The sequence below is a fragment of the Bradyrhizobium embrapense genome, assembly GCF_001189235.2.
Lineage (GTDB): Bacteria > Pseudomonadota > Alphaproteobacteria > Rhizobiales > Xanthobacteraceae > Bradyrhizobium > Bradyrhizobium embrapense.
The window spans coordinates 1-55,958 of the sequence record NZ_LFIP02000015.1 but is presented as its reverse complement, the minus strand read 5'-3'; the positions used below and the strand labels follow the sequence as shown (position 1 = coordinate 55,958).

The following is a 55,958-nucleotide window of genomic DNA, read 5'->3' as shown; positions in this document are numbered from 1 at the left end:
CACGGGTGTACGAATCGAACGGACCCGACATCAAGATCCGCGGCACGGCCTCCCACGTGGCCGAGAAATACGTCCAGCTTGCGCGCGATGCACGCTCCTCCGGCGATCCGGTGGCAGCCGAGAACTACTACCAGCATGCCGAGCACTACTACCGGATCATCGCGGCCGCGCAGGAGCAGTTCCGGCAGAATCAGCAGCAGCCGCGCCCCGACGCCGAGGTGACGCAGACCGAAGACGACGACAGCGACGGCTATTCGAGCTTCGGCCAGGAGCCCGGCTTCGTGCCGCAGCAGCAGCAACCTTTCATGCGCGAGAACGGCCAGCAGCCCTATCAGCGCGAGCAGCAGCAGCCGCGCGAGCATCGCGAGCGTGAGCAACAGCCGCGTGAACACCGCGAGCGCGAGCATCGTCCGCAGCCGCAGTATCAGCCGCAGCCGCAGAACCAGCCGCAGCCCGCGATGGCCGATGCCGGCGGCGTCGATCGCCTGCCCTCGTTCATCACCGGCGGCGCGCAGCCGCAGGTCAACGGTGGCGCCTATGAAGCCGGCAATGGCGGCGCAGAACGCGGCGAACGCAGCGAGCGCTTCCCGCGCCGTCGCCGCCGTCCGCACGGCCCCCGCCCCGATATGGCGGCGCAGCCGGCGCCGAGCGACGACTTCAATCCGGGCAACGAGTAGCGCACGTATGCGGCCACCCTCCCCTGGAGGGTGGCACCGTTACTCGCTGCTGGTCGTTCTACGTTTCCGCGTGGCTGGATTTGCGTGTCGCCGACGAGGACGGCACCAGCACCGGACGCAACGACGGGATCAGCTGCGTGCGCTCGCGGCGCGCGGGGATGGCGCGATAGACCTGCTTGCTCGCTTCCACGATATGCACGCCGGCGAACGGCATCGACAGCGCCGCGCCGAGACGCTCCCACGCCATCGCCGAGCGCAGGAACCAGCTGCCCTGCACCGGCGGCATGAACAGCGCCTCGCCCCATGACGCCGGCGTAAACCAGGTCTGTCGCAACAGCTGGGTGATCTGCGCCCGCGAATAGGGCCGGCCGTGGCCGAACGGCGTGGCATCGGTGCGTGTCCAGACGCCGCGCCTGTTCGGGATGATCGCGATCAGCCGCCCCGACGGCGACAACACGCGCCACACCTCGCGCAGCAGCCGCTCCGGATCGTCGGACATCTCCAGCGCATGCACCAGGAGCACGCGGTCGACCGCGGCATCCGGCAGCGGCATCGAGAATTCGTCGATCAGGGTCGCCAGCGCCGGACGGCCGGTCGGCCATTTCAGCACGCCCTGGGCCGCTGGCATGAAGGCGATGCAGCGCTCGGAGGTATCACGGAACAGGCCGAGATAAGGTGTCGGATAGCCGAGCCCGAGCACGCGCTGGCCTTCCGCGTTCGGCCACCGCGCGCGGATGCCGCGGTTGATCAGCTGCCGCGCCACGATGCCGAGGCGCTGCGAATAGAAGTCGCGGAGGTCGATGACGTCCATGGTCCTAGCCTAACATGCCTCTTGCAGCCGGTGAGCGCCGAAATTTGCGTTGCCGCCGGAGCGTTAACGCCATATTTCACCCCTATATTGGGCGCGCCAGGAGCATGATCCGGCAGCGGCGACACCGGGTCTCCCTCGCGACAAACGCGTAGCGTTTGCGCGGAGATCATGCTCTGAAATGTCCGTCCCGTTTGTTCGTGGAGATATCATGACCGCCGAAATTCGCACCTTCAGCTGCCTCACCGACAATTTCGGGTACCTGATCCACGATCCCGCCACCAAGGCGACGGCGTCGATCGACGCGCCGGAGGCCGGCCCGATCATCAAGGCGCTGGAGCGCGAGGGCTGGACGCTGACCGACATCCTGATCACCCATCACCATGGCGACCATGTCGGCGGCGTCGCCGAGCTGAAGCAGAAATACGGCTGCCGCGTCGTGGCGCCACATGACAAATCGGCGAAGATCGCGAATGTCGATCTGCGCGCCGCCAATGCCGACGTCATCAAGGTCGGCAGCCTGCTCGCCCGCGTGGTCGAGACCCCTGGCCATACGCTCGACCACATCTCCTATGTGTTCGACGGCGAGAAGGCGGTGTTCGCGGCCGACACGCTGTTCTCGATCGGATGCGGCCGGGTGTTCGAAGGCACCTATCCGATGATGTGGGATTCGCTGCTGAAGCTGCGTTCGCTGCCGGACGATTTCCGGCTCTATTGCGGCCATGAATACACCGCCTCCAACGTGAAGTTCGCGCTCACCATCGAGGCCGACAATCCGCATTTGCAGGCCCGCGCCGAGCAAGTCGCAAAACTGCGCGCCGAGAACAAGCCGACGATTCCGGTGCTGCTGGGCGACGAGAAGAAGGCCAACGTATTCCTGCGCGCCGACGAGCCCGTGGTCGCCGCCAAGCTGCACATGAAGGGCGCCGACCCGGCGCTGGTGTTCGGCGAACTCCGCGAGCGCAAGAACAAGTCGTGATATCACAGCTCTCCGCTGCCGACGTCATCGCGCGGCTCGAGCTGAAGCCGCACCCCGAAGGCGGGCATTATCGCGAGACGTTTCGCGACGAACGCGGTGATGCCGGCGGACGCGCGCATTCGACCGCGATCTACTTCCTGCTTGCGCGCGGCGAGCGCTCGCACTGGCATCGCATCGACGCGGTCGAGATGTGGCACTATTACGCCGGTGCGCCGCTGACGCTGAAGATCGCGCAGGACGGCGCGCCGCCGCATGCGATCACGCTCGGGCCTGACGTCGCGCATGGCGAGCAGCCGCAAGCGATCGTGCCGGCAGGCGCCTGGCAGGCCGCGGAAAGCCGCGGCGACTGGACGCTGGTCGGCTGCACCGTCGCGCCGGGATTCGAGTTCGCGAAGTTCGAGCTGGCGCCGAGCGGCTGGGAACCGGCCTGATTCGTCATTCCGGCGTCGCGCGAGCCCGGAATGACGACGGACAGGGCGTCAGCGCTTCAACACCATGTCCTTGGCCGCAATCAGCCCGCCGCCGGCGATCAGGATCGCGGCGATGGCAATGTTGGCGCTCGGCTTGGCAAAACCCGCTGCAATCAGGAACGCGGTCGACAGCAGCGGCGTGGCGTAGGAGGCGGCGCCGAGCACGCGGATGTCGCCGCGCTTCATGCCGATGTCCCAGGCGAAGAACGCAGCCCCCACCGGACCGATGCCGAGGGCTGCGACGGCCAGCCATTGCAGCGGCGTCGCGGGCCACACCGTGCTCTCCACCATCATGTGCACCAGCGCGGCAAGCACGGCTGTCGCCAGGCAGAAACCCGCCACCGCGTCGGTCGGCACCGCCTTGAGCCGGCGCGACATCACCGAATAGGCGGCCCAGACGAACGCCGCGACGAAGGCCGCCGCGAAGCCCGGGATCTGCGCAGCCGTGAAGCTGCCGGTGTTGCCGGCGAACAGCAAAACGGTGCCGGCAAGGCCGAGCAGCGCGCCGACGATGTGATGGATCGCCAGCCGCTCGCCCGGCAAGAGCGACGAGAACAGCACGATCAACAGCGGCCAGAGATAATTGAGCAGGCCGGCCTCGGCCGGCGGCGCGAAACGCAACGCCAGGAAATACAGCGCGTGATAGCCGAACAGGCCGCCGACGCCGACGACCCAGGCGACCAGCGGCTGCTTCAATGCGCCGAAGGCGGCCGGCCGCAGCAGGAAGCTTGCGAACGCGACCGCAGCCCCGATCGCAAACGTCATGGCGGCGAGCTGGAACGCCGGGATCGTCCCGGTCGCAACCGTCATGACCGACAGCAGCGACCACATCAGGATGGCGGTCAGTCCGACAAGGGTTGCAGTTCGGGTCGTCATTTCAATTCATTCCGTCGCGGCCGCGCCGGCCACATCCTCGCTTGGCGCCCCGAGGTTGTAGCGACGAAAATGCCCGGCACAAGGCCGGGCATGACGACTTGATTGATGGCAGCCGCGACGCGACGACGCTTCTTGCGTCAGGCGTGATACTGGCCGCCGTTCACGGTCAAGGTCGAGCCGGTGATGAAGCCGGCATCGTCGGCCGCGAGGAACACCACCGCGCGCGCGATCTCTTCCGGCTCGCCGAGCCGGGCGACCGGGATCTGCGGGATCACGTTCTTCTCGAGCACGTCCTTCGGCACCGCCTGCACCATTTCGGTGTTGATGTAGCCCGGGCAGATCACGTTGACGGTGATGCCGCCCTTCGCGTTCTCCAGCGCGAGCGCCTTGGTGAAGCCGATATCGCCGGCCTTTGCCGCCGAGTAGTTGACCTGACCGAACTGGCCCTTCTGGCCGTTGATCGAGGAGATCGAGATGACGCGGCCGAACTTGCGGGCGCGCATGCCCTCGATCACCTGGCGCGTCATGTTGAACAGCGAGCCGAGGTTGGTATTGATGACGGCATTCCACTGCTCGACCGTCATCTTGTGGAATGCGGTGTCCTTGGTGATGCCGGCATTGTTGACCAGCACATCGACCGGGCCGAGATCGGCCTCGACCTGCTTCACGCCGGCCGCGCAGGCGTCGAACGAGGCGACGTCCCACTTGTAGACGGGAATGCCGGTTTCCGCCTTGAACTTCTCCGCCGCGGCGTCATTGCCGGCGTAGCTTGCCGCCACCTTGTAGCCCGCCGCTTTCAGCGCCTTGCTGATCGCAGCTCCTATGCCCCGCGTCCCGCCCGTCACCAATGCAACACGTGCCATGTCCGTCTCCTCCTTGGCCGTCTTTTATAACCGGATCACTCCGGCCTACGCACTCACTCAACAAAGCGCGATGGGATTAGGCTCAATCGTCATCGCGCTTTAGCTCCCTTCATTTTGAGCAGGATCTCCGCACAAACGCGCTCCGCGTTTGTCGCGAGGGAAAACCGCTTTCACGGTTTTCCGGATCATGCTCTCGAAACAAAAATGCCCGGCGCAAAGCCGGGCATCTTTTCTATCAGCTCGCGCCGCGGTTGACAGATGATCTTTTCATCACCTAACCGACCTCGCTGCCTCTTGTTCAGTCGCGTGCAACGCACATGGCGATGCCCATGCCGCCGCCGATGCACAGCGTCGCGAGGCCCTTCTTGGCATCGCGCTTCTGCATCTCGTGCAGCAGCGTCACAAGGACGCGGGCGCCCGACGCGCCGACCGGATGGCCGATCGCGATCGCACCGCCATTGACGTTGACCTTGGCCGGATCCCAGCCGAGATCCTTGTTGACGGCGCAGGCCTGCGCGGCGAACGCCTCGTTGGCCTCGATCAGGTCGAGGTCGGCAATGTTCCAGCCGGCCTTCTTCAGCGCGGCGCGCGAGGCGGGGATCGGCCCGGTGCCCATGATCTTCGGATCGACGCCGGCCTGGCCCCACGAGACGATGCGGGCGAGCACCTTCTTGCCCTGCTTGGCGGCTTCCTTGGCGGTCATCAGCACGACGGCGGCAGCGCCGTCATTGATGCCCGACGCGTTGCCGGCGGTCACGGTGCCGTCCTTCTCGAACGCAGCACGGAGCTTGGCCATCGCGTCGAGCGTGGCGCCATGGCGCGGATACTCGTCGCTGTCGACCACGATGTCGCCCTTGCGGGACTTGATGGTAACCGGGACGATCTCGTCCTTGAACTTGCCGGCCTTCTGCGCCGCCTCGGCCTTGTTCTGCGAGCCGACCGCGAACTCGTCCTGCTGCGTGCGGGTGATCTGGTACTGCTTGGCGACGTTCTCGGCCGTGTTGCCCATGTGGTAGCCGTTGAAGGCGTCCCACAGGCCGTCCTTGATCATGGTGTCGATCAGTTCGAGGCCGCCCATCTTGACGCCGCCGCGCAGATATTGCGCGTGCGGGGCCATGCTCATGGATTCCTGGCCGCCCGCGACGACGATCGAGGAATCGCCGTTGAGCAGGGCCTGGTAGCCGAGCGCCACCGTGCGCAGGCCCGAGCCGCAGAGCTGATTGACGCCCCAGGCCGGGCTTTCCACCGGGATGCCGGCCGCGATCGAGGCCTGGCGGGCCGGGTTCTGGCCCTGCGCGGCGGTGAGGATCTGGCCCATGATGACTTCGGAGACCTGGCCCCCCTCGACACCGGCACGCTCCAGCGCGGCCTTGATGGCGATCGCGCCGAGATCGTGGGCCGGCGTGGTCGCGAACGCGCCGTTGAAGCTGCCGACGGGGGTGCGGGCGGCGCTGACGATGACGACATCGTCTGACATGGACATCTCCTATGGGTTGTAGCTGGGTTTCTCGACGGCGGTCGGCCGGTTTGGCGGGCCTGTCTCTTAATGACTATCCTGTAAATCTCATTGAGGCATGTCAATCAGACTGTCGCGCAAATCGCGCCGCGGCGCACTCAAAATGACGCTCTTGGCACATTCCTGAGCAAATCCTATGCTTTGGAATTAACCGCAAAGCACAAAACTGTAGCCGAACCGCTTTGAAAATGCTTACCTTTGCTGCGATGCGTTGCATTTAGCCCTGCGGCGATGCCGTCGGGTTCCAGGTTCTTCGGTGTTGAAGTGAGAGCCCATGGCAAAATCTGAACAACCGACCACGATCAAGAAATACGCGAACCGGCGGCTCTATAATACCGGTACGAGCACCTATGTGACGCTCGAGGATCTCGCGGCGATGGTGAAGGAAGGCGAGGATTTCCTCGTCTATGACGCGAAGACCGGCGACGACATCACCCGCTCCGTGCTCGCGCAGATCATCTTCGAGCAGGAAAACAAGGCCGGGCAGAACCTGCTGCCGACCACCTTCCTGCGGCAGCTGATCCGCTTCTACGGCGACAGCATGCAGATGGTGGTGCCGAAATATCTCGAACAGTCGATCGAGACGCTGACCAAGGAACAGGAGAAATTCCGCAAGCAGATCGCGGGCGCCCTGAGCGGTACGCCGTTTGCTCCCCTGGAAGAGCAGGTCCGCCGCAACATGGAGCTGTTCCAGCAGACCTTCTCGATGTTCAAGCCGTTCGTGCCGCAGCGCGGCGGCACCGAGACCGAGAAGGTGCCGGAGCCGACACCTGACGACGGCAACATCGATGACCTGCGCCGCCAGATGAAGGACATGCAGGAACGCCTCGAGCGCATGTCGCAGCCGGCGAAGAAGGACGAGTAGGTTCTTCGGCGCCGGTATCGCCTGACTCGCCCAGGGCGATCCGCAAGCCTGCACGATTCCTCAACGCAGCTTGCAGCCCCGCAAGCCCGGATTGCCGCGCAGCAATCGCATCACCTGCGACGCACTGCGCATCGCACGCTAGAGAGATTGCCTACGATAGAAGGCAATCCGAATGACCATCCAGCTTTACGGCTTCTGGCGCTCCAATGCGGCATTCCGCGTCCGGGTCGCGCTGGCGCTGAAGAATCTCGCGTTCGAGGAAATCGACATCGACATTCTCTCCGGACGCCAGTTCGACCCGGGCTTCGCGGAAGTGAACCCGGGACACGCCGTCCCGACGTTGGTTCACGACGGTCATCGGATCTCACAATCGGCAGCGATCATCGAATATCTCGACGAGGTCCATCCGGAGCCGCGCCTGCTGCCGGCCGATCCGCGCGAGCGGGCGCATGCGCGGTCGCTGGCGATGGTGCTGGCCGCCGACGCGCATCCGCTGACCGTCCCGCGCGTCCGCAAATATCTCGGTCAGGCGCTCGGCGCCGACAAGGCCGCCATCGAGTCCTGGTGCAGGCATTGGACCACCGACGGGCTCTCGACCTACGAGCGCCTGCTGGCGCGACGTCCGCCCGCCCCCTTCGCGTTGGGAACGACGCCGACAATCGCCGACATCAGCATTGCCGGCCAGGTCGCGCTGGCCGACGTCTATCGCATGGACCTTGCGACGTTTCCCGAGGTGGCGGCGCTGGCGAAACGATGCTTTGCGCTGCCGGCCTTCGCCGATGCGCATCCGTTTCGGCAACCCGGCTACAAGGCGTCAGGCGAGGCTCGCTAGAGCGCAGGCCGATAGCGCGAGCGTCCTTCGAGCAGGTGGCGGCGGGCCGTCAGCCCCTGCCCCACGACGTCGAAGAAGGCGCGGACGCGCGCAGTGTTGCGCAGGTCGCGATGGGTGATCAGCCAGAGTTCGCGCGTCAGCGCCGCTTCCGGCATCGACACGCTCTCGATATCGGTCTCGGGATCGCCGAGATAGCAGGGCAGCAACGCCATGCCGATGCCGGCCTTCACCGCCATCATCTGGTTGATCAGGCTGCTCGACCGGTAGACGATCTGATCGTTCGGCACCGTTTCGGTGAGCCAGCTCGCCGCGGCCGCGACTGCCGAACTGTCCCAGCCGACAAAACGATGTCCCGCGAACGGCGCAGCGCTGAGCCCGCCGTGGCCGGCCAGATAGCGCGGGCTCGCGTAAAGCGCCCACGCCGTCTCGGCGATCTGCCGCCCGAACAGGTCGCCCTCCGCCGGGCGCGTCGCGCGGATGGCGATGTCGGCCTCCCGCCGCAGCAGGTCGAGCTGCCGGTTGTCGACGAGCAGCTCGACCGTGATCCCCTGATGCCTTGCCCTGAACTCGGCGAGCAGGTCGTTGAGGATGCGGTAGGCCAGGGATTCCGAGCAGGTGATGCGCAGGTTTCCGGACAGACGGGAATCCCGGCCGGTGATGTCGCGGTCGAGCGCCAGGGCCTCCGCCTCCATGCGCTCGGCGGCGAGCAGCATACGGTCTCCCGCGTCGGTCGGCACATAGGCGCCGCCGTTGCGCTCGAACAGCTGGACCTCGAACTTCGCCTCCAGCGCGTTGAGCCAGCGAAAGATCGTGGAGTGGTCGTTGCCGAGCTCCTTGGCAGCGCCCTTCAGCGAGCCGGTCCGGCTGATCGCCAGGATCAGCCGAAAGTCGTTCCAGTCCATATCCGCCTGCTCTCCGGACAGCCCAGCGGCGCAACTCGTGCGCACCTGCGGCGGCGGATATGGGGTGCGGAGCCTGCGGTCAATGTGACGCGCCGCGGACCAGCTATGACGGCGGATGCTGCGGCCTGCCGCTTCAGCCCGCGGCCGGTACCGGCTTCTCCGCGGCTTCGTTCCACGGCCGGTCGGGCGAGGCGAGGCCGATCAGGCGCCCCTGGATGAAGTCGCAGCCCCATTCGCGCAGCATCGCGGCGGCTTCCTCGTCCTGCACCCATTCGGCGACAGTCTTGATCTCGAGCCGCCGTGCGAGATCGATCAGCGTCTGCACGAAGGCGCGGTCGTCGGCCGAACGCACGATGTTCTGCACGAAGGCGCCGTCGATCTTGACGATATCGACGCCGAGCTTGCGCAGATTGCGGAACGAGGTGTAGCCGGCGCCGAAATCGTCGATCGCGATCCGGCTGCCGAAATTTTTCAGCCGCGTGACGAAGCCGCGGACGTCGTCGATATCCTGGATCGCGACGGTCTCGGTGATCTCGACGATCAGCCGCTCGCCGACGCCCGGATGCGCGCGCATCAGCGATTCGATGGTGGCCCACCAGTCCGGATCCATCGTGGTGTCCGGCGAGATGTTGAGGCTGAGCTGCACGCCCGGCGCCGCGGCGAGTTCGGCGATCGCAAGCTCCAGCACGCGGTGATCGACCAGCCGGATCAGGCCGAGCCGCTCGGCGACCGGCACGATGTCGGGCGCGAGCAGCGCGCGGCCGTCGTCCTGCTCCATGCGGACCAGGCACTCGTAGAACGAAGGCTGCCGCGAGCGCGCATCGACCACCGGCTCGAAGCCGATCACGATGCGGCGCTCGTTCAGCGCGGTGACGATCTCGTCGGTGACGCGGATGTTGACGCGGCGCTGCGCGTCGCGCTCGACATTCGGCTTCCACAGCGCGAACGACCCGGCGCGGCGGCTCTTGGCGGCGTCCAGCGTCTCCTGGGCGCGATTGACCGCCTCCTCCGCCGACTTCGCATGGCGCGGGATGGTGACGGCGCCGATCGATGCGGTCACCGACACCGGACCGGACCTGGTCGGCACCACTTCGTCGCGCACCGCGGCGAGGAAGCGCTCGGCGGCGACGTTGGTGTCGTCGACGGTGCAATTGCGCAGGATCAGGCCGAACTTGTTGCCGGAGAAGCGGCCGAGCATGTCGCCGCTGCGCAGCCGGGCACGAATCCGCTTCGCCACCTCGGCGATGACGGCGTCCGCAACGTCGAAGCCGAAGGCGTCGTTGACCCGCGCCAGATGATCGATGCCGATCAGCATGAAGGCGCAGGCGGTGCGGAAGCGCGCGCACTCCTCCACGGTCTCCGCGAGCGAGGCGATCAGATAAGTCCGGTTGAGCTCGTTGGTCAGCGGATCGTGCCGCGACAGTTTCAACAGCTGCTCGTCGCGGGCGTGCCGTTCATTGTTGATGCGGACGACGCCCTGCACGCGCGCCGGCCTGCCGTCGGCACCGGGAAACCAGCAGCCGATCTCCTCGATCCAGATTACCGGCGCCGAGGTGACGGCCCGCACGCCATATTCGATCCGGTAGGGAACGCCCTCGCCGCCCCGCGCCGGTCCGGTCTGGCCGAGCGCATCCGTGCGAACGGAGCGCGAGGGCTCGATCAGCTTTGCGAGCTCGCCACCGCTGGCGAGCGCGGCAACGGGGATATCCGGGAAGACCGTCGCCGCATTGTCACTCCAGGCCATCGCATCGTTCGCCAGGTCCCAGGCGAATGTCGCTTGGCCGAGCGAGTCGAGGATGCTGGCAGCTGGCGGGACAGGGAGCATCGACTATGTCTCGATTTGGGACGGCACCCGGTGATTCTACACACCCTCAAGATAGTGGTTCCGGTGAATCCAACGCTAGGAGAACTTGATAAATAATCTGGAAACCACGTTTTCGACTGCCGCGGAACGAACTGGGGATGGCGGGCATGACCCTTGCCATGAGGGTGTTGCAGCGGGACGCAACGTCCCAAATGATGACGCTCCAACGGGTCGCAGGCGATGCGCGAGTTCGATCAATCAGAGGTCCTGAACGGTGAGTTCACCGACACGGCCCCGGCGACCGGCACGGCCCTGGTGCCGCTGGCCGCGATCACCCATTGGGCGCCCAAGATCCCCCTTGCGCATGCCGATCCGTCGTTTGTGGCCCACCTGATCGCAACCGCTGCGCACGAGCCGCAGACCTGCGGGCTGCGGCGTGGGTCATTGGCCGACGCGCAGAGCGCCTACGGTCCGCATGTCGACGAGCGCCGCAGTGTCGCGCGGCGGACCCGGCAAATCATCTAGTCCATCATCTCGATGTCAGCGGGCCTTGACGGGCCGGTTGCCGTGGCTGTCCTGCGGCACGCCGCGGCGCAGCGACATGTGGGAATGGATGCCGAGCCAGCGCCCGTCGGCCTGACGCGCGAGAATGATCGTCGCCCGCCCCGGACGATCGAAGCGGCTGCCGTCCGCATGGAAGCCGGTGCTCGTCCACGGCGTGATCACCGTCGCCATGCCGCCGTCGGCGCTGACCAGCACTTTCGTATGTTCGAGATCGAAGGCGAAATCCGCGGTGCGGGGCCAGACATTGTCCCATTGCATCTCGGTCCAGCGGGTGCGGCCGTGGATCAGTTCCTGATAGGTGCCGAACGAGATGATGTCCGAATGCCAGAACGGTCGGGCCGCCGCATAGTCGACCGCCCTGACGCAGGCGGCGAACCGTTCGAGCCAGTCGAAGATCGATCGAGTGGTCGTCGAATCGGCGATCGGAAGGGCCGTCTCTCCGGTCATGATCGACCTCGATAACGCTCTAGCGTTGCGGCGTGTCCGGCGATGGCGGCCCGCCGGGCTGCAAATCCGGCGAGGTGACGGTCGGCTTGGGCGTGGATTGATCGGCCAGCACGGATTCCGCAACTGAGGTCGCTGGCGGGACCGGCGCGGCGGGCGCCGGTGCGACGACGGGTGCAGGCGCGGGCCGCGGCGGCGCAGGATCCACTGCAGGCGCGGGCCGCGGCGTCTCGACCGCTGCGGGCTGCGGCTTGCTGACCGGCGCAGGCGCCGGTGCCGCGACCACCGCACGGCGGCGGGTGTGTAGCGCAATTCCGGAAATGAAATCGACCAGCGCCAGCAGCGTGAGCAGGCAATAGGTCGAGTTGCCGAATTTCGGCCAGAGCACGAATTCGGCGGCGGCCGCGCCGAACACGATCAACGACAGCAGATGATCGGTGAGGTATTTCGCGCCGGGGCGCGCGCCCTTGATGACCTCGAGCAGCAACAGCAGCACGCCGGCAGCGAGCAGCATGTCACTGAGCGTGATCTGCCACACTTCGCCCGACAGCAGTGTCAGCCTGATCAGCGGGTCCGTGAAGGACACGCCGGGCATCAGGAAGGCGATGATGTTGTAGACCGCGAGCGGAACGAGCAGCAGCGGAAAACCGACCATCGGGGCTTGCGCCTTATTCAGGGAGAACCAGCAACGCGGCGATGCTCATTGGCTTCGCCGCGGACGCGCCCGTGTTGACCGCACTCGTTGGCCGAATTCAGGCGCAGCGCTGCATCACTGCAGCGCGACCGCCGAAGGTCCGATCAGGACTCTTTCTTGGCCTTCAGGACCTGGCGGCCCTTGTACATGCCGGTCTTCAGGTCGAGGTGGTGCGGACGGCGCAGCTCGCCGGAGTCCTTGTCCTCGACATAGGTCGGGGTCTTGATCGCATCGGCCGAACGGCGCATGCCACGGCGCGACGGCGAGGTTTTTCTTCTGGGAACGGCCATGACGGTGTCCTCTAGGGTGTTGCGGAGGCATCGTCCGAAATGCGGACGGGCTCAGCGCTTCGAAGCGCAAGCTGCGATGCCGGTAAGGCCGCGCTTATAGAGGAAGGTACCGCGTAAATCTAGGCCCGCAGACAGCAAAATCCGCCCGAAATCGCGCTCAAGAACCGCGATTTTCGTGCCAGCAGCGCGTCACCGAGTTGGCCCGGGCCATATAGGTCCCGGACAGCCTGCGGACCCCCGGACCCGGGTTCCGGGCACTCCTTTTGACCGGATTCGGCAGGATCGCCGCCAAAAGCGCCGCCTCCCGGGGTGATAGTTCGGCCGCTGACCGGCCGAAGGCATATTGGGCGCCGGCTTCGGCGCCGAACTGCCCGGATGGACCCATTTCCGCGATGTTGAGGTAGATTTCCAGGATCCGCTGTTTCGGAAGCACGAAATCGATCCAGAGTGCCAGCGGCAGTTCCAGCCCCTTGCGGATCACGCTGCGGCCGGGCCACAGGAACAGGTTCTTGGCCACTTGTTGGGTGATGGTCGAGCCGCCGCGGGCCGCCTCACCGTCCCCGGCGTCGTCGATCACCTCGCGCAGCGCACCCCAATCGACGCCCCGGTGCTTGCAGAAATGGGCATCCTCCGAGCCGACCACGGACCGCGGCAGATAGGGCGACATGGCGCCGAAATCGATCCAATGCCGGGTTACCGCGGCCCCTCGCAGGGTCCGCCACGCCATCAGGGCCGAAACTGGCTGACCGGTGCGGTAGAACGGCGTCACCAGATAGGGCAGCAACAGCAAGGCCAGCAAAAGCAGCAATAAAATCCGGACAATGCGCAAAGCTGGGGTTTCCGGGGAGGAGCTTTCCAGGGAGGATTTTGCACCCGCCCGCCAGAACACGGCCGGCGCTATCAGACGTCTGCGGGATAATTCACGGTTTTTCCAGCACTTTTAAGGCGCAATCCATCGCAGGGCGGGAATTGACGAAGCCGATCCCATCAACGATTGTCCGGCCGAAAATCGATCTGGAGCAATTCTTAGATGACGACCGGTACTGCAGAGTTTTCCAAGCGGCTGGACCAGACCGCGGAGGATACCGAAGCCCTGCTCGCCAAACTGCTGTCCGATGCGCCCGAGAGCGACGAGATCGCGCGCCCGAAGCGTCTGATCGAGGCCATGCGCTATTCGAGCCTCGGCGGCGGCAAGCGGCTGCGGCCGTTCCTCGCGGTCGAGAGCGCCGCGGTGTTCGGCATCCCGCGCGAGTCGGCCCTGCTGGTCGGCGCAGCCCTTGAATGCATCCACTGCTATTCGCTGATCCATGACGATCTGCCGGCGATGGACAATTCCGATCTGCGCCGCGGTCGCCCGACCCTGCACAAGGCCTATGACGATGCCACCGCGATCCTCGCCGGAGACGCGCTGCTGACGATTGCCTTCGACATCATCACCCGCGATGCGATCCACAAGGACGCCCAGGTGCGCCTGCTCTTGACCCGCGCGCTGGCGCGCGCCTCCGGCATCGGCGGCATGGCCGGCGGCCAGATCCTCGATCTCGCGGGCGAAGGCCGCTTCGGCGACCGCGAGCCGGTCGACGTCGCGCGCGTGCAACAGATGAAGACCGGCGCGCTGCTCCGCTTCGGCTGCATCGCCGGCGCGATCCTCGGCCAGGCCTCGCAGAAGGAATACCGGGCGCTCGACGATTACGGCAAAGCGCTCGGCGAAGCCTTCCAGATCGCCGACGATCTGCTCGACGTCGAGGGCGACGCCGCCGCGCTGGGCAAGCCGGCAGGTGCTGACGCCGTGCTCGGCAAGACCACCTTCGTCACCCAGCTCGGCATCGACGGTGCCAAGCAGCGGGTGCGCGACCTGCTGGCGCGCGCCGACGCCGCGCTGTCGGTGTTCGGCGATCGGGGCGACGTGCTGCGCGCGGCCGCCCGCTTCGTCGCCGAGCGCAAGAACTAGCCGAAAGCAAAGCGCGAAATGAACAAGGAGCTCGACGACCGCCTTGTTCGTTTCCGCAAGCTGCCGATGCCGGTCCGCGTGGTGGTGGGCCGGCCGCGGACCTTCGTCTCGATCGCGCTCGGCATCGCCGTCGCGCTGCTGATCCCGGGCCCGATGCGCCTCGTCACGCGCATGCTCGCCGGCTGGGACGCCTTCGCCGCGCTCTATCTCGTGCTCGCCTATGCGATGATGCTGCGCTGTGGCGTCGCCCACATCAAGCGCAGCGCCATATTGCAGGACGACGGCCGCTTCCTGATCCTGCTGCTGACCGCGTTCGGCGCACTGGCGAGCCTCCTGGCCATCGTGTTCGAACTCGGCGCATCCAAGGGCAGCGCGGCTGGCCTCGCGGTGGCCATCGCCACCATCACGCTGTCATGGGCGGTGGTCCACACCGCATTCGCGCTGCATTACGCCCACGAGTTCTACCGCGGCAAGACGCCCGGCGGATTGCAGTTCCCGAGCGGCGATGAGCATACCGACGCCGATTACTGGGACTTCGTCTATTTCTCGTTCGTGATCGGCATGACCGCGCAGGTCTCCGACGTCGGCATCACCGACAAGATCATCCGCCGCACCGCCACCGTGCATGGCATCATCTCGTTCGTGTTCAACACCGCGCTGCTGGCCCTGATGGTGAACATCGCAGCGAGCCTGATCTAGCTGCCGAACACTAGTTGCAGACCTCGACATTGCCGGTGTTGCCGCCGGGGCCGCCGCCGCCGCGGTACTCGAGATGGCAGCCGCGCCTGACCGGGCGGCACAGATAGGCGTCGCACATGATCTGGCCGCTGCCGCCGCCCTCCGCCCTGGCACGGCCCTGCGGGCGCGGAATTTCCGCTGCCGGAACCTGCGGCTCGCGCTGCGGGTGGAAGGCGCGTTCGCGGTCACGGCGCGACGGGCGCTCGTCGCCGTCGCGCTTGGCGACCGGCTTCCGGTCGCGCCGCTTCTCGCATTCGTTGTCGTCGTTGAGGAACGAGCCCTCGGCGCACACGATCCGCGTGCAGCGATCGCCGTCGGCCTTGTAGCCGTGCTCGCAGAGCAGCGGACAGACGCGGGACTGCTTCAGCTTGACGGCATCGAGGGTATCGACGCTCGCGGTCTTGATGTCGAGCTTGGTGCCGGCATAGCGGTTGAACAGCGTCAGCGAGCGCTGCGAGGCGGCGTTCCAGTCGCCATCGACGGCGCCGGTCAGACAGCCGACGCGGCGCAATTCGGTCTGCACCGATTTGACGACATCGGCCTCGGGCGATCCGGGGGCCAACGCGGCCACCGTCGTGGTCTTCTCGGGTGAAGCCGGTGGGGCTGGCGGTGCGGCCGCCGCGGGCGTTGCCGCTTGATCGGTTGGCGCCTTGTTGGCTGCGGCACGATCGGCCAACGCCGAGTCCGCCTGGCGCTTCTGCTCGGCGGCCGCGGCCTGCTCTTGCGCGACTTGCTTGGCCCGTTCCGCGGCGAGACGCGCGGCTTCGGCGGCCTTCGCATCGGCCTCGGCCTTGGCCTGCTGCGCCTTCTGCGCGCCCTCGGCGGCGAGACGGGCGCGCTCCTGTTCGGCCAGACGCGCCTTCTCGGTGGCTGCGATACGCGCGTCCTCGGCGGTGAACTTCTCCAGCTGTAACCTCGCGAGGTTGGCGTAGTAGCCGCTCGGATATTGGGCGAGGAAGGCGTTCATCGCGCTCTTGTTGCCGATCTGCAACGCCAGCTCGTAGTCGCGACGGGCCTCGGACTGCGGTGTCGGGGCTGGCGCAATTGGCGCGGCAGCGGCGGCGGGCGCCGGCTTGGCCGGTGCCGGCACCAGCGGCACGTCCTCACCGCCGAGCGAACCGTAGACGAACGGCTCCTGGCGATTGTTGGTGGTCTTCAGCACCTCGTCGCGGACGTAGCCGAAGGCGCGGCGGACATCGAGACCGGGGGTCGGCAGGAATTTCGACAGCGCGATCGTGAACGGGCTGTTCTTGCCGTCGCCGTCGGCCGCGGTCGAGCCCGCCTTAGCCGAATAGGCGATCAGCACGTTCGGACTGGTCGGCTCGACCTTGGCCAGGCCCTGCCCGATCGCCCGGGTCGCCAGCGTCCGCTTCATGGTCTTGGCAAACGGATTGTCGCGGCAGGCATCGAGGATCACCAGCCGCAGTCGCCGCGCCGGCTCGATCGCGACCAGGATGCGGTCGAGCGAAAACGCCTCGTCATAGACGTCGGTATCGCGCTCCAGCCGGGCGTCGACCGGGATCAGGTAATTGGCGCCGTCCACCTCGATGCCGTGGCCGGCATAATAGACCAGCGCGATATCGGCATCGCGGGCGAGGTCGGCGAATTCGCGCAGCGCGCGGCGGGTTTCGACGGCCGGCAGGTCCTTGCGGAAATCGACCACGTCGAAGCCGGCGTTCTTCAGCGTCGTGGCCATCACCGAGGCATCGTTGACCGGGTTGGCCAGCGCCGCGGTGTTGCGATAGGCCGAATTGCCGAGCACCAAGGCCACGCGCTTCTCGGCGAAGGCGGGCTGGCTGACGATCAGCAGCAAGGCTGCGACGGCGAGCAGCAATCGATTCAATTTCGAGAATCCAAACCCGTTCATGGCGACACTCTGGCCGTTTCCAAAGCCGCGTTGCGATGGAATCGGAACGAGGCTCTAGCTTTCTGTTTGACGCGTTTCTCCACGCGAACCGATATCCGCTCGAAAACGCTCCAGCATGCAGGTCCGTTTATCAGAAGCAAGCGGGACGCCTTGTGAGGCGCCTCACGGTCCGCGACAGATTGACCCTGCCATCCTGACTGTTAGTCGGCGAAACCGACCGCCGGTTCGGGTTTGGCTGGTCACGCGATTTCGTGGCACCATCACGCCAACAAGAACAGAACGACGGAGGACATGATGCAGGGCACAAGCGCGGCGGTTCCACTCGCCAGGGCCGGCGAGGTCCGCAGCACAGCGCGAGCCCTCCTCGCCGTCGCGCTGCTGGCCGGCTGCGCCGCGGGCTGCGGCCTGGTCGACGCCGTGTTCGATGGCTTCAAGCACGCCAAGGCCGTGGAGAACGATGTGGTCGCGATGGTCGGGGTCAAACCGGCGGTCGGGTTCAACTGGCACAATGGCCGGCTCACGTCGGTAACCGTTACCTTCCCCAGCCTGCTGCAGGACAAGCCATTGCACGAACTCGCCGACGCCGCGCGCGCTGCGGTCGGCAAGGAGTTCAAGCAGCGCGCCGACGACGTCGTGCTCGCCTTCTCGCTGGGGCCGTCCGAGACGTCAGCAGCACAGGCGGACCCAGCTCAGGGCAAGAACTTGCCTTGAGCGGATTTATTCCCCGCTCTGAGTCACATGCTCCTGATATTGCGGCAGGTCGTCGCGTATCTCGTACCAGGGCGCCTTGGAGCTGACGAAGATATGCGCGGTCGGCCGGATCGTCGGCGCATCGCACAGCGTGCCCATCGTGACATGGACATAGGCGCCGTTGCGGACCTGCGAATACAGCAACGACCCGCAGCGGCCGCAATGCGCGTCGTGGGTGAGCTCGTCGCCGTAGATCAAAAGACCCTCGGCGCCGCTGGTGACGGTGAATTTTTCGCGCGCGATTCCCGCGAACGGCTTGAACGCCGATCCCGTGGTGCGCCGGCAGTTCGAGCAGTGACAATTCAGCGCATAGCCGAACGCGTCGGCTACCTCGTAGCGTACGTCGCGGCAGAAGCATTCGCCGGTCAGGATGCGAACGTTCGAATTTTCAGATGCGGTCACAACTCACTCCTCACGCGGAATTTTATCGCCGGCCATGGCGTAATCTGGCGGTTCATGGCTAAATCCCAAAGCCCTTTCCGTTCCGATTGAATTGGAACGGGGGCTCCAGATTCTCGTTTTGACGCGTTTTCTTCACGCGAACTGGTACCCACTTCGCTCGAAAGCGCTCTCGTAGTTCAAATCCTGCCGGGAGGACTAACCAATGAGTCAGGAACGATCCAGCGTCGAAAGCGTCGTGCAGACCTATTTCGACGGCCTCTACGAGAGCGATGCCGACAAGCTCGCGACGGCCTTTCATCCCAGCGCCGACCTGCGCTGGGTGGACAAGGGCGAGCTGAAAGTCCTCAGCGTGCCGGACTGGCTCGCTCTGGTGCGCAAGCGGCCGTCGGCGAAGGCCGAGGGCAAGCCGCGCGAGGACTTCATCGTCACCATCGACCGTTCCGACGACAACACCGCGTTCATCAAGGTGCGCTGCCAGCTGCCGCCGCGCTATTTCACCGACTACCTTGTCGCGATGAAGCTCGCCGATGGCTGGCAGATCGTCTCGAAATCCTACCGCTTCGACGTGCGGGATTGACCGGGCCGCCCACCGCATCCCTGCGACGGCTTTGTGACGCGCTTCAGCGGTCCGGCTCCCGCCGGACCGCATTGACTGGCGCTGGTTTCCGGGCGAATTGAGCCCATTATGGAAGCCAAGTTTCAGATCTTTCTCACCTTGCTCGGCGTGCTGGCAGGAACCGCCCTGGTTGCACGGCGGACCGATATCGCGCCCGCGATCCTGCTGCTGCTGGTCGGCATCGTGCTCGCCTTCGTGCCGGGCATGCCGTCGCTGGAACTGCCGCCCGAGCTGGTGCTTCTGGTGGTGCTGCCGCCGCTGATCTATTCGGCGAGCGTCGCGATGAGCTGGCGCGAGTTCAAGGCCAATCTGCGGCCGATCATCCTGCTGTCGGTCGGCTGCGTGATCTTCACCGCCTTCATGGTCGCGGCCGCGACCCACTATCTGATCGGCCTGCCCTGGAGCATCGGCTTCCTGCTAGGCGCGATCGTGGCGCCGCCCGACGTGGTGGCGCCGCTGGCGATCGCACGCAAGCTCGGCATGCCCCGCCGCATCCTCGTGGTGCTCGAGGGCGAAGGGCTCGCCAATGACGCCACCGCACTGATCCTCTACCGCTTCGCGCTCGCCGCCATCACCACCGGGCTGTTCTCGCTGCCGAAGGCGACCGGCACATTCTTCGTCATCGTTGCCGGCGAGATCGCGTTCGGCACCGCGGTCGGCTGGCTCAGCCTGCGTGCCCGCCGTCGCGCCAGGGACCCGCAGGTCGAGATCACGCTGTCGCTGATCACGCCCTATCTCGCCTACTGGATCCCCGAGCATTTCGGCGGCAGCGGCGTGATCGCAACCGTCGCCTGCGGGCTCTATATGAGCTGGAACGGGCCGCTGCTGATCTCGGCCGCGACCCGTCTGCAGGGCATCTTCTTCTGGGACCTGATCATCTATCTGATCGAGGGCCTGCTGTTCCTCCTAACCGGCTTCCAGATGCGCTCGCTGTACGAGAAGTCGAAGGCGTTCCCGCTGCATGACATCCTGGCCGTCACCGCGCTGGTCGCCGTGATCGTGATCGTCGCGCGCTTCCTCTGGGTGTTCCCCGGCACCTATCTGCCGCGCTGGATCAGCGCCCGCATGCGCGCACGCGATCCGCTGCCGTCATGGCGGGCGGTGTTCGTGGTCGCCTTCACCGGCGTGCGCGGCGCGGTCTCGCTCGCCGCGGCACTTGCGCTGCCGTTGACATTGCCAAGCGGCGAGGCCTTCCCGTATCGCGACCTGATCCTGTTCGTGGCCTTCGGCGTGATCTTCGTGACGCTGGTCGGCCTCGGTCTTACCCTGCCGCCGGTGGTGCACTGGCTCGGCCTTGCCAAGGACGGGCGCAGCGAGCACATTGCCGAGCACGAGCAGGAGATCGAGGCGCGGCGCGAGGCGCTGAACGCCGCGCTGAAGTCGCTCGAAGCCATCACCGACGATCGCGAGCTCTCCGACGAGGTCGTCAAGGTGCTGCGCTCGCGCCATGAGATCCGCATCAACCAGCTGCCCGACACGCTCGATCCCGACAAGCACGACGTCTCCGCCACCGGCACCGCGCTGACGCGGGAGCTGATCTCCTCCGAACGCAAGTTCATCCACATGCTGCTGCGCGACGGCAAGATCACCGACGAGACCAGACGGCGCATCGAGCGCGATCTCGACCTCGAGGAGGCCAGCCTGTCCAATCGCGAGTATCGCAGGATTCCGTTGTAGCCCCGGATATCTCCCCACGTCGCCCCGGCGAAGGCCGCGACGACAGCAATAGCTACTCCGCCGCGGCGTGCTGCCCGGGACCGCCGACGAAGCCTGCGGGATCGCCGAACCGCTCGATCATCACGGCGGTGAGGTCCTTGGTCTTGCTGGTGACGCAGGCGCCGGATCGCACGGTGTAGCGATCCTGGTGCGCGGCGTGCGGCGGCGCCTCGCCCTTTTGCAGCGCTCGGGCCGCCTCCATCACCAGCTTGCGGAAATGCATGATGCCGAGATCGGTCGGGCCGAGATGCTCGCGGGTGCGGTCGGCGATCGGGCCTTGGCTGTCCTGCACCGCGGCGTCCTGCTCGGAGACGCCCTTGATCCCGGTGTAGCTCCTGGTTCGCTGCAGCTTGCGGTCGATCAGATAGTCGTTGGCCTTGTTGCGCAGCGGCACGTAGTTCTCGTCGACCACAGCCATCACGCCGTTGCCGTTGACGTACCCCTCCCGCTCGGCGTCGGTCAGCGGGCGGTCGGGATTCCACGCATAGGTGTAGATCCAGCAATTGGTGTCGGTCACCGGCACGAAGGTCTGGCCGAACATGTTCTCGCCCGGCATCGAGCTCGGCGCGTAGCTGTGGAACGGCATCAGGAACTGGGCGATGCGCCAGTAGATGTCGTCGCTGCCGGTGAGCCGTCCGCCGGCGACCGTGAGGCCGGCGTCATGCGGATTGATCTTGATCACCGGGCGCGGATCCTCGGCGATCCAGCGCATGTGGTCGGTCGCGACCCGCGTCAGCGGATTGACGAAATGCTTCTTGATGTCGAGGATCTCGTTCTCCTCCTTCTCGAAGGAGAGATGCGCGAAGGTGAAATGCGCGGTGTCGATCGAACCTTCCACCGCCTGAACCCAATTGCAGTCCTGCCATTTCTTGGTGACGAAGCGGTGCGAGGCCGGCAGCAGCGCCATCTCCAGCGCCGGCAATTCGGGCATCTGATCGGCCGGACCCATATAGGCCCAGATCATGTCACCCCATTCGCGCACCGGGTAGGACTTGATGCGGATCAGGTCCTTGGCGTTGAGATCCGGGTAGGACGTCGGCATGTCGACGCAGCGGCCGTCGGTATCGAACTTCCAGCCGTGATAGACGCAGCGGATGCCGCATTCCTCGTTGCGGCCGAGCCAGAGATTGGCGCCGCGATGCGGGCAATATTGGTCGATGATGCCGACCACGCCTCGCGAGTCGCGGAAGGCGAGCAGCTCCTCGCCCATGACAACGATCTTCTTCGGGTCGCTGTCGGGCTCCGGCAGCTCTTCCGACAGCAACACCGGGATCCAGAACCGGCGCAGCAATTCGCCCATCCCCGTCCCTGCACCGGACTCGGTGAGGAATCTGTTGTCTTCGGCGCGAAGCATGGACGCTCTCCCGATTTTATTTTCGTTTTAGTTCGTAGGATATCTCACACCGGCCGCTCGCCCTTCACGGTGACGCGGGTGCCGGAGCGGGTGTGCGGCCAATAGTCCCACATCGCACGGTGCTGGGCGCAGCGATTGTCCCAGAATGCGATCGCGTTCTCGGTCCAGCGGAAGCGGCACTGGAACAGCGGGTTCTCAGCGTGCTGGTAGAGATAGGCCAGCATGGCATCGCTCTCGTCGCGCGGGATGCCGACGATGAAGCGGGTGAAGCCGCGGTTGACGTAGAGCGCCTTCTTTCCGGTCACGGGATGGGTGCGCACCACCGGATGCTCGGCGCGCGGATAGCTCTGCTTGTCGGCGACGCCGTAATTGGCGTACAGGCCGCGATAAGTCTGCTCACCGTCATGCAGCGCGGTCAGCCCGTCGAGATAGGCCTTCATGCGGTCCGACAGCGCCTCATAGGCGGCGTACATGTTGGCGAACAGCGTGTCGCCGCCGCGCGGCGGGCACTGCTTGATATAGAGGATCGAGCCCATCGGCGGCTCGAGATCGCAGGACACGTCGGTGTGCCAGCCCTCGCCATTGGCGCGCGGCGAATCCTTGTCGGCATAGATCTTCATCAGCGCCGGATCGCCCTCGTTGGGCGCAGCGGGGTGCACGTGCAGCTCGCCGAACTTGCGCCCGAAGGCGAGATGCTGGTCGGGGCTGATGTGCTGGTCGCGGAAGAAGATGACGAGGTTTTCGGCGAGCGCGCGATGGATCTCGTCCATCTGGCGGTTTGAGCGCGCATCGTCGCCAACCAGCTTGCCGATATCGACGCCGGAGATTTCCGCACCGATGATCGGCGTCAGCTTCTCGACGCCGATGGTCTCATAGGGCTCGGATTGGTCGGCGAGGTGGCGGTAGCGCGGACCCTGCTTGCCGGACAACGAGCTCATGGGCGTTCTCCCGATGGTTGTTGTTTTGACCATCGTAGCCCGGATGAAGCGAAGTGCAATCCGGGACCAGCCCATGCATGGCAGCACCGCCCCGGATTTCGCTGACGCTCCATCCGGGCAACAGGACCGCGCTCTACTCCGCGGCGCCGGCCGGCTCCGGCAGCTTGGCGCCGTTGCCGTAGCGCTGGTCGATATAGTCGATCACCAGCGCCTTGAAGTCGGCGGCGATGCCGGGACCGCGCAGGGTGCGGAACTTCTTGCCGTCGACGAACACGGGCGCGGCCGGCGCCTCGCCGGTGCCGGGCAGCGAGATGCCGATATTGGCGTGCTTGGATTCGCCGGGGCCGTTGACGATGCAGCCCATGACCGCGACGTTGAGCTGCTCGACGCCCGGATATTTGGTCTTCCAGGCCGGCATCTCGTCGCGGATGAAATCCTGGATCGAGCGCGCCAGCTCCTGGAACGTGGTCGAGGTGGTGCGGCCGCAGCCCGGGCAGGCCGCGACCAGCGGCACGAAGGTGCGGAAGCCCATGGTCTGCAGCAGTTCCTGCGCGACCTGCACTTCCAGCGTGCGATCGCCGCCGGGCTCCGGCGTCAGCGAGATGCGGATGGTGTCGCCGATGCCCTGCTGCAGGAGAATGCCGAGCGCGGCCGAGGAGGCGACAATGCCCTTCGAGCCCATGCCGGCCTCGGTCAGGCCGAGATGGATCGCATAGTCCGAGCGGCGTACGACTTCCTGATAGACCGCGATCAGATCCTGCACGGCCGAGACCTTGGCCGACAGGATGATCTTGTTCTTCGGCATGCCGAGCTCTTGGGCGCGGGCCGCCGACAGCAGCGCCGACTGCACCATCGCCTCGCGGGTTACCGCACGGGCATCGCGCGGATTGGCCGATGCCGTGTTCTCGTCCATCAGCTTGGTGAGCAGCTCCTGGTCGAGCGAGCCCCAATTGGCGCCGATGCGGACCGGCTTGTTGTTCTTGTTGGCGATCTCGATGATGTCGGCGAACTGGGTGTCGCGCTTGTTCTTGAAGCCGACATTGCCCGGATTGATGCGGTACTTGTCTAGCGCCTCGGCGCAGGCCGGATACTCGGCGAGCAGCTTGTGACCGATATAGTGGAAGTCACCGATCAGCGGCGTGGTGATGCCGCGCTTGCGCAGGCCGTCACGGATGTGCGGCACGGCGGCAGCGGCTTCCTCGCGGTCGACGGTGATGCGCACCATCTCGGAGCCGGCGCGGGAGAGCGCGGCGACCTGGGCAATGGTGCCGTCGATATCGGCGGTGTCGGTGTTGGTCATCGACTGCACGACGATCGGCGCACCGCCGCCGACGGCAACGTTGCCGACCATGACCTGCGTGGTTTGGTGCCGGGCTTGAGGACCTGCGACGTCGTCTTGCGGCAAAATCTCGGGCTTGTTCATGGCGTCTCGAATATCAGGTTTTGGTGACATTCACCAAGGGGGCGATGGGCCTCGCGCACGGCGGGCCAAACGGTGATGTTTCGGAGTGAATTCAACAGCTTATGACGCCGATCGAGGCCAAAGGCAAGCCATGCAGCGGCGTCCTGCATGGTCAGCTATATTGGGCCGAATTGGGGTGAATCAAAGGGCAAAGTGACAGCTTTTCATGTGATCTGGCGCATCTTAGCATCCCGTTAAACACAGACCGGGAGGGCGTCACATGGCCGGCCATAGCGAGCTGATCACCACGGCGGAACTTGCCGAGATCCTGACCCGCCCCGAGTTGCGCCTGTTCGACTGCACGACCTATCTGGAGCCGGCCCCTGCGGGGAGCAACATACCCTATATTGTCGTCTCGGGCCGCCAGACCTTCGAGGCCGGCCACATTCCGGGCGCCAATTTCCTCGATCTGCAGGCCGAGTTCTCCGACGCCCACACTGATCTGCGCTTCATGATGCCGCCGACGGCCCAGCTCGAGGCCGCGTTCGGCCGCCACGGCATCTCGGCGAGCAGCCGCGTGGTGCTCTACTCGATCGGGACGGCGATGTGGGCGACGCGATTCTGGTGGATGCTGCATTCGCTGGGCTTTGCGGGCGCTGCGGTGCTCGACGGCGGCATCGACAAATGGACCGCCGAGGGACGCGACATCGAGACCGGGCTTGCCGGCGGCTATCCGCCGGCCACGTTCCCGGCGCGGCCGCAAGACGGCATGTTCGTCGGCAAGCACGACGTGCTCGCCGCCACCACGGAGCGCGACACCGTGATCGTCAATGCGCTCGGCCCCCAATTCTACAAGGGACTGGAGCCGAGCCGCTACGGCCGGCCCGGCCGCATCCCCGGCAGCGTCAGCGTGCCGGCGGCAAGTTTGATCGATCCCAAGGACAAGACGTTCGTGCCGCTGGCCGAGGCCGAAGCAACCTTCGCCGCGCAAGGCATCACCAGGGACAAGCGCGTCGTGGCCTATTGTGGCGGCGGCATTTCCGCGACCATCGACCTGTTCCAGCTGCATCGGCTCGGCTACGACAATCTCACGCTCTATGACGGCTCGATGGGCGAATGGGCGAAGGATGAGACGTTGCCGATCGAGAGGGGTTAGGAAGGCTGCGGCGCCGAGGTCTCACGCCGGCACGTTGGGATCCGGCGTCACCTTCGGGTCGGGCTTGTTGACCAGATAAAGCCCTGCGATCACCAGCAGCGCGGCGACGCCGAACACCGGCGTCAGCGTGTCGTGCATGATGAAATAGGCCGCGACCACGCCGAACAGCGGCGTGACGAAGGTGAAGGCCGACAGCTTGCTCGCCGAATAGGTCTTCACCATCGCAAACCAGATGACAAACGTGCAGCCGACCACCCAGACCGCCTGATAGGCGAGCAGCGAGATCGACAGCGCGCCCGGCACGTGCGCGATGCGCTCGCCCGCGATCCAGGCGGCGAGGCCGAGGATCGGGATCGAGATCGCGACCTGGTAGCCGAGCGCCTTTTCCGGCGCGGCCTTGCGCAGCTGCGTGCCCTTGGCAACCAGCGTTGTTGCCGCCCACAGCGCGCCGCCGCCGACCACCATGAGATCGCCGAGCAGTACCTTGGCGTCGACATTCGGCTGCGGCACGCCGATCGCGAGCGCAACGCCGGCAAAGCTCAGCGCCAGGCCGCTCCACTGCACGGTCGACAGACGCTCGCCGAGAAACTGGTGCGAGCCGAGCGCGACGAAGAACGGCGCAGTGTAGAGGAACACCGAGGCGCGCGACGCCGAAGTGAAGGTGAGCCCGGTGAAGATCAGCACGAACTCGCAGCCGAACATCAGCCCGGCGATCACGCCCGGCAGCAGCGTGCCGTCGCGCTCGAAGAACCTGACGCCGCGCAGCCAGCCGACGATCAGCATGACCGGCAGCGCGCCCGAGGAGCGGATCAACGCCTGCAGCATCGGCGGCACGTCGGGCAGCGCGAGCTTGACCGCGAGCTGGTTGAAGCCCCAGCTCACGCACAGCATCAGCATCAATGCGATGGCGCCCGGCGGCAACCCATGGCCGACGCTGACGGGCCTCGTGACACTGGCGGAGATCGCTTGGGTCGACATTGTTTCCTCGCGGGCCGGCTTGTCGGCCTGTTGTTGTTAGTGTTCGCGTGTCGCTTGGATCGTCATTGCGAGCGGAGCGAAGCAATCCATTTCACCACCCGCCGAAGCATGGATTGCTTCGTCGCTGCGCTCCTCGCAATGACCGGGGTGAAAATCATTTCTGGCAATGCGCGCAGGTGCCGGCGATCTCGACCACGGAGAGCTTTGGGATGAAGCCGGAGGCCCGGGCCGCGGCGGTCAGGCTTTGCGCGACCGGCGCGGCGGGGATTTCGCCGACCGAGCCGCAATGATCGCAGATCAGGAACGCCACCATCGAGGTCTCGTCATGATCATGCGCGCAGGCAAGGAAGGCGTTGCGGCTCTCGATGCGGTGAACGAGGCCATTCTCCATCAGGAAGTCGAGCGCGCGATAGACGGTAATCGGGGCCGGCCGCGGCATCGTCTTGGCCAGCTCGTCGATCACCTCATAGGCGCCGAGCGGCCGATGGCTCGACAGCAGCGCCTGCAGTACCTGACGGCGGATCGGGGTGAATTTCTGGCCGCGGCGCGCACAGACCTGCTCGGCATGCGCCATCGCGTCTGCGGCGCAGCGGCCGTGATCGTGGTCGGGTGCAGGGAATGTCGGCTTGGCCAGGCTCATTGCCCTGATATGTAGCATTCTTGCGTCGGTTCCCATAGCCCGGGCCAGCCGTGCCCGGTCGCTCGCTGCCTTCCAGCCATGTCCGCAGAGCGGGGCAGCCTCCCGTTAACCCGGCATGCGGGAATCATAAGCAAGCTTATTATATGCCAAGCTTATGGAGGCAGCACCGATGCGCGGTTCCGTGGACACGGAGTTCATGTTTACGCTGGGCGAATTGTTCCGGCTGATCCGTGTCTATGCCGACAAGGAGGCCGCGCGCTACGGCATCACCCGGGCGCAATGGGCGGTGCTGTCGAAGGTGGAGCGCCAGGAGGGGCTGAAGCAGACCGAGCTCGCCGAGCTGCTCGAGATGCAGCCGATCACGCTGACGCGGCTGATCGACAAGCTCTGCGACAACGGCTGGATCGAGCGCCGCAGCGACGACAACGACCGCCGCGTCAACCGCCTCTATCTCAAGAAGGCCGCGCGCCCGCTGCTCGGCAAGCTGGCCGGCCTGCGCTCCGAACTCACCGCGACCGCGCTCGAGGGCATCAGCCCCACTGATGCGCATCGCCTGCTCACCCAACTGGAATCGATCAAGGAAAACGTTCGCAATGCCATCCAAAGCCCAGCCGGCGAGCCCTCCCGAAAGGAACAACGCTATGGCTGAACCCGTCCTCAAGCTGGCGCCAGAGCAGAAGAGCAATCCGGGCGAGCCCGTGCCGGCAGGCAAGGCCAGCCGCGCGCCGCGCCGCCGCCTGATGGCGGGCCTGCGGCGCTATCGCCGGGTGCTGCTGCTCGTCGTGCTGCCGATCGTGGCGGTCATCGTCGGCGGCGTGTTCTATCTCAATGGCGGCCGCTATGTCGGCACCGACGATGCCTATGTCGGCGCGCAGAAGGTGCTGATCACGCCGGAAATCTCCGGCAAGATCGACAAGATCGTTGTGAAGGAAGGCCAGCACGTCAAGAAGGGCGACGAGCTGTTCGAAATCGACCCTGTTCCGTTCCGCCTCGCGGTGGACCAGGCCAAGGCGGCACTCGACCAGACCAGGACCACCTATGACACCCTGGTCGACAACATCAAGATCAACACCAGGATGCTGGACTTCGCCCAGCAGAGCATCGAGTTGAAGAAGCGCGACGTCGAGCGCAAATCGACGCTCGCCAAGCAGAACTTCGGCTCGCAGCTCGACCTCGACAATGCGGCCAACGCGCAAGTGACCGCCGAGAGCCTGGCGCAATACATCAAGCAGCAGATATCGAAGGACAAGACCCAGCTGCTCGGCGATATCGATCTGCCGATCGAGCGGTTCCCGCCCTACGCCCAGGCCAAGGCCAAGCTCGACGACGCCCAGCGCAATCTCGATCACACCGTGCTGCGCGCGCCGATGGACGGCGTGGCAACCCAGGTCGACCAGATTCAGCTCGGCCGTTTCGTCACCGCGGGCGCGCCGGTGTTCTCGGTGATCGATGTCGACCATCCCTGGGTCGACGCCAATCCGAAGGAAAGCGACTTCACCTATGTCGCGGTCGGCCAGCCGGTCGAGCTCGACGTCGACGCGTTCCCCAACCACCAGTTCAAGGGCAAGGTCGGCTCGCTGTCGCCGGGCACCGGCGCACAGTTCGCGATCCTGCCGCCGCAGAACGCCACCGGCAATTTCGTCAAGGTGGTGCAGCGCGTGCCGGTGCGGATCTACTTCGACGAGAACGATCCGTTCGTGAAGAAGCTGAAGGCCGGCATGAGCGTCTACGCGACGATCGACACCAACCACCGCCGCACGCTGGCCGGCCTGCTCGGGCTGCGCTCAGCCTCCGCGCACCCGGACCACCAGGAGTAAGATGAAGCAAGATCGAAGCCCCGCGCGTCACCTCTCCCGCTGTGGGAGGGGTCGGGTTGCATCGCCAGATGCAATCCGGGTGAGGGGTTTGGCTCTCTCGTGGGACCTGCGCCCCCTCACCCGCGCCTTCGGCGCGACCTCTCCCCGCTGGGGAGAGGTGATTCCCTGCTGCATCGACGAATCGGACTAACGCCAATGAATGCACCGTCACCATCCGCCGTGCCCGGCATGCGCCGGAACATGGTGACGATCTGCGCGATGACCGCGACGATCATGCAGGCGCTCGACACCACGATCGCCAACGTCGCGCTGCCCTACATGCAGGGCTCGCTGTCGGCCTCGCAGGACCAGATCAACTGGGTGCTGACCTCCTACATCGTCGCGGCCGCGATCATGACCGCGCCGGTGGGCTGGATCGCCAACCGCTTCGGCCGCAAGCGCATCTTCATCATCTGCTCGGCCGGCTTCACCATTGCCTCGGTGTTCTGCGGCCTCGCGCAGGACATCAACCAGATGGTGCTGTTCCGCCTGTTGCAGGGCGTGTTCGGCGCGGCGCTGGTGCCGCTGTCGCAGGCGGTGATGCTCGATTCCTACGCGCTGCACGAGCGCGCCAAGGCGATGTCGATCTGGGGCATGGGCGTGATGATGGGCCCGATCATGGGTCCCTCGCTCGGCGCCTGGCTGACCGAGACCTATTCCTGGCACTGGGTGTTCTTCGTCAACCTGCCGTTCGGCGCCATCACCGTGCTCGGCCTTGCGGTGTTCATGGACGAGACCAAGCAGGACCTCCGCCTCCGCTTCGACTGGTTCGGCTTCGGCGCGCTCGCGGTCGCGATCGGCGCGCTACAGCTCGCGCTCGACCGCGGCGAGCAGCTCGGCTGGCTGGAATCCAACGAGATCATGATCGAATTCATCGTCGCGGCGGTCGGCGCCTACTTCTTCTTCGCCCATTCGTTGACCACCGACAAGCCGTTCATCCAGTTCGCGATCTTCAAGGACCGCAATTTCCTCGGCGGCGTCGTGTTCATGACCGTGATGGGTCTCGTGCTGTATTCGACCATGGCACTGTCCTCGCCCTATCTGCAGAACGTGGTCGGCTATCCGATCATCACTGCCGGCCTGTTGCTGGCGACCCGCGGCGCCGGCACCTTCGTCGCGATGATGCTGGTCGGCCGCATGATGCGCTATTTCGAAGCGCGCACGCTGATCGTCTCCGGGCTGGCACTGACCGCGGCGTCGCTGTTCCAGATGACCGGCTGGACCGACATGACTCAGGCGCGCGAGATCATCGTCGTCAGCGTGATCCAGGGTTTCGGCTTCGGCCTCGTCTTCGTGCCGCTGTCGACGGTGGCGTTCCTGACGTTGCCGGGCCAGCTGCGTACCGACGGCACCTCGATGCTGACCCTGTTCCGCAACGTCGCGAGCTCGGTCGGCATCTCGATCGTGATCGCACAGCTCACCGAGGGCGGACGGCGGATCTACGCAAAGCTGTCGGAGCAGATCAATCCGTTCAACCACGCGCTGCAGATGCCCGATGTATCGGGCATGATCAACCTCAACACCGACGCCGGCCGCGCGATGGCCGACAAGATGGTGGCTGCGCAGTCGCAGATCATCGCGTTCTCGCACGACTATCAGCTGGTGATGCTGTTCATCCTGGTGTCGATCCCGCTCGCGCTGATGATCGGTTCGACCAAGGCCACGCTGCGCGCACAGTCGGCGCCGCCGGATCATGCCGCGGTGATGGAGTAGGCTCCTCGTCATTCCGGGGCTCGCGAAGCGAGAGCCCGGAATCCATTCATCAGCAAGGTTCGCGGCCCGATGGATTCCGGGCTCGTGCTTCGCACGCCCCGGAATGACGAGGGGAGAAAGCCACGCTCACCCCCTCCCAAAGCGCAACACGCCGCACCCGCAAGCCGCGTTGACTTTCCGACATCGCCTCCCAATACTCCCCGAAAAATAAAATCCGTCGCAAATGACGGCTTCAGGGGAGGACGCGATGCCGACTTCACGCAGGACGCTGCTGAAGACCTCAGCGGCTGCCGCCGCTGCTTTCAGCTTCGATTGGACCCGCGCGCAGGCGCAAGCCGAAACGGTCCGGATCGGCGTGATCTACGACCTGACCGGTCCGTTTGCCGCCGGCGGCTCGGTCGCTTCCTCGATCGGAACGCAGATCGCGATCGATCTCGTCAACGAAAAGGGCGGGGTCGGCGGCAAGTACAAGATAGCGCCGGTCAACGTCGATTCCCAGAGCAAGCCGGATGTCGCGATCAACGAGGCCAATCGCCTGATCGATCAGGAGAAGGTCGACATCCTCAACGGCGTGTTCGCGAGCTCGCACGCGGTGCCGCTCGCCGCCAAGGTCGAGCAGCAGAAGCGGATCCTCTGGATCACGACCGCGGTCTCGACCGCCGTGTTCAAGGACAAGAACCTGCAATACGTGTTCCGCGCCCAGATCCATTCCGACCAATACGGCCAAGCCTTCGGCGGCTTCCTCGGCGAGCACGCCAAGGCGAGACTCGGCATGGAGCCGAAGGACGTCAAGGTCGCGCTGATCCATGAGGACGGTCCCTATGGCGTCGGCGTTGCCGCCGCCGACGAGATGTTCGCCAAGGAAGCCGGGCTGCAGGTCGTGCTCAAGGAAGGCTATTCGGCCTCCGCGCCCGACCTCTCGGTGCTGGTGACCAAATTGAAGCGCGCCAAGGCCGACATCATCTCGCATGCCGGCTACAACCCCGACATTACCCTGTTCCTGCGCCAGGCGCGCGAGAGCGGGCTGAAGTTCAAGATGCTGTTCGGCGCCGGCGCCGGCTACAGCCAGCTCGACAAGCTGCGCACGACGTTCGGCGCCGACATCGACAATTTCTGCAACATCGACCCGGTCCCCGCCCAGTTGCTCGATCCCGCCAAGCTGGCGCCAGGTGTCGGCGACCTCACCAAGGTGATGGTGGCGCGCTATCGCGAGAAGACCAGCGCCACCGAAGTGCCGCCGCACTGCTCGATGGGGTTCAACCAGACCTGGGTGCTGCTCAACAATGTGCTGCCGGTCGCCAAGGAGAAATATGGCGGCTTCGATCCCGAGGCGATCCGCAAGGCCGCGCTCGACGTCGACATCCCTCCGGGCGGCACCATCCAGGGCTACGGCGTGAAATTCTATCCGCCGGGCACGCCGATGTCAGGCCAGAACGAGCGCTCGACACCGGTCGTGATGCAGAACGCCGGCGAGCGCATCACCGTGGTGTGGCCGACCAACATCAGGACGCAGGACCCGGTATTCCCGCTGCCGAAGGGATCAGTGTACGGGGCGTAGGGACGATCGTTTGCTATGCGGCTCGCCGGAGAATTATCCCCGTCATCCTGAGGAGCCCGCACTTGCGGGCGTCTCGAAGGATCGACGGCCACCGGCCGGGGCCGTGCATCCTTCGAGACGCGCTACGCGCTCCTCAGGATGACGGGTCTGGCGTGAGTATACGCGCGTAATCTCGTCGTTCCCGCCACCCTACAACACCACCCGCCGACCCTCATCCGCCGCCCAATAGCCGGCGTAGTTCACCTTCGTCGTCTCATAGGCCAGCGCAAGGTCGGCGAGCGGTGCGCGGCCAGTTGCGACGCACTCCATGAAGTCCTGGACCTCCTGCAGGTAGCCGCGGGTCCATTCCTCCTCGAGGCAGACATATTGCCAGCCGGTTTTGCGATCGACCTTCTCGGTGATGTAGACCGAAGCGAGCTTCTCCTCTGAGGTCTGGTAACTCATCAGATGCGTGTTCGGCGTGATGTTGGCGAACAGCGAGCCACCTGAGGTGTAGGTCTCGATCAGATTACGCACCCCGCCCATGATCATGTCGCCGGAAAACACCGTGGCTTTGGTGCCGTCGGAGAAGGTCGCGGTCAGCGTGCCCCAATCCTCGACATCGACCGGATTGGCCTTGATGTAGGCGCGCTCCTCCGGCTTGAGCGAGGCGGTGACGTTGCCGACATCGCAGGTGACGCTCGCGACCTTGATAGTTTCCCCGCGGGCCTTCGCCTCGACCTGCTTGAGGTAGAGCACGGCCGACAGCGGATGGCAGCCCATTCGGATCAGCGAGCCGCCGCCGGTCATCGCCCACTCCGCGGCGTGCGCGGCATGCGAGCCGGAATGGCTCTCCTCGCCCTTCATGAACAGGATCTTGTTGCCGGTCGCGCGGATGATCTCCGCAGTCTTGGTCACCGCGGGTGCGTAGATCCAGTCCTCGGCATACATGAAGAGCCTTCCGGTCCTCTCGATCGCGGCGCGGGTCGCCTCCATCTCCTCCATCACGCGCTGGTACATCACGGCCTTCGGCACGTGCCTGCCGATCGGCGTCTTGTCGCCGGGCTGCCCGAAATAGCCGCTGAACGGCTTCTCGCAGATCACGTGCTTGCCGGCCTGCATGGCCTCGACGATCATCGCGGCGTGCAGGTTGGGCGGCGTGCAGATGTCGATGACGTCAAGATCGCGGTCGGCGACCAGCTCGGCGAAGCTGCGATAGGCGTTCGGGATGCCGTGCTTGCGCGCGAACTCGACCACATGATCGCCGCGCGCCGCCACTGCCCGCACCTCGACATCGACGCCATAGACCCGCCGATAGGCATGCATGTGCAGCTCCGACACGAAGCCGCAGCCGGCCAGCCCGATCCTGATTTTTTTCATTCAACGCTCCCGCCGTTCAGGCAGGCGGAGAGTAGCGTGCAGCCATCACGGCGTCGAACGCATTTGCCATCGCCGCATGCGGCGGGGCCAATCCGGTGAACAGCTTGAATGCGTCGGCCGAGGCGTTGATTGCGAGGTCACGTCCGGTCAGGACGCTTGCGCCCTTGGCCCTGGCCGCCGTCAGCAATGGAGTCCAAAGCGGCGTGTAGACCGCGTCGGCGACCCACATCGACTGACGCAGCAGCGCATCCGGCACCGGTGTGTCGCGGCTCGGCAGCATGCCGACCGGCGTTGCGTTGACGAGGCCCGTGCCGCCATCCACCGCGGCCGCTACGCTTGTGGCGTGAACCGCATGGTGATCTTGCAGCTGGGCCGCAAGCTGGGCGGCCTTTCCGGCCTCGGCGTCGAAGATGCGCAACTCGGTGACGCCCAGCCCGGCGAGCGCGAACGCGATTGCCTTGCCGACACCGCCGGCGCCGATCAGCGCGATCGGGCCGTGCGGCGCTGACGCAAGCAACGGCTCGATCGCGCGCGCAAAGCCGGTCGCATCGGTGTTGTACCCGACCAGCCGCGGGCCACGGACGACGATGGTGTTGACCGCGCCGATCGCACGCGCATCCGGCGCGAGGTCATCGATGAGATCGACGACCGCTTCCTTGTAGGGAAAGGTGACGTTGACGCCGGCAAAGCCGAGCCGCCGGATTCCCTCTAACATCGCACGCAGATCGTCGCGCCCGGCGCCATCAGCTTCGATGAGCTGGTAGTGACAATGAACGCCGAGCGCGGCGGCCGCCTGCTCGTGCATCGCAGGCGCCGCCGAATGCGCGATCGGATACCCGATCAGACCGGTCAGGAAACGATCGCGCATTGTCCCTCACGTCAGTGTGCTCAGCTCATGCGGTCGAGCCGAGCATAGCTGTCTTCCATGCCGTGCTCCATGCCGGTCGCGAGTATTGCCGCGCGCGTTTCGGCATCCGGCAAGGTCATGCGCATCGTCATCACGGTGCCGCTGCCGTCGGGCGCGAAGCGGGTCTCGACATGATTGTCCGGTGTCGGATCCGGCAGATGCATGCGCTCGACATGCACGATGCGGCTGAACGGTTCGAGTTCGAGATATTCGCCGGTCAGATGAAAGCCGCCGCCCTTGCCGTCGGTCCACTCGTAGCGGATCTTGCCGCCGGGCCTGAGCTCGCTGATGCAGACCGGCATGGTCCAGCCTTCCGGACCGAGCAGCCACTTCTGCAGCAGCTCCGGCTCGGTATGCGCGCGATACACCGCCTCGGGCGGCGCGACGAAGCGCCTGGTGACGACGATATGGCGGTCGCCTTCGGTCTTCAGCGTCAACTTGCTCATGGGATACCCTTCAGGTCTCTGGCTTCATGGCGGCCAGCACTCCGTCCAGCCGGTCGTAATTGGCTTCGAGCGCCCGCCGCAGCATGCCGAGCCACTGATCGATCTCGGCGACCGCCGACGGCGCCAGCCGGCACGGCCGCTTGGTGCCTTCAACGCGGCGAACGATCAGGCCGGCACCCTCGAGCACCTTGAGATGGCGGGAGATCGCGGGCTGGGTCAGCTCGAACGGCTCAACCAGCTCCATCACCGTCGCCTCCCCCAGAGCGAGGCGCGCCAGGATCGCCCGGCGGGTCGGATCGGCCAGCGCGGAGAAGGCGGCGTCAAGGTTGGGCATATTCCATCTCGCATCAGTTATATAAATAATATCTTATATACTCGATCGCGCATGGTCAAGCAAAATCCGCTGCGGCGATGGCACGCAGGAGCGGATTTTGGTCATCCCAGTGTTGGATTGGCGCGCCGAGGCGCGGTCAGGGGTTAGACGTCGAAAAACACGGTCTCGTTGTCGCCCTGCAGGTGGACGTCGAACGTGTACGTGCTGCCCGCACCGGCCTTGCGCCTAGCAATCAGCGTCGCGCGGCGATCGGCCGGCACCAGTGCCAGCACGGAATCGGCGGCGTTGCCGGCTTCGTCGTCGAAATAGATCCTTGTGTAGAGATGCAGCAGCATGCCGCGCGCGAACACCGCGAGCACGATGTGCGGCGCCTGCGGCTTGCCGTCGGCATCCGACACCACACCGGGCTTGATGGTGTCGAAGGCATAAGCACCACGCTTGTCGGTGCCGACGCGGCCAAAACCCTTGAACGAGGAGTTCGGCAGCGCGCGCGCATCCTGCGGATCGGAGAAGCGGCCCTGGCTGTCGGCCTGCCAGATCTCCAGCATGCAATCCGGGATCACGGCGCCGTCGCCGTCATACACGGTACCCTCGATGCGGATGCGCTCGCCCGAAGTATCAGGCGTCAGCAGATTGTTGGTGAAGGCATCGTTCCATTCATACTCGCCGTTCGGCGTCAGGCCGTATTTGAAATAGGGGCCGACGGTCTGCGAGGGCGTGATTCCATCAGGACGCTGGTTCGACACTTACTTGGTCTCCATCGGCGTGGCGTTGCGCCCGCGCAGCACGATATCGAAGCGGTAGCACAGCGCCCATTCCGGCTTGGTGTTCTCGAGATCGAATGAGGAAATCATCCGCGCCCGCGCCTTCTCATCCGTCACCGAATTGAAGATCGGATCGAACGGAAACAGCGGATCGCCGGGGAAATACATCTGCGTCACCAGACGCGAGATGAAGGAATAGCCGAACACCGAGAAGTGGATATGCGCGGGCCGCCAGGCGTTGTGGTGATTGCCCCAGGGATAGGCGCCGGGCTTGATGGTGATGAACTTGTAGTAGCCGCTCGCATCGGATTGCGTGCGGCCCGCGCCCGTAAAATTCGGATCGAGCGGCGCCGGGTGCTGGTCGACGACGTGGATGTAGCGGCCACAGGCATTGGCCTGCCACAGCTCGATCAGCGTGTTGGGCACGCCGCGGCCGTCCTCGTCGCGCACATGACCATGTACGATGATGCGTTCGCCGAGCGGCTCGCCCTTGGCCTGGATGGTGAGATCGTTGTCGTGCGGGCGCACCGTCTCATGGCCATAGACCGGACCTGTCAGTTCCGAGAGCGTGTGCCGCATCGGGATCAGCGGCTTCTGCGGTGAACGCTTCACGGTGGAGCGATAATCCGGCGACAGCCGCGCCGGATGGGCCGCAAGCGATTGCAGCGGGTACAACAAGGTCATGGCGAATTCCTCCGCGGCCCACGCGCCCGGCGGGCTCGCATCAGATCATTATAGCGCATAACCAAATTGGGGAAGGGCTGTTTTCATCCCTTCCAAGCCATTGCATTAGTTCAGCTTTTCGATCGCTACCGCGACGCCCTGGCCGACCCCGACGCACATAGTTGCCAAGGCAAGCTTCCCGCCCCGCTTCTCCATGCCGTGCACGGCGGTCAAAACCAGCCGCGCGCCGCTCATGCCGAGCGGATGGCCGAGCGCGATCGCACCGCCATGCGGATTGACGAAATCGGCGTCTTCCTTGACGCCGAGCTGACGCAGGCAGGCGATGCCCTGCGAGGCGAAGGCTTCATTGAGCTCGATCAGATCGAAGTCCGACACCTTGAGGCCGAGACGCTCGACCAGTTTTCTGGTCGCCGGCACCGGGCCGATGCCCATGATGCGCGGCGGCACCGCAGCCGAGGCGAGGCCGAGGATTTTTGCGCGCGGCGTCAGGCCGTGCTTCTTCACCGCGGCCTCCGAGGCGAGGATCATCGCGGCGGCGCCGTCATTGACACCCGACGCGTTACCCGCGGTCACCGTGCCCGGATTGCGCACGATCGGCTTCAACTTGGCGAGACCTTCCAGCGTGGTTTCGGGGCGCGGATGCTCGTCCTTGTCGACGGTAATCGGGCCGGCCTTGCCGCCCGGCACCTGGATCGGCACGATCTCCTCGGCGAAATAGCCCGACGCGATCGCAGCACCGGCGCGCTGCTGCGAGCGGATCGCCATCGCATCCTGATCGGCGCGCGAGACCTGGAATTCCTCGGCGACGTTCTCGCCGGTCTCCGGCATCGCATCGACGCCATACTGCGCCTTCATCAAGGGATTGATGAAACGCCAGCCGATCGTGGTGTCGTAGATCTCGGCCGAGCGCGAGAAGGCCTCCGAAGCCTTGCCCATCACGAACGGCGCGCGCGTCATCGATTCGACGCCGCCCGCGATCGCGAAATCGATCTCGCCGGCGCGGATGGCACGGCCGGCGGCGCCGACCGCGTCGAGGCCGGAGGCGCAGAGCCGGTTCAGGGTCTGGCCGGGAACCGATTCCGGCATGCCGGCGAGCAGCAGCGCCATGCGCGCGACATTGCGATTGTCCTCGCCGGCCTGGTTGGCGCAGCCGAAATAGACCTCGTCGACCTCGTTCCAGTTGATGGTCGGGTGCTTGGCCATCAGCGCCTTGATCGGAGCCGCCGCGAGATCGTCGGCGCGCACCTTGGCGAGCGAACCGCCGAAACGGCCGATCGGAGTCCGGACGGCATCGCAAATGAACACATCACGCATTGAATCTCTCCCTGAATGCCGCGACTTAGGCGCTGGATCGGCTGGAACTCGGGGTGAGTTTTAGGAGCGTGCCCGCGGCAGGTCAATTGACGCGGCAGCGCGCCCCGCACGCATTACCGTGAGGGCTGTCATAACTGCACCGTGGACAGGGTGGAAAACCCCGGCTTCGCGGATAGGACCGCGCGGCGAAATTTTGTAGTTTCCCGGCCTTCATGACCATCCAGCAGCCCATTCCCGTTCCGCCCGAAGCCGCTCCCGCCGAGACGCCGTCGCGCGTCACGCCGATGATGGAACAGTATCTGGAGATCAAGGCGGCCCACCCCGGCCTGTTGCTGTTCTACCGGATGGGTGATTTCTACGAGCTGTTCTTCGAGGATGCCGAGATTGCCTCGAAGACGCTCGGCATCGTGCTGACCAAGCGCGGCAAGCATCAGGGCATGGACATCCCGATGTGCGGCGTGCCGGTCGAGCGCTCCGAGGATTACCTGCACCGCCTGATCGGCGCCGGGCACCGTGTCGCGGTGTGCGAGCAGACCGAAAATCCCGCGGAGGCAAAGGCCCGCGGCAACAAGAGCGTGGTGCGCCGCGGTGTGGTGCGGCTGGTGACGCCGGGCACGCTGACCGAAGACACGCTGCTCGACGCCCGCACCAACAATTATTTGATCGCGATCGCGCGCGCCCGTGGTTCGGCCGGCGCAGATCGTCTCGGCCTCGCCTGGATCGACATCTCGACCTCCGAATTCATGGTGACGGAGTGCGCGACATCAGAGCTCGCGGCGACGCTGGCGCGCATCAATCCGAACGAGGCGATCGTCACCGACGCGCTCTACAGCGACAATGAGCTGGCGCCGACCCTGCGCGAGCTGCCGTCGGTGACGCCGCTGACCCGCGACGTGTTCGACAGCGCCACATCAGAGCGGCGGCTGTGCGACTATTTCGCGGTCGCGACCATGGACGGCCTGTCGGCGATGTCGCGGCTGGAGGCGACCGCCGCGGCCGCGGCCGTCACCTATATCGACCGCACCCAGGTCGGCAAACGCCCGCCGCTGTCGCCGCCGGCGCGCGAGGCCGCCGGCACCACGATGGCGATCGACCCGGCGACCCGCGCCAATCTCGAACTGACGCGGACGCTGGCCGGCGAGCGCCGCGGCTCGCTGCTCGATGCGATCGACTGCACCGTGACCGCGGCCGGCTCGCGCCTCCTCGCGCAACGCCTTGCCGCGCCGCTGACCGATGTCGCCGTGATCACGCGGCGGCTCGATGCCGTCTCGGCGTTCGTTGCGGACTCAGCGGCCCGCGAGGACATCAGAACCGTGCTGCGCGCAGCGCCCGACATGTCGCGCGCGCTGGCGCGGCTCTCGGTCGGCCGTGGCGGCCCGCGCGATCTCGCCAGCCTGCGCGACGGCATCCTGGCCGCCGACCAGGCGCTGGAGCTGTTGGCGCAGCTGACCAATCCACCGGCGGAAGTCTCCGCGGTGATGGCGGCCTTGCAGCGCCCCTCGCGCGATCTGGCTCGGGAATTCACCCGCGCACTGTCAGAGCAATTGCCGCTGATCAAGCGCGACGGCGGCTTCGTCCGCGAGGGCTATGAGGCCGCGCTCGACGAGAGCAGGAATCTGCGCGACGCCTCGCGCCTCGTCGTCGCCGCGATGCAGGCCCGCTACGCCGAGGACACCGGCATTAAGACGCTGAAGATCCGGCACAACAACGTGCTGGGCTATTTCGTCGAGGTCACCGCGCAGCACGGCGACAAGCTGTTCGCGCCGCCGCTCAATGCAACCTTCATCCACCGCCAGACGCTGGCGGGACAAGTCCGCTTCACCACGTCGGAGCTCGGCGAGACCGAGGCCAAGATCGCCAATGCCGGCGAGCGTGCGCTCAATCTCGAGCTCGAGATCTTCGAGCGGCTCAGCGCGCTGGCGCTCGCGGCCAGCGACGATCTGCGCAATGCCGCGCATGCCTTTGCGATGCTCGACGTCGCGACCGCGCTGGCGAAGCTTGCGATCGACGACAATTACGTGCGGCCTGATGTCGACGGCTCGCTCGGCTTTGCGATCGAGGGCGGACGGCATCCTGTGGTCGAACAGGCGCTGAAGCGCGACGGCCAGCCGTTCATCGCCAATGCCTGCGATCTCTCCCCCGCACCCGGACAAAAATCCGGCCAGCTCTGGCTGATCACCGGCCCGAACATGGCCGGTAAATCGACCTTCCTGCGCCAGAACGCGCTGATCGCGCTGCTGGCGCAGATCGGCTCCTACGTGCCGGCGTCGCGGGCACGGCTCGGCATCGTCGACCGGCTGTTCTCGCGCGTCGGCGCCGCGGACGACCTGGCGCGCGGCCGCTCGACCTTCATGGTCGAGATGGTCGAAACCGCCGTGATCCTCAACCAGGCGAGCGAGCGATCGCTGGTCATCCTCGACGAGATCGGCCGCGGCACCGCAACCTTCGACGGCCTGTCGATCGCCTGGGCCGCGATCGAGCATCTGCATGAGAGCAACCGCTGCCGCACGCTGTTTGCCACCCACTATCACGAGCTGACCGCGCTCTCGGCCAGACTGCCGCGAATGTTCAACGCCACGGTGCGGGTCAAGGAATGGCAGGGCGACGTCGTGTTCCTGCACGAGGTACTGCCGGGCTCGGCCGACCGCTCCTACGGCATCCAGGTCGCCAAGCTCGCCGGCCTGCCGCCCGCCGTGATCACACGCGCCAAGTCGGTGTTGGCCAAACTCGAGGCCCAGGACCGCGGCCAGACCGCGCGCGCCCTGGCCGATGACCTGCCACTGTTCGCCGTGCCCTCCCGCGCCGCCAGTGAGGACAAGCCGCCGAGCGAGGCGGATTTGCTGGTGGAAGCCGTGAAGGCGCTGCATCCCGACGAGATGTCGCCGCGCGAGGCGCTCGATGCGCTCTATGCGCTACGGGCAAAGCTGCCGAAGTAGTGATTGCGTAGCCCGGATGCAGCGAAGCGAAATCCGGGAACGCTCTCTCCGTTGCACAACCGCCCCGGATTGCGTTGCGCTCCATCCGGGCTACCGCATTACCCTTCTCCTTCCCCCTGTAAGGGGGAAGGTCGGGATTGGGGGTCCAGCCGCAGACGACACTGTTTGCGGAGAGGGCAGATCCCCACCCGCTTTGCTCTACGAGCAAAGCGACCTCCCTTTTTCAAGGGGAGGTCAAGATGCCTTCACGGCTTTCCTCCGCCCGAGCTGCCACAGCGCCAGATTCCAGACGATGCAGGTGGCGAGCGCACAGCTGAGCCCGATGGCTGAGCCAAATTGCGCGACCGCGACATGCAGCACGGCGATGCCGAGACCGAAGCCGAGCAGGCCCCAGGCGCTGTTGGCGAGCACCGCCGCGGTGGCGGGGCCGCCGATCCGCGGATGCAGGATCAGCATCATCGAGGAGAACACGATCGGAAACAGCGCGATCACGCCGGTGACGCGCGGCCCGACCCAGCTCGACGCCGTGACCACGGTGCCGACCAGACTTGCGACCAGCGCCGCACGCAGCGGAATGTCGTACCAGCGCCGCGCGATCAGCGGCATTTTCGCAACATGCCGATAGGGCCTGAGCAGCGGGATGCAGATCGCGAACGCAACGGCGTTGAGGATCAAGCCGCCGGCAAGCGTCCATGCGAACTGGCGGATGATGGTGCCGAGCACGAGCCACAACGCGATCGCGCTTCCGGCGCTGATCCACATGCTGAAGCGCTGCGCCAGCACCGCGTAGGTGAGACCCATGAAGATCGTCGCCGCATTGACCGGCAGGCTCGACAGCGCGCCTTCGGCGATGAAGGCGGCGTCATGGTCGAGCGCGAGGAAAGTGTAGGACGGACCGGCCGAGATCGGCAGGGTGGCGATCAGCGCGCCGATCACCGGTCCCGAGCGCTCCGTGATGATGGACGCGCTGACCACGAAGGCGGCCGCAACCGCCATGCGCAGCACAAGGAGCAGGACGAAGTGGAGTTCGGGGGACATTTTTCCGTCGTCCCGGGCAAGCGAAGCGCGACCCGGGACCCATAACCACGACGCTAGCGGGGAACGAAAGCCGTCGAACAGCAGAAATTCAACGATGGGATACGGCGTATAGGTCCCGGCTCCGTGCGTAATCGCGCACTAGGTCGGGACGACACCGATTAGACCCGTTTAGACCCGCTGCATCGTCACCGACACCTTCGGGCCATTCTTGATGGTCTGGTAGACCACGCAATAGCGCTCGGTGAGCTTCAGCAAGAGATCGAGCTTGTCTTGCGGCGCATCGGTGCCGACGTCGAAGCGGAGGCGGATCTCGCGGAAGCCGACCGGGGCCTCCTTGTCGACGCCGAGCGTGCCGCGGAAATCGAGATCGCCCTCGGCGAACACATTGCCGACCTTCAACGGCACCTCGACGGCGGTCGCGACCGATTTCAGCGTGACGCCGGCGCAAGCGACCAGCGCCTCCAGGAGCATGTCGCCGGAGCAGAGCTCGAGCCCGGAGCCGCCGGTGGCGGGATGCAGGCCGGCAACCGCGAGCGCGCGGCCGGTTTCGACCTTGCAGGACAGGCTGTCGTTGTCGATCGTGCCCTTGGCTTTCAGCGTGATCACGGCGGCCTGGGGATCGGTCTTGTAGCGCTCCTTGATCGGAGCCTGCATCGCGCGGAGTTCGGCGGAGTCCATGGTTCTGCTCCCGGCTATTCTTCTTTATTCCGATGTAAGGCCTTACGGCGCCGATGTCACCACCACATCGCCTCACCGGCGCTGGATTTGTCCGTGACGTCACGCACGGAGCGATCCAGCGAGCGGTCGAGCGCGGTCAGCACACGGCGCTTGAAGGTGTCGAACAGTTCCGATTTGCGGTCACGGGGCCGCGCGAGGTTGATGGTGATCTGCTCGAACAGCCGGCCCGGTCGCGGCCGCATCACCAAGACGCGGTCGGCCAGCACCACCGCCTCGTCGACGTCATGGGTGACCAGGATCAGGGTCGGCCGGGTGTCGGCCCAGAGATCGAGCAGGTGATCCTGCAGGTCGCGCCGCGTGAAGGCATCGAGCGCCGAGAACGGCTCGTCGAGCAGCAGCACTTCGGGCTGCGGCACCAAGGCGCGGGCGATCGCGACCCGCTGCGCCTGTCCGCCGGAGAGCTCGCGCGGCCAGGCGGCGGCCTTGTCGGCAAGGCCGACGCGGGCCAGCGCCGCCGCGACCCGCTCGCGCCTGACGTCGGCGGGAAGGTCGGCGAGACCAAAGCCGATATTGTCGGCGACGCTGAGCCATGGCAGCAGCCGCGGCTCCTGGAAGATGATGCCGATCTTGGCGTGCGGCGATGATATCACCGCATTGTCCAGCGTCACGCTGCCGGTGCTGGCGCGATCGAGGCCGGCGATGGCGCGCAGCAGGGTCGACTTGCCGCAACCGGAACCGCCGATGATGGCGATGATCTCGCCGGGCGAAATCTCGGCCGAGAACCGCTCCAGCGCGTGAACGCCGTTCGGATAGGTCTTGCCGACTTCTTTGAGCGCCAGCATTACTGCCCTCCCCGCGCGCCGAACGCGTCCTGCCAGCGCAGCAGCGGCGCAGCAGTGACTTCGATCAGCCAGTCGGTGAGCTTGCCGAGGATCGCGAAGATCACGATGGCGGCGAGAATCTGCGCCGGCTTGCCGAGCTGCTGGCCGTCGAGCAGCAGATAACCAAGACCTTCGGAGGCGCCGATCAATTCGGCCGCGACCACGAACATCCACCCCAAACCAAGGCCGACCCGCAGCGCCACCACATAGGCCGGCAGCACGGCCGGCAGCAGAATGCGGCGGATCATGGCGGGTCCGGACAGGCGGAACACGCGACCGACCTCGACGATCTTGCGATCGACCGACAGGATCGCACCCATCACGCCGAGATAAATCGGAAAGAAGACGCCGACCGCGATCAGCGCAATCTTCGAGGTCTCGAAGATGCCGAGCCAGAGCACGAACAGCGGCACCCAGGCGAGCGAGGGGATCGCGCGCAGCGCCTGCACGGTCGGATCGAGCACCCGCTTGGCGAAATCCCAATAGCCGGAGATCGCGCCCATGATGGTGCCGGCGATGACGCCGAGCGCAAAGCCTGCGCCGACCCGCCACAAGGTCGCGAGGATGTGCCGTGACAGCTCACCGCTTTTGGCGAGCGCCACGATGGTCTCGAACACCTTGGACGGCGGCGGCACCAGGCGTCCGTTGGAGTAGCCGAGACCAACGACAAGTTCCCAGCCCAGCGCGATCACGACCGGTACCACGAGCCCCAGCGCCGGCCGCGCATGGCGCGACCACCGCGCCGGCGCAGCCCGCGGCGTGGCCGTCTGTTCCAGCACGGGCAGGTCAGCGGTCATGGCCATAGCAAGAACTATTGTTCCGGTGGGATTGCAAGGTGGGGTGACGTGGACCGCGGCCTTCTTCCCTTCTCCCCTTGTGGGAGAAGGTGGCGCGGACACAGTCCGCGACGGATGAGGGGTCACCATCCGCGGAGACAAACCCCTCACCCCGCTTCGCTGCGCGAAGCGACCCTCTCCCACAAGGGGAGAGGGTGCAGCGGCGGCTAGTTCGTCGGCAGCGGGACCTGGTCGTCGATCAGCGCATCCAGTGCGGCCTTGACGTCGGTCTTGGCGTCGATCACGCCGGCCTGCTGCAAGGCGAGGCCCGCGGCCAAAATCGACTCTCGCTGCGGGGCGCCGATCCGGCTGTGGGTCAGCTCGGTGCGCTCCTTGAGCTGCTTGTCGACCACGGCATCGGGCAGCTTGGTGACGGCGATGAAGGTCTTCTTCAGCTCGTCATAGTTCGCCAGCGAATATTTCCGCGCCTCTTCGTAAGCCCCGAGCACGCGGCGGACGATATCCGGATGCGCCTTCAGGAACTCCTCGCGCACATTGAGGACGCCCCAGGTGTTGGCATCGGCGTTGCGATAGAACAGTTTTGCGCCGTCCTCGACCTCCGCCTGCGCCATCATCGGATCGAGACCGGCCCAGGCGTCGACGTCGCCGCGGATCAGCGCGGTCTTACCGTCGGCGTGCTGCAGCAGCACCGGCGTGATGTCCTTCTCCGTCAGCCCGGCGCCGAGCAGCGCTCGGACCAGGAAGATGTGCGGGTCGGTGCCGCGCGTCACCGCGACGCGCTTGCCCTTGAGGTCGGCGACCGAGGTGATCTTGGAGTCCTTGGTGGTGACCAGCGCGGTCCATTCGGGACGCGAATAGACGTAGATCGACTTGATCGGATTGCCGTTGATCTTCGCGACCAAAGCGGCCGAGCCCGCGGTCGAGCCGAGATCGATCGAACCGGCATTGAGGAATTCGAGCGCCTTGTTGGAGCCGGCCGACTGCACCCAGACGATGCTGATGCCGTCCTTGGCGAATTCCTTCTCCAGCAGGCCCTTTTGCTTGAGGACCATCGACACCGGATTGTAGGTCGCCCAGTCGATCCGGATCTCCTTCAGCGCGTCGGCGGCGAGCGCTGTACCGGGCAACAATGTCGAGACCGCGAGCAGCGCAGCGAAGCTGCGCCGGGAAAATTCGTGCATTCGTCGATCTCCTCGATCAGATTGTGAAACAATCTTTTAATTCAATGAGTTAGCCTTGCGGTCAACGAGAAAATCTCTACCCTTTGGGCGACGGCGCGAGAACGATCTTGCTCGCGGCATCGTCAGGAGAGCATGGAGCTGCTGTCGTTATACTTTGGTCAGTGACAGCAACAGCTCCGTCCGATATCGGATGAACGTATGGACAGCGTCGCAGCCGAAGTCCGCGCTGAAGCGGATGATCGTTTCGAGACCGAGCGGATCACCGCGGCGGTCAATGCACTCGCCGAGCAGCATGCCGGCCGCGAGGACCAGTTCCGCGCCGCGATGGCGCAGTTGCTCAAGGCAGAGCTGATCGCGGCGCGCGCCACCGCACAGACGCTGCTGCTGAAGGACCGACACGGCCGGCGCTGTGCCGAACGGCTCTGTTTCGTGCAGGACGAGATCATCCGCATCCTCTACGCGGCGGCGACCCGGCATCTCTATCACTCGCCGATCCCCTCGGGCGCCGAGCGCATGGCCGTGGTCGCGACCGGCGGCTATGGCCGCGGGCTGATGGCGCCGGAATCCGACATCGATCTGTTGTTCATCCTGCCCTACAAGCAGACCGCCTGGGGCGAGCAGGTCGCCGAGGCGATTCTCTATTGCCTCTGGGACATGGGGCTGAAGGTCGGCCACGCCACCCGCTCGGTCGATGAATCGATCCGCCAGGCGCGCGGCGACATGACGATCCGCACCGCGATCCTGGAGACGCGCTTCCTGACCGGCGACCAGCCGCTCTATGACGAACTGGTCGAGCGCTTCGACAAGGAAGTGGTGCAGGGCACCGCGGCGGAATTCGTCACCGCCAAGCTCGCCGAGCGCGAGGAGCGGCATCGCCGCGCCGGCCAGTCGCGCTATCTGGTCGAGCCCAACGTCAAGGACGGCAAGGGCGGCCTGCGCGACCTGCACACGCTGTTCTGGATCGCGAAATACGTCTACCGCGTGCGCGAGACCGGCGAGCTCTTGGAACGCGGCGTGTTCGACGCCCAGGAATATCGCACCTTCCGGCGCTGCGCCGACTTCCTGTGGTCGGTGCGCTGCAACCTGCATTTCTTCGCCGGACGCGCCGAGGAGCGGCTGTCGTTCGACATGCAGCGCGAGATCGCGGTGCGCCTCGGCTACACCTCGCATCCCGGCATGCAGGACGTCGAGCGCTTCATGAAGCACTACTTCCTGATCGCGAAAGACGTCGGCGACCTCACCGCGATCCTGTGCGCCAGGCTCGAAGAGGAGCACAACAAGCCGGCACCGGTGCTGAGCCGGATGGTGGCGCGGCTGCGGCCCGGTACCAAGCGGCGGCGGGTCAACGGCAGCGACGACTTCATCGTCGACAACAACCGCATCAACCTCGCCGCCCCTGATGTGTTCAAGCACGATCCGGTCAACCTGATCCGGATCTTCCGCCTCGCGCAGCAGAACAACCTCGCCTTCCATCCCGACGCGATGCGCACGGTGACGCGCTCGCTGAAGCTGATCAACACCCAGCTCCGCGACGACGAGGAAGCCAACCGCCTGTTCATGGAGATCCTGACCTCGAACGACGCCGAGACCGTGCTGCGGCGGATGAACGAGACCGGCGTGCTCGGCCATTTCATCCGCGCCTTCGGCAAGATCGTCTCGATGATGCAGTTCAACATGTACCACCACTATACGGTGGACGAGCACCTGATCCGCTGCATCGGCTTCCTGCAGGACATCGAGCGCGGCGGCAACGAGGAGTTCACGGTCGCCAGCGATCTGTTCCGCAAGATCCGTCCCGAGCACCGCCCGGTGATCTATATCGCAACGCTCTTGCACGACATCGCCAAGGGCCGGCCCGAGGATCATTCGATCGCCGGCGCCAAGGTGGCGCGGCGGCTGTGCCCGCGGCTCGGCTTCTCCGCCGCCGACACCGAGCTGGTGGCCTGGCTGATCGAGGAACATCTGACGATGTCGACGGTGGCGCAATCGCGCGATCTGTCGGACCGTAAGACCATCGAGAATTTCGCCGCCGTGGTGCAGTCCGTCGAGCAGATGAAACTGCTCACGATCCTGACCACCGCCGACATTCGCGGGGTCGGCCCCGGCGTCTGGAACGGCTGGAAGGCGCAGCTGTTGCGCACGCTGTATTACGAAACCGAACCCGTGCTGACCGGCGGCTTCTCCGAGGTCAACCGCGCCCAGCGCATCGCGGTGGCGCAAGCCGAGTTCCGCCGCGCCTTCACCGAATGGCCGGAGACCGAGCTCAACGCCTATATCGGCCGGCACTACCCGGCCTACTGGCTCAAGGTCGAGCTGCAACGCAAGATCCGCCAGGCGCGCTTCATCCGCGCCAGCGAACAGGCCGGCCACAAGCTCGCGATCAATGTCGGCTTCGACGAGATCCGCGCCGTCACCGAGCTCACGATCCTGGCGACCGACCATCCCTGGCTGCTGTCGATCATCGCGGGCGCCTGCGCTTCCGCCGGCGCCAACATCGTCGACGCGCAGATCTACACCACGACCGACGGCCGCGCGCTCGACACCATCTCGATCTCGCGCGAATACGACCGCGACGATGACGAGGGCCGCCGCGCGACGCGGATCGGCGAGATGATCGAGCAGGTGCTGGAAGGCAAGCTCAGGCTGCCCGAGGCGGTCGCCAAGCGCGCGGTGCGCAGCAAGGCGCGGCCGTTCATCGTCGAGCCCGAAGTGACCATCAACAACCAGTGGTCCGACCGCTACACGGTGATCGAGGTCTCCGGCCTCGACCGCCCCGGTCTGCTCTACCAGCTGACCACCGCGATCTCGAAGCTCAACCTCAACATCGCCTCGGCCCATGTCGCGACCTTCGGCGAACGCGCCCGCGACGTGTTCTACGTCACCGACCTGCTCGGCGCCCAGATCACCGCGCCGACCCGGCAGGCCGCGATCAAGAGTTCGCTGTTGCATCTGTTGTCGAGCGAGGACCAGGCGGCGAAGCCGGCGGCGTGACGGGAGCGCTAAACCTCCACGCCCTCATGCCTTAGCAGCCAGCGCTTCCTTTCCAATCCGCCGCCATATTTCACCAGCGAGCCGTTGGCGCCGATCAGGCGGTGGCATGGCACGACGACGCTGATCGGGTTGGAGCCGTTGGCATGGCCGACCGCGCGCATCGCATTCGGCACTTTCAGTTCCGCCGCCAGCGCGCCATAGCTCATGGTGGTGCCGTGTGGAATCTTCGGCAGCGCGTGCCAGACCTTCTGCTGGAACGGCGTGCCGGCGACGCGCCATTCGACATCGGCGAGCCGATCGAGATCGCCGCTGAAGTAGTCACTGAGCGCCTTGCGCATCGCGACCGGCGCGCGGCCGTCCCGCAAGGTCACGGCGCCATAGTGCAGCCGCAGCAGGTCGAGCATGCGCGCTTCATAGTCGTCCCAATCGAGCGCGCGCAGCACGCCGTCGTCGTCGGTTACCAGCAGCGCGGTGCCGATCGGGGTCTTGAGGCGGTCGAGGTTGAAGGTCTGCGCGGTCTTGCGGTCGGCCATATCAGTCGTTCTCGAAACAGTCGCTCGGCATACAATTCACCGCCCGCATGCTAGCGTCCACCCGAATTCCGGTGAGGGGGCCGAGCATGCTTTGGATAGCCAATTTTCTGGTCGCGGTGGTGGCCGCGCTGCATACCTATTTCCTCGTGCTCGAGATGTTTCTCTGGACCAAGCCGCTCGGGCTGAAGACCTTCCGCAACTCGATCGAGAAGGCAACGGACTCGGCAGTGCTCGCCGCCAATCAGGGACTTTATAACGGCTTCCTTGCCGCCGGACTGATCTGGGGCCTCGTGCATGGAAGTCCAGCCTTCGCGTTCCAGATCAAGACATTCTTCCTGCTCTGTGTGATCGTCGCCGGTGCCTATGGCGCCGCCACCGTCAGCCGCCGCATCCTTTATGTGCAGGCCGCGCCCGCTGCGTTGGCGCTGATCCTGCTCTGGCTTGCCTGACGCGACATCGCGCGCAGGGACATCGCCTTGCAATGCCCCCGTGGTTCCTCCATCATCCCTGACAACGGTGACATCCGCCGGCTTGAGCCTTGCGGACAAGATCACCGGCAACATGGGAGGTCACGGACATGAGGAGCGTGCAATTGCTCGCTGCGACAGCGCTTGCCATCGCGTTGTCGGTTACATCGGCCGCCGCGCAGAAGAAATACGATATCGGCGCGACCGATACCGAGATCAAGATCGGCCAAACCGTGCCGTTCTCGGGCCCTGCATCCGCCTATGCCGGCATCGGCAAGACCCAGGCGGCCTACATGAAGATGATCAACGATCAGGGCGGCATCAACGGCCGCAAGCTGAACCTGATCCAGTATGACGACGCCTATTCGCCGCCCAAAGCGGTCGAGCAGGTGCGCAAGCTCGTCGAGGGCGACGAGGTGCTGTTCACATTCCAGATCATCGGCACGCCGTCAAATGCCGCCGTGCAGAAATATCTGAATGCCAAGAAGGTGCCGCAGCTGCTCGCCTCGACCGGCGCGTCGCGCTTCTCCGACCCGCAGAACGCGCCATGGACCATCGCGTTCAATCCGAACTACCAGTCCGAGGGACGCATCTACGCCAAATACATCCTGGCCAATCACCCCAACGCCAAGATCGGCATCTTCTACCAGAACGACGATCTCGGCCGCGACTACATCACCGGCCTGAAGAGCGGGCTCGGCGACAAGGCCGCGAGCATGATCGTCGCCGAGGTGTCCTATGAACTGACCGACCCGACCGTCGACTCGCAGATCGTCAAGCTGAAGGCCGCCGGCGTCGACCTGCTCTATAACGCGTCGACGCCGAAATTCGCAGCTCAGGCGATCCGCAAGGTCGCGGACCTCGACTGGCACCCCGTGCACATCCTCGACATCAATGCGAGCCCGGTGTCGGCGACGCTGAAGCCGGCCGGCCTTGACATCTCCAAGGGCATCATCTCGACCAATTACGGCAAGGACCCCGCCGATCCGCAGTGGAAGGACGATCCCGGCGTGAAGGCCTATTTCGCCTTCATGGACAAGTATTATCCGGAGGGCGACAAGCTCAACACCGTCAACACCTACGGCTACTCGACGGCCGAGCTCTTGATCCAGGTGCTGAAGCAGTGCGGCGACGACCTCACCCGCGAGAACCTGATGAAGCAGGTGACCAGCCTGAAGAAGTTCGTGCCGAGCCTCGCGCTGCCCGGCATGTCGATCACGACCGGACCGAACGACTATCGCATCAACAAGCAGATGCAGATGATGAGGTTCAACGGCGAGCGCTGGGAGCTGTTCGGCCCGATCATCGAGGACACCGGCCCGGCGGGTTAGGTTCGCGCCGCATCGAAGCCGCGCATGCAGCTGTCATCCCCGCGAATGCGGGGATCCAGTACGCCGCGGCTTATCGGCTCACTCTCAAATGCCTCTGGAATACTGGATCGCCCGCTTTCGCGGGCGGTGGCAGCTGAGATGCGCGGTGACGTAGCGGAGCGCCCCCCGCTTCCCCCGTTCCCCCTTTTCGCGCCGCCCCCTACTTTCGTTGACTGAAATCGCTCACCTTTTCGGCATCGCTCGTCTTGCATCGCAGCAACGGTTCCGCCAGTATCCCGGCCCAGCGATGGCGACCGCGGGACCTTGAACCCACGGACAAGATCATCGGCCAATCATCAGTCACGTGAGGAAAACAGCATTATGAGGAACGGGATTTTCCACCTGGTCACGGGAACGGCGCTCGCAATCGCGCTGTCTGCAACGTCGGCCTCCGCACAGAAGAAATACGATCCCGGCGCGAGCGACACCGAGATCAAGATCGGCCAGACCGTCCCCTTCTCCGGACCGGCCTCCGCCTATGCCTCGATCGGCAAGACCCAGGCGGCCTATTTCAAGATGATCAACGACCAGGGCGGCATCAACGGCCGCAAGATCAATTTGATCCAGTATGACGACGCTTATTCGCCGCCGAAGGCCGTCGAGCAGGTGCGCAAGCTCGTCGAGAGCGACGAGGTGCTCCTGACCTTCCAGATCGTCGGCACGCCGTCGAACGCGGCCGTGCAGAAATATCTCAACGCCAAGAAGGTGCCGCAGCTGTTCGCCGCCACCGGCGCCTCGAAGTTCACCGACCCGAAGAACTTCCCCTGGACGCTCGGCTTCAATCCGAACTATTTCGTCGAAGGCCGCATCTACGGCCAGTACATCCTGAAGGAGCATCCGAACGCCAAGATCGGTGTGCTCTATCAGAACGATGACCTCGGCAAGGATTACCTGAACGGCATCAAGGCCGGCCTTGGCGACAAGGCGGCCAAGATGATCGTGGCCGAAGCTTCCTATGAGGTCTCCGACCCGACCATCGATTCCCAGGTGATCAAGATCAAGGACGCCGGCGCCGACCTGTTCTTCTCGGCCTCGACGCCGAAGCAGGCAGCGCAGGCGATCAAGAAGATCGCCGAGCTCGGCTGGCATCCGGTCCACATCGTCGACATCAACGCCACCTCGGTCGGCGCGGTGCTGCAGCCGGCGGGCCTCGAGGCCTCCAAGGGCCTGATCTCAACCAATTACGGCAAGGATCCGGCCGATCCGCAGTGGAAGGACGATCCGGGCATGAAGCGCTATTTCGACTTCATGGCCAAGTATTATCCCGACGGCGACAAGAACTCGAACTTCAACACCTATGGCTATTCGACCGCCCAGCTGATGGTGCATGTGCTGAAGCAGTGCGGCGACGAGCTGACCCGCGAGAACGTGCTGAAGCAGGCGACCAATTTGAAGAACGTCGACCTCGACATGGCGCTGCCCGGCATCAAGGGCAACACCACGCCGAACGACTATCGCGTCAACAAGCAACTGCAGATGATGCGCTTCAACGGCGAGCGCTGGGAGCTGTTCGGCCCAATCCTCGAGGACGCCGGCCCGGCGGGCTAGTGGTTCGCGCAGGTGTGAAACGCAATCGGCGGCCTCCCGGCCGCCGATTTTGTTTTTGACGTCCCCTCAGCGTCATTGCGAGGAGCAACAGCGACGAAGCAATCCATCGCTTCGCAAGCGGCGGAATGGATTGCTTCGCGGAGCCTGTCATCCGGCGGCGCTTCGCGCCGACCGGGTGGCTCGCAATGACGTGGATGGAGCGAAGCACTCCATCGCCATCACCCTGAAGGAGGCCACGCAGCGGCCGTCTGGAAGGGTCGACGGCCAGCCACTCGCGGGGCCGTGCATCCTTCGAGGCGCCGCTTCCGGATTAAAGATCCTCGCTTCGTGCGCTCACGCTGGAATCTCGCCGAAATTCTTGCCGACCGGCAGCACGGCATGGCGGATCAGCCGCGAGTCCTCCACCGCGGCCTGGCGGTGCTTCACCGCCTCGCGATAGACGGGATCGCGGATCATCTCGACGAAGGCGGCGACGCTTGGATACTCCGCGATGAAGCAGTGATCCCAGCGCTCCTCCTGCGGGCCGATCAGCATCAGCTCGAAGCGGCCCTGCCAGACGATGCGCCCACCAAGCCGTTCGAACACCGGGCCGCTCTCGCGGCCATAGGCGGCGTAGGCCTCCGCGCCGGTCGCCTTGCGGCCGTCGGGATAGGCGGCCCACTCGCGCAGGCGCACCAGATTGAGCATGTGGATCGGGCCCGGCCGGTTGTTGTCCCGGAATTGCCCGAAGACGTCCTTAGTCGGGTCGATATGGCCCATGCGGTGATCCTTTGTTTTGTTGTTCCATCTACGTGTAGCACGCGCCGCCTCACCTCCTAATCCCCCGTTAAGCTTTGCGTAACCGCCCCTTAAACCGGGAACGCTAGCGTGCGACCCTGTCAGGGTGTGAGCGTTGCGGATGGCGTGGGGACGTAAGAAAGGCGGTGCGCGCAAGGAGCCGCTGTTCGGGCTACCGGCCGCGCTTGCCGATCTCCGGCTGTCACCCTCCGATCGCGTTCCCGGCGGCGCCGACGACAAGCCCGCCAAATCCAAACCCAAGAGCAGCGACAACGGCAGCGGTTCCGGCAGCGAGAAACCGCGCGCCTCGCGCGGCGGCAGCAAGCGGCGCAGCAGGTCGCGCGGCTTTGGCATCGGCCGCCTGTTCTATTGGACCGCGGTGCTCGGCCTGTGGGCCGGCATTGCGATGATCGGTGTCGTGGTGTGGGTCGGCGCGCATCTTCCGCCGATCCAATCCCTGGAAATTCCCAAGCGTCCGCCGACGATCCAGATCGTCGGCATCGACGGCAGCGTGCTGGCGCAGCGCGGCGAAATGGCCGGCGCCAACATCGCGCTGAAGGACCTGCCGCCCTATCTGCCGAAGGCCTTCATCGCCATCGAGGACCGCCGCTTCTATTCGCATTTCGGCGTCGACCCGGTCGGCATTTTGCGCGCGGCCGTCACCAACGTGCTGCATCGCGGCGTCTCGCAGGGCGGCTCGACGCTGACGCAGCAGCTCGCCAAGAACCTCTTCCTGACCCAGGAGCGCACTATGCAGCGCAAGCTGCAGGAGGCCGAGCTCGCGCTGTGGCTGGAACGCAAGCATTCCAAGGACGAGATCCTCGAGCTCTATCTCAACCGCGTCTATTTCGGCTCTGGTGCCTACGGCGTCGAGGCCGCCGCGCAGCGCTATTTCGGCAAGTCGGCGAAGAACGTGACCTTGCCGGAAGCCGCGATGCTCGCGGGCCTCGTCAAGTCGCCGTCGCGGTTGGCGCCGAACCGCAATCCCGAGGGCGCCGAGCAGCGCGCGCAGGTCGTGCTCGCGGCGATGGCCGACGCCAAATTCATCACTGAAGCCCAAGCAAAAGCCTCGATCGGCCAGCCCTCGATCGCGGTGAAGCCGGCCGGCGCCGGGACCGTGAACTATGTCGCCGATTGGATCGGCGAGGTGCTCGACGATCTGGTCGGCCAGATCGACCAGGACATCGTGGTGCAGACCACGATCGATCCGAAGCTGCAGGCCGTCGCCGAAGCCGCCGTGATCGACGAGCTTGCCGCCAAGAGCGTGAAGTTCAATGTCAGCCAGGGCGCGCTAGTGGCGATGACGCCCGAAGGCGCGGTGCGTGCCATGGTCGGCGGCCGGAACTATTCCGAGAGCCAGTACAATCGCGCCGTGACCGCGAAGCGGCAGCCGGGCTCGTCGTTCAAGCCGTTCGTCTATCTCACCGCTGTCGAGGCCGGGCTGACGCCGGACACGATCCGCACCGACGCGCCGCTCGACATCAAGGGCTGGAAGCCGGAGAACTACACCCACGAATATTTCGGCTCGGTGACGTTGACCCAGGCGCTGGCGATGTCGCTGAACACGGTGGCGGTGCGGCTCGCCGTCGAGGTCGGGCCTAAGAACGTGGTGCGCACCGCGCACCGGCTTGGCATCTCCTCCAAGTTGGAACCCAATGTGTCGATCGCGCTCGGCACCTCGGAAGTGTCCGTGCTCGAGTTGGTCGGCGCCTATGCGCCGTTCGCCAATGGCGGTTACGCCGTATCGCCGCATGTGGTGACCAGGATCAAGACCAGCTCCGGCAAGCTGCTCTATGACCGCCCAGCGGATCCGCCCAACCAGGTGATCGAACCGCGCTATGACGCGATGATGAACGCCATGATGCGCGAGACGCTGATCTCGGGTACCGCGCGCAAGGCGGAGATCCCCGGCTGGACCGCGGCCGGCAAGACCGGCACCAGTCAGGATTATCGCGACGCCTGGTTCATCGGCTACACCGCCAAGCTGGTCACCGGCGTCTGGCTCGGCAATGACGACAACTCGCCGACCAAAAAGGCGACCGGCGGCGGGCTGCCGGTAGAAGTGTGGACCCGCTTCATGAAGGCCGCGCATCAAGGCGTGCCGGTCGCGGCGATCCCGAACTCGCAAGGCAGCTGGGCCCCGGCGAACCTGATGCAGATCTCCTCGCAGATATCAGCGCCTTCGGGGCCGGCGGCACCGCTGCAGATTCAACCGCCGATGCAGGCGCCACCGCCCGCGCCGGTCCCGTCCGGCGGCTACTACCGACAACCACCGCCGATGCCGGCACGCGCAGCACCGCCACCCAACCCGAACGCGCGGCCGGAGGCGGCAGCTGGGCTCGATGGCTGGCTGGCGGATCGGTTGTTTCGGTAGATCGACTGCGCCTGGCTTCGTAGCCCGGATGAGGCGAAGCGAAATCCGGGACCAGTCGCGCCGAACTGCACCCCTGATGTGAGACACGGTAAATCAGGGACAGGTGCCGGCCGCTTGAAGCGGCACGGCGGGTTGACGGGTTAGGGCCGCATGGCGGGGCTGCTGCGCAGCAGCCCCGCCATGCGGTAAATTTGCCTCGAACTCGGCTGGCGGCCGGTAGGCCAAAGCCGAGTGCAACCGTTGACGATTGTATACCTCTTCGATGAAGGCGCCGATCGCATTTCTGGCCTGTTGCGCATCGCGGTAGGTCTGGCCGTCGACCTCCTCTTGCTTGAGGGTCTTCATGAAGCTTTCCGCCCT

At 65.4% G+C, this 55,958-nt stretch carries 54 protein-coding genes (1 of these 54 running past the window's edge); 22 read left to right on the top strand and 32 right to left on the bottom strand.

What is annotated here, in order from left to right:
* Positions 1–677: the 3' portion of a DUF4167 domain-containing protein gene (locus AKN83_RS35670; protein ID WP_050404784.1), read on the top strand. Its footprint begins 91 nt before the window's first position; only the last 677 of its 768 coding nucleotides appear in the window; its start codon lies off the left edge, out of view; the stop codon is at positions 675–677.
* Between the two features lie 58 nt (positions 678–735).
* On the opposite strand, the gene AKN83_RS35665 is transcribed toward AKN83_RS35670, so the two are convergent.
* Complete coding sequence (locus AKN83_RS35665) at positions 736–1,488, bottom strand: class I SAM-dependent methyltransferase (protein ID WP_050404783.1); 753 nt, start codon at positions 1,486–1,488, stop codon at positions 736–738.
* Between the two features lie 208 nt (positions 1,489–1,696).
* Between AKN83_RS35665 and gloB the strand changes: the two genes are divergently transcribed.
* Together gloB and AKN83_RS35655 are read left to right on the top strand one after the other, a co-directional pair.
* Positions 1,697–2,464: a hydroxyacylglutathione hydrolase gene (gloB, locus tag AKN83_RS35660; protein ID WP_050404782.1), complete on the top strand. Its 768-nt coding sequence runs from the start codon at positions 1,697–1,699 to the stop codon at positions 2,462–2,464.
* A complete protein-coding gene (locus tag AKN83_RS35655) occupies positions 2,464–2,895 on the top strand; it encodes a cupin domain-containing protein (protein WP_050404818.1) in 432 nt (143 codons plus the stop codon). Before gloB ends, AKN83_RS35655 begins: the two co-directional genes overlap by 1 nt.
* Before the next feature lie 48 nt (positions 2,896–2,943).
* Here AKN83_RS35655 and yddG read toward each other — a convergent pair whose 3' ends face one another.
* The 3 genes from yddG to AKN83_RS35640 form a co-directional block, all read right to left on the bottom strand.
* A complete protein-coding gene (gene yddG / locus AKN83_RS35650; RefSeq protein WP_050404781.1) occupies positions 2,944–3,810 on the bottom strand; it encodes an aromatic amino acid exporter YddG in 867 nt (288 codons plus the stop codon).
* Positions 3,811–3,947: 137 nt separating this feature from the next.
* Positions 3,948–4,673 carry an acetoacetyl-CoA reductase gene (gene phbB / locus AKN83_RS35645; protein WP_050404780.1) on the bottom strand — a complete coding sequence of 242 codons (726 nt, stop codon included), beginning with the start codon at positions 4,671–4,673 and terminating at the stop codon, positions 3,948–3,950.
* 298 nt (positions 4,674–4,971) lie between these two features.
* Positions 4,972–6,150, bottom strand: coding sequence for an acetyl-CoA C-acetyltransferase (locus AKN83_RS35640; protein WP_050404817.1), 1,179 nt, complete (start codon positions 6,148–6,150; stop codon positions 4,972–4,974).
* Positions 6,151–6,463: 313 nt separating this feature from the next.
* On the opposite strand from AKN83_RS35640, the gene phaR reads away from it, so the two are divergent.
* Both phaR and maiA read left to right on the top strand, forming a co-directional pair.
* Positions 6,464–7,054, top strand: coding sequence for a polyhydroxyalkanoate synthesis repressor PhaR (gene phaR, locus AKN83_RS35635; RefSeq protein WP_050404779.1), 591 nt, complete (start codon positions 6,464–6,466; stop codon positions 7,052–7,054).
* 172 nt (positions 7,055–7,226) lie between these two features.
* Entirely contained in the window at positions 7,227–7,886 is a 660-nt protein-coding gene (gene maiA, locus AKN83_RS35630; RefSeq protein ID WP_050404778.1) for a maleylacetoacetate isomerase, read from the top strand.
* On the opposite strand, the gene AKN83_RS35625 is transcribed toward maiA, so the two are convergent.
* A complete protein-coding gene (locus AKN83_RS35625; protein ID WP_050404777.1) occupies positions 7,883–8,788 on the bottom strand; it encodes a LysR family transcriptional regulator in 906 nt (301 codons plus the stop codon). The genes maiA and AKN83_RS35625 overlap by 4 nt on opposite strands.
* Before the next feature lie 133 nt (positions 8,789–8,921).
* Positions 8,922–10,613, bottom strand: coding sequence for a putative bifunctional diguanylate cyclase/phosphodiesterase (locus AKN83_RS35620; protein WP_050404776.1), 1,692 nt, complete (start codon positions 10,611–10,613; stop codon positions 8,922–8,924).
* A gap of 219 nt (positions 10,614–10,832) precedes the next feature.
* On the opposite strand from AKN83_RS35620, the gene AKN83_RS35615 reads away from it, so the two are divergent.
* On the top strand, positions 10,833–11,117 hold the full coding sequence (locus AKN83_RS35615) for a hypothetical protein (RefSeq protein WP_050404775.1): 285 nt from the start codon (positions 10,833–10,835) through the stop codon (positions 11,115–11,117).
* A 15-nt stretch (positions 11,118–11,132) separates the two neighbouring features.
* Here the strand turns inward: AKN83_RS35615 and AKN83_RS35610 are convergent, their stop codons facing one another.
* The 4 genes from AKN83_RS35610 to mtgA all read right to left on the bottom strand — a co-directional run bounded on the left by AKN83_RS35610 (position 11,133) and on the right by mtgA (position 13,413).
* Entirely contained in the window at positions 11,133–11,603 is a 471-nt protein-coding gene (locus AKN83_RS35610) for a YybH family protein (RefSeq protein WP_050404774.1), read from the bottom strand.
* A gap of 19 nt (positions 11,604–11,622) precedes the next feature.
* Positions 11,623–12,255, bottom strand: coding sequence for a hypothetical protein (locus AKN83_RS35605; protein WP_050404773.1), 633 nt, complete (start codon positions 12,253–12,255; stop codon positions 11,623–11,625).
* A gap of 143 nt (positions 12,256–12,398) precedes the next feature.
* Positions 12,399–12,584: a 50S ribosomal protein L32 gene (rpmF, locus tag AKN83_RS35600; protein WP_021077536.1), complete on the bottom strand. Its 186-nt coding sequence runs from the start codon at positions 12,582–12,584 to the stop codon at positions 12,399–12,401.
* A 157-nt stretch (positions 12,585–12,741) separates the two neighbouring features.
* Positions 12,742–13,413, bottom strand: coding sequence for a monofunctional biosynthetic peptidoglycan transglycosylase (gene mtgA / locus AKN83_RS35595; protein ID WP_050404772.1), 672 nt, complete (start codon positions 13,411–13,413; stop codon positions 12,742–12,744).
* Between the two features lie 201 nt (positions 13,414–13,614).
* On the opposite strand from mtgA, the gene AKN83_RS35590 reads away from it, so the two are divergent.
* Positions 13,615–14,535: a polyprenyl synthetase family protein gene (locus AKN83_RS35590; RefSeq protein WP_050404771.1), complete on the top strand. Its 921-nt coding sequence runs from the start codon at positions 13,615–13,617 to the stop codon at positions 14,533–14,535.
* 18 nt (positions 14,536–14,553) lie between these two features.
* The gene (locus tag AKN83_RS35585) at positions 14,554–15,234 is read left to right on the top strand and encodes a DUF1345 domain-containing protein (protein WP_050404770.1); all 681 of its coding nucleotides are present in this window, start codon (positions 14,554–14,556) and stop codon (positions 15,232–15,234) included.
* Between the two features lie 10 nt (positions 15,235–15,244).
* Here AKN83_RS35585 and AKN83_RS35580 read toward each other — a convergent pair whose 3' ends face one another.
* The gene (locus AKN83_RS35580; protein ID WP_050404769.1) at positions 15,245–17,140 is read right to left on the bottom strand and encodes a caspase family protein; all 1,896 of its coding nucleotides are present in this window, start codon (positions 17,138–17,140) and stop codon (positions 15,245–15,247) included.
* Positions 17,141–17,434: 294 nt separating this feature from the next.
* On the opposite strand from AKN83_RS35580, the gene AKN83_RS35575 reads away from it, so the two are divergent.
* Positions 17,435–17,851, top strand: a complete 417-nt coding sequence (locus tag AKN83_RS35575) for a hypothetical protein (RefSeq protein WP_244522224.1) — start codon at positions 17,435–17,437, stop codon at positions 17,849–17,851.
* A 6-nt stretch (positions 17,852–17,857) separates the two neighbouring features.
* Here the strand turns inward: AKN83_RS35575 and AKN83_RS35570 are convergent, their stop codons facing one another.
* The gene (locus AKN83_RS35570) at positions 17,858–18,292 is read right to left on the bottom strand and encodes a GFA family protein (protein WP_050404768.1); all 435 of its coding nucleotides are present in this window, start codon (positions 18,290–18,292) and stop codon (positions 17,858–17,860) included.
* Between the two features lie 202 nt (positions 18,293–18,494).
* Here AKN83_RS35570 and AKN83_RS35565 point away from each other — a divergent pair, with 202 nt between their 5' ends.
* The gene (locus tag AKN83_RS35565) at positions 18,495–18,869 is read left to right on the top strand and encodes a nuclear transport factor 2 family protein (protein WP_050404767.1); all 375 of its coding nucleotides are present in this window, start codon (positions 18,495–18,497) and stop codon (positions 18,867–18,869) included.
* Between the two features lie 108 nt (positions 18,870–18,977).
* Positions 18,978–20,585 (top strand): Na+/H+ antiporter, encoded by a 1,608-nt coding sequence (locus tag AKN83_RS35560; protein WP_050404766.1) that lies wholly within the window; start codon positions 18,978–18,980, stop codon positions 20,583–20,585.
* A 52-nt stretch (positions 20,586–20,637) separates the two neighbouring features.
* Here the strand turns inward: AKN83_RS35560 and AKN83_RS35555 are convergent, their stop codons facing one another.
* The 3 genes from AKN83_RS35555 to ispG all read right to left on the bottom strand — a co-directional run bounded on the left by AKN83_RS35555 (position 20,638) and on the right by ispG (position 24,339).
* Positions 20,638–21,978 carry a Rieske 2Fe-2S domain-containing protein gene (locus AKN83_RS35555; protein WP_050404765.1) on the bottom strand — a complete coding sequence of 447 codons (1,341 nt, stop codon included), beginning with the start codon at positions 21,976–21,978 and terminating at the stop codon, positions 20,638–20,640.
* Between the two features lie 44 nt (positions 21,979–22,022).
* Complete coding sequence (locus AKN83_RS35550) at positions 22,023–22,916, bottom strand: TauD/TfdA dioxygenase family protein (protein ID WP_050404764.1); 894 nt, start codon at positions 22,914–22,916, stop codon at positions 22,023–22,025.
* Between the two features lie 133 nt (positions 22,917–23,049).
* Complete coding sequence (ispG, locus tag AKN83_RS35545; protein ID WP_050404763.1) at positions 23,050–24,339, bottom strand: flavodoxin-dependent (E)-4-hydroxy-3-methylbut-2-enyl-diphosphate synthase; 1,290 nt, start codon at positions 24,337–24,339, stop codon at positions 23,050–23,052.
* Between the two features lie 259 nt (positions 24,340–24,598).
* On the opposite strand from ispG, the gene AKN83_RS35540 reads away from it, so the two are divergent.
* Positions 24,599–25,474 carry a sulfurtransferase gene (locus tag AKN83_RS35540; protein ID WP_050404762.1) on the top strand — a complete coding sequence of 292 codons (876 nt, stop codon included), beginning with the start codon at positions 24,599–24,601 and terminating at the stop codon, positions 25,472–25,474.
* A gap of 21 nt (positions 25,475–25,495) precedes the next feature.
* On the opposite strand, the gene AKN83_RS35535 is transcribed toward AKN83_RS35540, so the two are convergent.
* Both AKN83_RS35535 and AKN83_RS35530 read right to left on the bottom strand, forming a co-directional pair.
* Positions 25,496–26,452: a DMT family transporter gene (locus tag AKN83_RS35535; RefSeq protein ID WP_050404761.1), complete on the bottom strand. Its 957-nt coding sequence runs from the start codon at positions 26,450–26,452 to the stop codon at positions 25,496–25,498.
* Between the two features lie 154 nt (positions 26,453–26,606).
* Positions 26,607–27,092: a Fur family transcriptional regulator gene (locus AKN83_RS35530; protein ID WP_028338147.1), complete on the bottom strand. Its 486-nt coding sequence runs from the start codon at positions 27,090–27,092 to the stop codon at positions 26,607–26,609.
* 169 nt (positions 27,093–27,261) lie between these two features.
* Here AKN83_RS35530 and AKN83_RS35525 point away from each other — a divergent pair, with 169 nt between their 5' ends.
* From AKN83_RS35525 to AKN83_RS35510, 4 genes are all read left to right on the top strand, one after another.
* Complete coding sequence (locus tag AKN83_RS35525) at positions 27,262–27,741, top strand: MarR family winged helix-turn-helix transcriptional regulator (protein ID WP_050404815.1); 480 nt, start codon at positions 27,262–27,264, stop codon at positions 27,739–27,741.
* Positions 27,734–28,909, top strand: coding sequence for an HlyD family secretion protein (locus AKN83_RS35520; RefSeq protein WP_050404760.1), 1,176 nt, complete (start codon positions 27,734–27,736; stop codon positions 28,907–28,909). Before AKN83_RS35525 ends, AKN83_RS35520 begins: the two co-directional genes overlap by 8 nt.
* 195 nt (positions 28,910–29,104) lie before the next feature.
* The gene (locus AKN83_RS35515) at positions 29,105–30,661 is read left to right on the top strand and encodes an MDR family MFS transporter (protein WP_050404759.1); all 1,557 of its coding nucleotides are present in this window, start codon (positions 29,105–29,107) and stop codon (positions 30,659–30,661) included.
* A 247-nt stretch (positions 30,662–30,908) separates the two neighbouring features.
* The gene (locus AKN83_RS35510; protein WP_050404758.1) at positions 30,909–32,219 is read left to right on the top strand and encodes an ABC transporter substrate-binding protein; all 1,311 of its coding nucleotides are present in this window, start codon (positions 30,909–30,911) and stop codon (positions 32,217–32,219) included.
* Between the two features lie 189 nt (positions 32,220–32,408).
* Here AKN83_RS35510 and AKN83_RS35505 read toward each other — a convergent pair whose 3' ends face one another.
* The 7 genes from AKN83_RS35505 to pcaF form a co-directional block, all read right to left on the bottom strand.
* Positions 32,409–33,578, bottom strand: coding sequence for a Gfo/Idh/MocA family protein (locus AKN83_RS35505; RefSeq protein WP_050404757.1), 1,170 nt, complete (start codon positions 33,576–33,578; stop codon positions 32,409–32,411).
* A 16-nt stretch (positions 33,579–33,594) separates the two neighbouring features.
* Positions 33,595–34,446, bottom strand: coding sequence for a shikimate dehydrogenase (locus AKN83_RS35500; RefSeq protein WP_050404756.1), 852 nt, complete (start codon positions 34,444–34,446; stop codon positions 33,595–33,597).
* Between the two features lie 20 nt (positions 34,447–34,466).
* Positions 34,467–34,931, bottom strand: coding sequence for an SRPBCC domain-containing protein (locus AKN83_RS35495; RefSeq protein ID WP_050404755.1), 465 nt, complete (start codon positions 34,929–34,931; stop codon positions 34,467–34,469).
* 10 nt (positions 34,932–34,941) lie between these two features.
* Positions 34,942–35,265 carry an ArsR/SmtB family transcription factor gene (locus AKN83_RS35490; protein ID WP_050404754.1) on the bottom strand — a complete coding sequence of 108 codons (324 nt, stop codon included), beginning with the start codon at positions 35,263–35,265 and terminating at the stop codon, positions 34,942–34,944.
* A 143-nt stretch (positions 35,266–35,408) separates the two neighbouring features.
* The gene (pcaG, locus tag AKN83_RS35485; protein ID WP_050404753.1) at positions 35,409–36,011 is read right to left on the bottom strand and encodes a protocatechuate 3,4-dioxygenase subunit alpha; all 603 of its coding nucleotides are present in this window, start codon (positions 36,009–36,011) and stop codon (positions 35,409–35,411) included.
* On the bottom strand, positions 36,012–36,713 hold the full coding sequence (gene pcaH / locus AKN83_RS35480) for a protocatechuate 3,4-dioxygenase subunit beta (RefSeq protein ID WP_050404752.1): 702 nt from the start codon (positions 36,711–36,713) through the stop codon (positions 36,012–36,014).
* Positions 36,714–36,818: 105 nt separating this feature from the next.
* Positions 36,819–38,027, bottom strand: a complete 1,209-nt coding sequence (gene pcaF, locus AKN83_RS35475; RefSeq protein ID WP_050404751.1) for a 3-oxoadipyl-CoA thiolase — start codon at positions 38,025–38,027, stop codon at positions 36,819–36,821.
* 212 nt (positions 38,028–38,239) lie between these two features.
* Here pcaF and mutS point away from each other — a divergent pair, with 212 nt between their 5' ends.
* Positions 38,240–40,963: a DNA mismatch repair protein MutS gene (mutS, locus tag AKN83_RS35470; RefSeq protein WP_050404750.1), complete on the top strand. Its 2,724-nt coding sequence runs from the start codon at positions 38,240–38,242 to the stop codon at positions 40,961–40,963.
* Between the two features lie 234 nt (positions 40,964–41,197).
* On the opposite strand, the gene AKN83_RS35465 is transcribed toward mutS, so the two are convergent.
* From AKN83_RS35465 to AKN83_RS35445, 5 genes are all read right to left on the bottom strand, one after another.
* Positions 41,198–42,001: a hypothetical protein gene (locus AKN83_RS35465; RefSeq protein ID WP_050404749.1), complete on the bottom strand. Its 804-nt coding sequence runs from the start codon at positions 41,999–42,001 to the stop codon at positions 41,198–41,200.
* 168 nt (positions 42,002–42,169) lie between these two features.
* Positions 42,170–42,679: an OsmC family protein gene (locus AKN83_RS35460; protein WP_050404748.1), complete on the bottom strand. Its 510-nt coding sequence runs from the start codon at positions 42,677–42,679 to the stop codon at positions 42,170–42,172.
* Positions 42,680–42,735: 56 nt separating this feature from the next.
* Positions 42,736–43,521 (bottom strand): ABC transporter ATP-binding protein, encoded by a 786-nt coding sequence (locus AKN83_RS35455; RefSeq protein WP_050404747.1) that lies wholly within the window; start codon positions 43,519–43,521, stop codon positions 42,736–42,738.
* Positions 43,521–44,357 carry an ABC transporter permease gene (locus AKN83_RS35450; RefSeq protein WP_050404814.1) on the bottom strand — a complete coding sequence of 279 codons (837 nt, stop codon included), beginning with the start codon at positions 44,355–44,357 and terminating at the stop codon, positions 43,521–43,523. The genes AKN83_RS35455 and AKN83_RS35450 overlap by 1 nt, the downstream gene beginning before the upstream one ends.
* Positions 44,358–44,563: 206 nt before the next feature.
* Positions 44,564–45,538: an aliphatic sulfonate ABC transporter substrate-binding protein gene (locus AKN83_RS35445; protein ID WP_050404746.1), complete on the bottom strand. Its 975-nt coding sequence runs from the start codon at positions 45,536–45,538 to the stop codon at positions 44,564–44,566.
* A 198-nt stretch (positions 45,539–45,736) separates the two neighbouring features.
* Here AKN83_RS35445 and AKN83_RS35440 point away from each other — a divergent pair, with 198 nt between their 5' ends.
* Positions 45,737–48,529: a [protein-PII] uridylyltransferase gene (locus AKN83_RS35440; protein ID WP_050404745.1), complete on the top strand. Its 2,793-nt coding sequence runs from the start codon at positions 45,737–45,739 to the stop codon at positions 48,527–48,529.
* Positions 48,530–48,537: 8 nt separating this feature from the next.
* Here AKN83_RS35440 and AKN83_RS35435 read toward each other — a convergent pair whose 3' ends face one another.
* Positions 48,538–49,062 carry a methylated-DNA--[protein]-cysteine S-methyltransferase gene (locus AKN83_RS35435; protein WP_050404744.1) on the bottom strand — a complete coding sequence of 175 codons (525 nt, stop codon included), beginning with the start codon at positions 49,060–49,062 and terminating at the stop codon, positions 48,538–48,540.
* A gap of 86 nt (positions 49,063–49,148) precedes the next feature.
* Here AKN83_RS35435 and AKN83_RS35430 point away from each other — a divergent pair, with 86 nt between their 5' ends.
* The 3 genes from AKN83_RS35430 (at position 49,149) to AKN83_RS35420 (ending at position 52,447) form a co-directional block, all read left to right on the top strand.
* Positions 49,149–49,511 (top strand): DUF1304 domain-containing protein, encoded by a 363-nt coding sequence (locus AKN83_RS35430; RefSeq protein WP_050404743.1) that lies wholly within the window; start codon positions 49,149–49,151, stop codon positions 49,509–49,511.
* Between the two features lie 128 nt (positions 49,512–49,639).
* The gene (locus AKN83_RS35425) at positions 49,640–50,860 is read left to right on the top strand and encodes an ABC transporter substrate-binding protein (protein WP_063695696.1); all 1,221 of its coding nucleotides are present in this window, start codon (positions 49,640–49,642) and stop codon (positions 50,858–50,860) included.
* Positions 50,861–51,220: 360 nt separating this feature from the next.
* Entirely contained in the window at positions 51,221–52,447 is a 1,227-nt protein-coding gene (locus tag AKN83_RS35420) for an ABC transporter substrate-binding protein (RefSeq protein WP_063695695.1), read from the top strand.
* Between the two features lie 333 nt (positions 52,448–52,780).
* On the opposite strand, the gene AKN83_RS35415 is transcribed toward AKN83_RS35420, so the two are convergent.
* Positions 52,781–53,206 (bottom strand): DUF1330 domain-containing protein, encoded by a 426-nt coding sequence (locus AKN83_RS35415; RefSeq protein ID WP_050404742.1) that lies wholly within the window; start codon positions 53,204–53,206, stop codon positions 52,781–52,783.
* 139 nt (positions 53,207–53,345) lie between these two features.
* On the opposite strand from AKN83_RS35415, the gene AKN83_RS35410 reads away from it, so the two are divergent.
* Entirely contained in the window at positions 53,346–55,598 is a 2,253-nt protein-coding gene (locus tag AKN83_RS35410; protein WP_050404741.1) for a transglycosylase domain-containing protein, read from the top strand.
* 93 nt (positions 55,599–55,691) lie between these two features.
* On the opposite strand, the gene AKN83_RS35405 is transcribed toward AKN83_RS35410, so the two are convergent.
* A partial coding sequence (locus tag AKN83_RS35405) for an integrase core domain-containing protein (protein ID WP_157113731.1) occupies positions 55,692–55,958 on the bottom strand: 267 nt, incomplete at its 5' end.

Coding starts and splice junctions, on each gene's coding strand:
- AKN83_RS35665 (WP_050404783.1), bottom strand. CDS start 1,488: ATGGACGTCATCGACCTCCGCGACTTCTATTCGCAGCGCCTCGGCATC.
- gloB (WP_050404782.1), top strand. CDS start 1,697: ATGACCGCCGAAATTCGCACCTTCAGCTGCCTCACCGACAATTTCGGG.
- yddG (WP_050404781.1), bottom strand. CDS start 3,810: ATGACGACCCGAACTGCAACCCTTGTCGGACTGACCGCCATCCTGATG.
- phbB (WP_050404780.1), bottom strand. CDS start 4,673: ATGGCACGTGTTGCATTGGTGACGGGCGGGACGCGGGGCATAGGAGCT.
- AKN83_RS35640 (WP_050404817.1), bottom strand. CDS start 6,150: ATGTCAGACGATGTCGTCATCGTCAGCGCCGCCCGCACCCCCGTCGGC.
- phaR (WP_050404779.1), top strand. CDS start 6,464: ATGGCAAAATCTGAACAACCGACCACGATCAAGAAATACGCGAACCGG.
- maiA (WP_050404778.1), top strand. CDS start 7,227: ATGACCATCCAGCTTTACGGCTTCTGGCGCTCCAATGCGGCATTCCGC.
- AKN83_RS35625 (WP_050404777.1), bottom strand. CDS start 8,788: ATGGACTGGAACGACTTTCGGCTGATCCTGGCGATCAGCCGGACCGGC.
- AKN83_RS35620 (WP_050404776.1), bottom strand. CDS start 10,613: ATGCTCCCTGTCCCGCCAGCTGCCAGCATCCTCGACTCGCTCGGCCAA.
- AKN83_RS35615 (WP_050404775.1), top strand. CDS start 10,833: ATGCGCGAGTTCGATCAATCAGAGGTCCTGAACGGTGAGTTCACCGAC.
- AKN83_RS35610 (WP_050404774.1), bottom strand. CDS start 11,603: ATGACCGGAGAGACGGCCCTTCCGATCGCCGATTCGACGACCACTCGA.
- AKN83_RS35605 (WP_050404773.1), bottom strand. CDS start 12,255: ATGGTCGGTTTTCCGCTGCTGCTCGTTCCGCTCGCGGTCTACAACATC.
- rpmF (WP_021077536.1), bottom strand. CDS start 12,584: ATGGCCGTTCCCAGAAGAAAAACCTCGCCGTCGCGCCGTGGCATGCGC.
- AKN83_RS35590 (WP_050404771.1), top strand. CDS start 13,615: ATGACGACCGGTACTGCAGAGTTTTCCAAGCGGCTGGACCAGACCGCG.
- AKN83_RS35585 (WP_050404770.1), top strand. CDS start 14,554: ATGAACAAGGAGCTCGACGACCGCCTTGTTCGTTTCCGCAAGCTGCCG.
- AKN83_RS35580 (WP_050404769.1), bottom strand. CDS start 17,140: ATGAACGGGTTTGGATTCTCGAAATTGAATCGATTGCTGCTCGCCGTC.
- AKN83_RS35575 (WP_244522224.1), top strand. CDS start 17,435: ATGCAGGGCACAAGCGCGGCGGTTCCACTCGCCAGGGCCGGCGAGGTC.
- AKN83_RS35565 (WP_050404767.1), top strand. CDS start 18,495: ATGAGTCAGGAACGATCCAGCGTCGAAAGCGTCGTGCAGACCTATTTC.
- AKN83_RS35560 (WP_050404766.1), top strand. CDS start 18,978: ATGGAAGCCAAGTTTCAGATCTTTCTCACCTTGCTCGGCGTGCTGGCA.
- AKN83_RS35555 (WP_050404765.1), bottom strand. CDS start 21,978: ATGCTTCGCGCCGAAGACAACAGATTCCTCACCGAGTCCGGTGCAGGG.
- AKN83_RS35550 (WP_050404764.1), bottom strand. CDS start 22,916: ATGAGCTCGTTGTCCGGCAAGCAGGGTCCGCGCTACCGCCACCTCGCC.
- ispG (WP_050404763.1), bottom strand. CDS start 24,339: ATGAACAAGCCCGAGATTTTGCCGCAAGACGACGTCGCAGGTCCTCAA.
- AKN83_RS35540 (WP_050404762.1), top strand. CDS start 24,599: ATGGCCGGCCATAGCGAGCTGATCACCACGGCGGAACTTGCCGAGATC.
- AKN83_RS35535 (WP_050404761.1), bottom strand. CDS start 26,452: ATGTCGACCCAAGCGATCTCCGCCAGTGTCACGAGGCCCGTCAGCGTC.
- AKN83_RS35530 (WP_028338147.1), bottom strand. CDS start 27,092: ATGAGCCTGGCCAAGCCGACATTCCCTGCACCCGACCACGATCACGGC.
- AKN83_RS35525 (WP_050404815.1), top strand. CDS start 27,262: ATGCGCGGTTCCGTGGACACGGAGTTCATGTTTACGCTGGGCGAATTG.
- AKN83_RS35520 (WP_050404760.1), top strand. CDS start 27,734: ATGGCTGAACCCGTCCTCAAGCTGGCGCCAGAGCAGAAGAGCAATCCG.
- AKN83_RS35515 (WP_050404759.1), top strand. CDS start 29,105: ATGAATGCACCGTCACCATCCGCCGTGCCCGGCATGCGCCGGAACATG.
- AKN83_RS35510 (WP_050404758.1), top strand. CDS start 30,909: ATGCCGACTTCACGCAGGACGCTGCTGAAGACCTCAGCGGCTGCCGCC.
- AKN83_RS35505 (WP_050404757.1), bottom strand. CDS start 33,578: ATGAAAAAAATCAGGATCGGGCTGGCCGGCTGCGGCTTCGTGTCGGAG.
- AKN83_RS35500 (WP_050404756.1), bottom strand. CDS start 34,446: ATGCGCGATCGTTTCCTGACCGGTCTGATCGGGTATCCGATCGCGCAT.
- AKN83_RS35495 (WP_050404755.1), bottom strand. CDS start 34,931: ATGAGCAAGTTGACGCTGAAGACCGAAGGCGACCGCCATATCGTCGTC.
- AKN83_RS35490 (WP_050404754.1), bottom strand. CDS start 35,265: ATGCCCAACCTTGACGCCGCCTTCTCCGCGCTGGCCGATCCGACCCGC.
- pcaH (WP_050404752.1), bottom strand. CDS start 36,713: ATGACCTTGTTGTACCCGCTGCAATCGCTTGCGGCCCATCCGGCGCGG.
- pcaF (WP_050404751.1), bottom strand. CDS start 38,027: ATGCGTGATGTGTTCATTTGCGATGCCGTCCGGACTCCGATCGGCCGT.
- mutS (WP_050404750.1), top strand. CDS start 38,240: ATGACCATCCAGCAGCCCATTCCCGTTCCGCCCGAAGCCGCTCCCGCC.
- AKN83_RS35465 (WP_050404749.1), bottom strand. CDS start 42,001: ATGTCCCCCGAACTCCACTTCGTCCTGCTCCTTGTGCTGCGCATGGCG.
- AKN83_RS35460 (WP_050404748.1), bottom strand. CDS start 42,679: ATGGACTCCGCCGAACTCCGCGCGATGCAGGCTCCGATCAAGGAGCGC.
- AKN83_RS35455 (WP_050404747.1), bottom strand. CDS start 43,521: ATGCTGGCGCTCAAAGAAGTCGGCAAGACCTATCCGAACGGCGTTCAC.
- AKN83_RS35450 (WP_050404814.1), bottom strand. CDS start 44,357: ATGACCGCTGACCTGCCCGTGCTGGAACAGACGGCCACGCCGCGGGCT.
- AKN83_RS35445 (WP_050404746.1), bottom strand. CDS start 45,538: ATGCACGAATTTTCCCGGCGCAGCTTCGCTGCGCTGCTCGCGGTCTCG.
- AKN83_RS35440 (WP_050404745.1), top strand. CDS start 45,737: ATGGACAGCGTCGCAGCCGAAGTCCGCGCTGAAGCGGATGATCGTTTC.
- AKN83_RS35435 (WP_050404744.1), bottom strand. CDS start 49,062: ATGGCCGACCGCAAGACCGCGCAGACCTTCAACCTCGACCGCCTCAAG.
- AKN83_RS35430 (WP_050404743.1), top strand. CDS start 49,149: ATGCTTTGGATAGCCAATTTTCTGGTCGCGGTGGTGGCCGCGCTGCAT.
- AKN83_RS35425 (WP_063695696.1), top strand. CDS start 49,640: ATGAGGAGCGTGCAATTGCTCGCTGCGACAGCGCTTGCCATCGCGTTG.
- AKN83_RS35420 (WP_063695695.1), top strand. CDS start 51,221: ATGAGGAACGGGATTTTCCACCTGGTCACGGGAACGGCGCTCGCAATC.
- AKN83_RS35415 (WP_050404742.1), bottom strand. CDS start 53,206: ATGGGCCATATCGACCCGACTAAGGACGTCTTCGGGCAATTCCGGGAC.
- AKN83_RS35410 (WP_050404741.1), top strand. CDS start 53,346: ATGGCGTGGGGACGTAAGAAAGGCGGTGCGCGCAAGGAGCCGCTGTTC.